This is a genomic window from Roseomonas marmotae (assembly GCF_017654485.1).
In the GTDB taxonomy this organism is placed as follows: domain Bacteria; phylum Pseudomonadota; class Alphaproteobacteria; order Acetobacterales; family Acetobacteraceae; genus Pseudoroseomonas; species Pseudoroseomonas marmotae.
In genome coordinates, this window is record NZ_CP061092.1 from 112456 (window position 1) to 169660 (window position 57205).

Annotated in this window: 49 protein-coding genes and 7 pseudogenes (2 of these 56 running past the window's edge); 25 read left to right on the top strand and 31 right to left on the bottom strand. The window is 66.4% G+C overall.

All coding sequences use genetic code 11. The features are described 5' to 3' along the window. The 6 genes from phnC to IAI58_RS17495 form a co-directional block, all read left to right on the top strand. On the top strand, positions 1-33 hold the final stretch of the coding sequence (phnC, locus tag IAI58_RS17470) for a phosphonate ABC transporter ATP-binding protein (protein ID WP_207451195.1). Its footprint begins 747 nt before the window's first position; the window shows 33 of its 780 coding nt (coding positions 748-780); the start codon falls outside the window, past its left edge; its stop codon occupies positions 31-33. Continuing rightward, positions 30-815, top strand: a complete 786-nt coding sequence (gene phnE, locus IAI58_RS17475) for a phosphonate ABC transporter, permease protein PhnE (protein WP_336512383.1) — start codon at positions 30-32, stop codon at positions 813-815. Before phnC ends, phnE (IAI58_RS17475) begins: the two co-directional genes overlap by 4 nt. Continuing rightward, positions 812-1648 carry a phosphonate ABC transporter, permease protein PhnE gene (gene phnE / locus IAI58_RS17480; RefSeq protein WP_207451197.1) on the top strand — a complete coding sequence of 279 codons (837 nt, stop codon included), beginning with the start codon at positions 812-814 and terminating at the stop codon, positions 1646-1648. Before phnE (IAI58_RS17475) ends, phnE (IAI58_RS17480) begins: the two co-directional genes overlap by 4 nt. Beyond that, positions 1648-3153 (top strand): glycerol-3-phosphate dehydrogenase, encoded by a 1506-nt coding sequence (glpD, locus tag IAI58_RS17485; protein WP_207451199.1) that lies wholly within the window; start codon positions 1648-1650, stop codon positions 3151-3153. The genes phnE (IAI58_RS17480) and glpD overlap by 1 nt, the downstream gene beginning before the upstream one ends. A 262-nt stretch (positions 3154-3415) precedes the next feature. Further along, positions 3416-3616, top strand: a complete 201-nt coding sequence (locus IAI58_RS17490; RefSeq protein WP_207451212.1) for a recombinase family protein — start codon at positions 3416-3418, stop codon at positions 3614-3616. A 371-nt stretch (positions 3617-3987) separates the two neighbouring features. Next, positions 3988-4464, top strand: coding sequence for a helix-turn-helix domain-containing protein (locus IAI58_RS17495; RefSeq protein WP_237182703.1), 477 nt, complete (start codon positions 3988-3990; stop codon positions 4462-4464). A gap of 1 nt (position 4465) precedes the next feature. Here the strand turns inward: IAI58_RS17495 and IAI58_RS17500 are convergent. From IAI58_RS17500 to IAI58_RS17510, 4 genes and pseudogenes are all read right to left on the bottom strand, one after another. Then, a pseudogene (locus tag IAI58_RS17500) lies at positions 4466-5339 on the bottom strand (IS3 family transposase); the annotation flags it as partial. A 17-nt stretch (positions 5340-5356) separates the two neighbouring features. Continuing rightward, complete coding sequence (locus tag IAI58_RS17505) at positions 5357-6517, bottom strand: IS30 family transposase (protein ID WP_208776119.1); 1161 nt, start codon at positions 6515-6517, stop codon at positions 5357-5359. Between the two features lie 62 nt (positions 6518-6579). Further along, a pseudogene (locus IAI58_RS23115) lies at positions 6580-6837 on the bottom strand (transposase); the annotation flags it as partial. Positions 6838-7329: 492 nt separating this feature from the next. Next, on the bottom strand, positions 7330-8550 hold the full coding sequence (locus tag IAI58_RS17510) for an IS256 family transposase (protein WP_208776107.1): 1221 nt from the start codon (positions 8548-8550) through the stop codon (positions 7330-7332). Between the two features lie 282 nt (positions 8551-8832). Here IAI58_RS17510 and IAI58_RS17515 point away from each other — a divergent pair, with 282 nt between their 5' ends. Together IAI58_RS17515 and IAI58_RS17520 are read left to right on the top strand one after the other, a co-directional pair. Further along, a complete protein-coding gene (locus IAI58_RS17515) occupies positions 8833-10107 on the top strand; it encodes a Zn-dependent hydrolase (RefSeq protein ID WP_207451478.1) in 1275 nt (424 codons plus the stop codon). Between the two features lie 282 nt (positions 10108-10389). Next, positions 10390-10962 carry a hypothetical protein gene (locus tag IAI58_RS17520; protein ID WP_207451476.1) on the top strand — a complete coding sequence of 191 codons (573 nt, stop codon included), beginning with the start codon at positions 10390-10392 and terminating at the stop codon, positions 10960-10962. 665 nt (positions 10963-11627) lie between these two features. On the opposite strand, the gene IAI58_RS17525 is transcribed toward IAI58_RS17520, so the two are convergent. Further along, positions 11628-12263, bottom strand: a complete 636-nt coding sequence (locus IAI58_RS17525) for a LysE family translocator (protein ID WP_207451474.1) — start codon at positions 12261-12263, stop codon at positions 11628-11630. A 72-nt stretch (positions 12264-12335) separates the two neighbouring features. Between IAI58_RS17525 and IAI58_RS17530 the strand changes: the two are divergent. Then, a pseudogene (locus IAI58_RS17530) lies at positions 12336-13297 on the top strand (IS701 family transposase). A gap of 383 nt (positions 13298-13680) precedes the next feature. On the opposite strand, the gene IAI58_RS17535 reads toward IAI58_RS17530, so the two are convergent. The 4 genes from IAI58_RS17535 to IAI58_RS23335 form a co-directional block, all read right to left on the bottom strand. Continuing rightward, positions 13681-14460 carry an alpha/beta fold hydrolase gene (locus IAI58_RS17535; protein WP_208776121.1) on the bottom strand — a complete coding sequence of 260 codons (780 nt, stop codon included), beginning with the start codon at positions 14458-14460 and terminating at the stop codon, positions 13681-13683. A gap of 232 nt (positions 14461-14692) precedes the next feature. After that, positions 14693-16261 carry an MFS transporter gene (locus IAI58_RS17540; RefSeq protein ID WP_207451022.1) on the bottom strand — a complete coding sequence of 523 codons (1569 nt, stop codon included), beginning with the start codon at positions 16259-16261 and terminating at the stop codon, positions 14693-14695. After that, positions 16258-17442, bottom strand: coding sequence for an HlyD family secretion protein (locus IAI58_RS17545; protein ID WP_207451020.1), 1185 nt, complete (start codon positions 17440-17442; stop codon positions 16258-16260). Before IAI58_RS17545 ends, IAI58_RS17540 begins: the two co-directional genes overlap by 4 nt. Before the next feature lie 756 nt (positions 17443-18198). Beyond that, positions 18199-18324, bottom strand: coding sequence for a hypothetical protein (locus tag IAI58_RS23335; protein ID WP_272874895.1), 126 nt, complete (start codon positions 18322-18324; stop codon positions 18199-18201). Positions 18325-18441: 117 nt separating this feature from the next. On the opposite strand from IAI58_RS23335, the gene IAI58_RS17550 reads away from it, so the two are divergent. Together IAI58_RS17550 and IAI58_RS17555 are read left to right on the top strand one after the other, a co-directional pair. Further along, positions 18442-18756: an MBL fold metallo-hydrolase gene (locus IAI58_RS17550; RefSeq protein ID WP_207451018.1), complete on the top strand. Its 315-nt coding sequence runs from the start codon at positions 18442-18444 to the stop codon at positions 18754-18756. Positions 18757-18920: 164 nt separating this feature from the next. Then, positions 18921-19172, top strand: a complete 252-nt coding sequence (locus tag IAI58_RS17555) for a hypothetical protein (protein ID WP_207451016.1) — start codon at positions 18921-18923, stop codon at positions 19170-19172. Between the two features lie 43 nt (positions 19173-19215). On the opposite strand, the gene IAI58_RS17560 is transcribed toward IAI58_RS17555, so the two are convergent. The 3 genes from IAI58_RS17560 to IAI58_RS17570 all read right to left on the bottom strand — a co-directional run bounded on the left by IAI58_RS17560 (position 19216) and on the right by IAI58_RS17570 (position 21886). Beyond that, positions 19216-19581: a response regulator transcription factor gene (locus IAI58_RS17560; RefSeq protein WP_207451014.1), complete on the bottom strand. Its 366-nt coding sequence runs from the start codon at positions 19579-19581 to the stop codon at positions 19216-19218. An 83-nt stretch (positions 19582-19664) separates the two neighbouring features. After that, the gene (locus IAI58_RS17565; RefSeq protein ID WP_207451013.1) at positions 19665-20303 is read right to left on the bottom strand and encodes a response regulator transcription factor; all 639 of its coding nucleotides are present in this window, start codon (positions 20301-20303) and stop codon (positions 19665-19667) included. Beyond that, positions 20300-21886, bottom strand: coding sequence for a sensor histidine kinase (locus tag IAI58_RS17570; RefSeq protein WP_208776123.1), 1587 nt, complete (start codon positions 21884-21886; stop codon positions 20300-20302). The genes IAI58_RS17565 and IAI58_RS17570 overlap by 4 nt, the downstream gene beginning before the upstream one ends. Positions 21887-22702: 816 nt before the next feature. Here IAI58_RS17570 and IAI58_RS17575 point away from each other — a divergent pair. The 3 genes from IAI58_RS17575 to IAI58_RS17585 all read left to right on the top strand — a co-directional run bounded on the left by IAI58_RS17575 (position 22703) and on the right by IAI58_RS17585 (position 25777). Beyond that, the gene (locus IAI58_RS17575; protein ID WP_207451011.1) at positions 22703-23281 is read left to right on the top strand and encodes a hypothetical protein; all 579 of its coding nucleotides are present in this window, start codon (positions 22703-22705) and stop codon (positions 23279-23281) included. A gap of 60 nt (positions 23282-23341) precedes the next feature. After that, positions 23342-23782, top strand: a complete 441-nt coding sequence (locus IAI58_RS17580; RefSeq protein ID WP_207451010.1) for a hypothetical protein — start codon at positions 23342-23344, stop codon at positions 23780-23782. A gap of 642 nt (positions 23783-24424) precedes the next feature. Further along, positions 24425-25777: a hemolysin family protein gene (locus IAI58_RS17585; protein ID WP_207451009.1), complete on the top strand. Its 1353-nt coding sequence runs from the start codon at positions 24425-24427 to the stop codon at positions 25775-25777. 18 nt (positions 25778-25795) lie between these two features. Here IAI58_RS17585 and IAI58_RS17590 read toward each other — a convergent pair whose 3' ends face one another. Both IAI58_RS17590 and IAI58_RS17595 read right to left on the bottom strand, forming a co-directional pair. Next, entirely contained in the window at positions 25796-26110 is a 315-nt protein-coding gene (locus IAI58_RS17590) for a hypothetical protein (protein WP_207451008.1), read from the bottom strand. A 161-nt stretch (positions 26111-26271) separates the two neighbouring features. After that, positions 26272-26529, bottom strand: coding sequence for a hypothetical protein (locus IAI58_RS17595; protein ID WP_207451006.1), 258 nt, complete (start codon positions 26527-26529; stop codon positions 26272-26274). A gap of 192 nt (positions 26530-26721) precedes the next feature. Between IAI58_RS17595 and IAI58_RS17600 the strand changes: the two genes are divergently transcribed. Continuing rightward, positions 26722-27966 (top strand): PAS domain-containing protein, encoded by a 1245-nt coding sequence (locus IAI58_RS17600; RefSeq protein WP_207451004.1) that lies wholly within the window; start codon positions 26722-26724, stop codon positions 27964-27966. A gap of 130 nt (positions 27967-28096) precedes the next feature. Here IAI58_RS17600 and IAI58_RS17605 read toward each other — a convergent pair whose 3' ends face one another. Continuing rightward, positions 28097-28300 (bottom strand): cold-shock protein, encoded by a 204-nt coding sequence (locus IAI58_RS17605; RefSeq protein ID WP_207451002.1) that lies wholly within the window; start codon positions 28298-28300, stop codon positions 28097-28099. Between the two features lie 319 nt (positions 28301-28619). Between IAI58_RS17605 and hflX the strand changes: the two genes are divergently transcribed. The 3 genes and pseudogenes from hflX to IAI58_RS23130 form a co-directional block, all read left to right on the top strand. Next, the gene (hflX, locus tag IAI58_RS17610) at positions 28620-29978 is read left to right on the top strand and encodes a GTPase HflX (RefSeq protein ID WP_207451000.1); all 1359 of its coding nucleotides are present in this window, start codon (positions 28620-28622) and stop codon (positions 29976-29978) included. A gap of 221 nt (positions 29979-30199) precedes the next feature. After that, positions 30200-30578 (top strand): annotated as a pseudogene (locus IAI58_RS23125) (IS110 family transposase); the annotation flags it as partial. A 64-nt stretch (positions 30579-30642) separates the two neighbouring features. Further along, a pseudogene (locus tag IAI58_RS23130) lies at positions 30643-30900 on the top strand (transposase); the annotation flags it as partial. A gap of 9 nt (positions 30901-30909) precedes the next feature. Here the strand turns inward: IAI58_RS23130 and IAI58_RS17615 are convergent. Further along, positions 30910-32070, bottom strand: coding sequence for an IS30 family transposase (locus IAI58_RS17615; RefSeq protein ID WP_208776119.1), 1161 nt, complete (start codon positions 32068-32070; stop codon positions 30910-30912). 71 nt (positions 32071-32141) lie between these two features. Here IAI58_RS17615 and IAI58_RS17620 point away from each other — a divergent pair. After that, a pseudogene (locus IAI58_RS17620) lies at positions 32142-33015 on the top strand (IS3 family transposase); the annotation flags it as partial. A gap of 37 nt (positions 33016-33052) precedes the next feature. Beyond that, a pseudogene (locus IAI58_RS17625) lies at positions 33053-33802 on the top strand (IS701 family transposase); the annotation flags it as partial. 71 nt (positions 33803-33873) lie between these two features. Here IAI58_RS17625 and IAI58_RS17630 read toward each other — a convergent pair. The 8 genes from IAI58_RS17630 to rsgA all read right to left on the bottom strand — a co-directional run bounded on the left by IAI58_RS17630 (position 33874) and on the right by rsgA (position 44661). After that, positions 33874-34965 (bottom strand): ABC transporter ATP-binding protein, encoded by a 1092-nt coding sequence (locus tag IAI58_RS17630; RefSeq protein WP_207450270.1) that lies wholly within the window; start codon positions 34963-34965, stop codon positions 33874-33876. Then, entirely contained in the window at positions 34962-35963 is a 1002-nt protein-coding gene (locus tag IAI58_RS17635; protein ID WP_207450272.1) for an ABC transporter ATP-binding protein, read from the bottom strand. Before IAI58_RS17635 ends, IAI58_RS17630 begins: the two co-directional genes overlap by 4 nt. Next, positions 35960-37396, bottom strand: a complete 1437-nt coding sequence (locus IAI58_RS17640; protein ID WP_207450280.1) for an amidohydrolase family protein — start codon at positions 37394-37396, stop codon at positions 35960-35962. Before IAI58_RS17640 ends, IAI58_RS17635 begins: the two co-directional genes overlap by 4 nt. A gap of 18 nt (positions 37397-37414) precedes the next feature. Beyond that, positions 37415-39019 carry an ABC transporter substrate-binding protein gene (locus tag IAI58_RS17645; RefSeq protein ID WP_237182636.1) on the bottom strand — a complete coding sequence of 535 codons (1605 nt, stop codon included), beginning with the start codon at positions 39017-39019 and terminating at the stop codon, positions 37415-37417. A 35-nt stretch (positions 39020-39054) separates the two neighbouring features. Continuing rightward, on the bottom strand, positions 39055-39945 hold the full coding sequence (locus tag IAI58_RS17650; protein WP_208776125.1) for an ABC transporter permease: 891 nt from the start codon (positions 39943-39945) through the stop codon (positions 39055-39057). A gap of 2 nt (positions 39946-39947) precedes the next feature. Beyond that, a complete protein-coding gene (locus IAI58_RS17655; RefSeq protein WP_207450282.1) occupies positions 39948-40889 on the bottom strand; it encodes an ABC transporter permease in 942 nt (313 codons plus the stop codon). Positions 40890-40893: 4 nt separating this feature from the next. Beyond that, positions 40894-42555 (bottom strand): amidohydrolase, encoded by a 1662-nt coding sequence (locus IAI58_RS17660; protein WP_207450284.1) that lies wholly within the window; start codon positions 42553-42555, stop codon positions 40894-40896. Between the two features lie 792 nt (positions 42556-43347). Beyond that, positions 43348-44661 carry a ribosome small subunit-dependent GTPase A gene (gene rsgA, locus IAI58_RS17665; protein ID WP_207450286.1) on the bottom strand — a complete coding sequence of 438 codons (1314 nt, stop codon included), beginning with the start codon at positions 44659-44661 and terminating at the stop codon, positions 43348-43350. Positions 44662-44773: 112 nt separating this feature from the next. On the opposite strand from rsgA, the gene IAI58_RS17670 reads away from it, so the two are divergent. The 3 genes from IAI58_RS17670 (at position 44774) to IAI58_RS17680 (ending at position 48678) form a co-directional block, all read left to right on the top strand. Beyond that, positions 44774-45784, top strand: coding sequence for an amino acid ABC transporter substrate-binding protein (locus IAI58_RS17670; protein WP_237182949.1), 1011 nt, complete (start codon positions 44774-44776; stop codon positions 45782-45784). 376 nt (positions 45785-46160) lie between these two features. Then, positions 46161-47195 (top strand): alpha/beta hydrolase, encoded by a 1035-nt coding sequence (locus IAI58_RS17675; RefSeq protein ID WP_237182637.1) that lies wholly within the window; start codon positions 46161-46163, stop codon positions 47193-47195. A 490-nt stretch (positions 47196-47685) separates the two neighbouring features. Further along, the gene (locus tag IAI58_RS17680) at positions 47686-48678 is read left to right on the top strand and encodes a Bug family tripartite tricarboxylate transporter substrate binding protein (RefSeq protein WP_207450288.1); all 993 of its coding nucleotides are present in this window, start codon (positions 47686-47688) and stop codon (positions 48676-48678) included. A 339-nt stretch (positions 48679-49017) separates the two neighbouring features. Here the strand turns inward: IAI58_RS17680 and IAI58_RS17685 are convergent, their stop codons facing one another. The 7 genes from IAI58_RS17685 to IAI58_RS17715 form a co-directional block, all read right to left on the bottom strand. After that, on the bottom strand, positions 49018-49464 hold the full coding sequence (locus tag IAI58_RS17685; protein ID WP_207450290.1) for a c-type cytochrome: 447 nt from the start codon (positions 49462-49464) through the stop codon (positions 49018-49020). A gap of 149 nt (positions 49465-49613) precedes the next feature. Beyond that, positions 49614-50822 (bottom strand): PQQ-dependent sugar dehydrogenase, encoded by a 1209-nt coding sequence (locus IAI58_RS17690; protein ID WP_207450292.1) that lies wholly within the window; start codon positions 50820-50822, stop codon positions 49614-49616. Between the two features lie 363 nt (positions 50823-51185). Beyond that, positions 51186-51860 (bottom strand): flavin reductase family protein, encoded by a 675-nt coding sequence (locus tag IAI58_RS17695; protein WP_207450294.1) that lies wholly within the window; start codon positions 51858-51860, stop codon positions 51186-51188. 37 nt (positions 51861-51897) lie between these two features. Further along, positions 51898-52437, bottom strand: coding sequence for a 3-isopropylmalate dehydratase small subunit (locus IAI58_RS17700; RefSeq protein WP_207450296.1), 540 nt, complete (start codon positions 52435-52437; stop codon positions 51898-51900). Between the two features lie 169 nt (positions 52438-52606). Beyond that, the gene (locus tag IAI58_RS17705; RefSeq protein WP_207450298.1) at positions 52607-53896 is read right to left on the bottom strand and encodes a 3-isopropylmalate dehydratase large subunit; all 1290 of its coding nucleotides are present in this window, start codon (positions 53894-53896) and stop codon (positions 52607-52609) included. 13 nt (positions 53897-53909) lie between these two features. Beyond that, positions 53910-54884 (bottom strand): Bug family tripartite tricarboxylate transporter substrate binding protein, encoded by a 975-nt coding sequence (locus IAI58_RS17710; protein ID WP_207450300.1) that lies wholly within the window; start codon positions 54882-54884, stop codon positions 53910-53912. A 93-nt stretch (positions 54885-54977) separates the two neighbouring features. Next, positions 54978-55787: an alpha/beta fold hydrolase gene (locus tag IAI58_RS17715; RefSeq protein ID WP_207450302.1), complete on the bottom strand. Its 810-nt coding sequence runs from the start codon at positions 55785-55787 to the stop codon at positions 54978-54980. A gap of 214 nt (positions 55788-56001) precedes the next feature. Between IAI58_RS17715 and IAI58_RS17720 the strand changes: the two genes are divergently transcribed. Further along, on the top strand, positions 56002-56871 hold the full coding sequence (locus IAI58_RS17720) for a fumarate hydratase (protein ID WP_207450304.1): 870 nt from the start codon (positions 56002-56004) through the stop codon (positions 56869-56871). 9 nt (positions 56872-56880) lie between these two features. Beyond that, positions 56881-57205, top strand: partial view of a fumarate hydratase C-terminal domain-containing protein gene (locus tag IAI58_RS17725; protein WP_207450305.1) — the 5' portion only. 311 nt of this gene lie beyond the right edge of the window; only the first 325 of its 636 coding nucleotides appear in the window; its start codon is at positions 56881-56883; its stop codon lies off the right edge, out of view.

Here is a 57205-nt window from a genome sequence, read left to right on the forward strand (position 1 = left end):
CGCGCCATCTATGGCGGGGAGGACTGGCTGTGAGCGCCACCCTCACCGCGCGGCGCGCCTTCGCGCCGAACTGGCCGATGCGCCTCGCGTTGCTGGCGCTGGCCGCCTATGCCATCTGGGCCAGCACGACGCTGGGCCTGACCTGGGAGCGAGTCGGCCTCGGCATGGGCGAGGGCGCGCGGCTCCTCGGCCGCATGGTGCCGCCCAATTTCGAACGCTGGGGCCTGCTGCTGGAAGGGCTGCTGGAAAGCCTGCAGATCGCGGTGCTGGCCTCCGCCATCGGCATCGCCATCTCCCTGCCGCTCGGCATCCTCGCGGCGCGCAACCTCTCGCCCTGGTGGATTTCCGGGCCGGTGCGCGCGGTGATCGCGGTATGCCGCTCGCTGCACTACGTCATTGTCGCCATCCTGTTCGTGAAGGCCATCGGCTTCGGCGCCCTGGCCGGCGTGGCGGCGCTGGTGGTGGCCTCGATCGGCTTCATTGCGAAGCTCTTCGCCGAGGCCGTGGAGGAAATCTCCATGAAGCAGGTCGAGGCCATCCGGGCCACCGGGGCCGGGCCGATGAAGGTGATGAGCTACGCGGTGATGCCGCAGGTGGCCTCGCGCTTCGTCGGCTTCTGCCTCTACCAGCTCGACAGCAACCTGCGGAACTCGACGCTCGTGGGCATTGTCGGCGCCGGCGGCATCGGCGGCACGCTCTTCGCCGCCTTCAAGCGCTTCGACTATGATTTCGTCTGCGCCATCCTGCTGTCGATCATCGCCCTGATCTTCCTGGCCGAGCTGATCTCCGGCCGCGTGCGGGCCGCGCTGCAATGAACATCGTCTCCCCTCCCTCCGACGTGCGGGACCCGATGGCGCCGCTGCGCCGCGAATGGACCCGCCACACCCCGGCGCAGCGCATCGGCCGCTGGGCGGTCTGGCTGGTCTGCGTCGCCGCCGTGGTCTGGGCGGTCCGCAGCATCGACATCATCCCGGAGTTCCTCGTGGACGCGCCGGAGCAGATGGCGGACCTGCTGCTGCGGATGTGGCCTCCGGCCTTCTCCCACTACTGGCCCGAGGTGCACCACGCGCTGGTCGAGACGTTGCACATCGCGACCCTCGGCACGCTGCTGTGCTTCGTGCTGGCCGTGCCGCTGGCCCTGCTGGCGGCGCGCAACATCTGCCCTATCCGGCCCCTCAACGTGCTGGCCCAGCTCGGGCTGGTGGCCTCCCGCTCGGTCAATTCGCTGGTCTGGGCGCTGCTCTTCGTGGCGATCTTCGGACCGGGCCCGGCGGCGGGCGTCTTCGCCATCGCCTTCCGCTCCGTGGGCTTCGTGGGCAAGCTGCTCAGCGAGGCGCTGGAGGAAACCGCCCATGGCCCGCGCGAGGCGCTGCGCGCCACGGGCGCGCCCTGGGGGACGGAGGTGCTGAAGGGCGTCTGGCCGCAGGTGCAGCCGGCCTTCTGGGGCATCGCCCTGTTCCGCTGGGACATCAATGTGCGGGAAAGCGCCGTGCTAGGCCTCGTCGGCGCCGGCGGCATCGGCCTGGTGCTGGATGACGCCATCAACTTCTTCCACTGGGACCGCGTGGCGATCATCCTGCTGTCCATCCTGGCGGTGGTCCTGATCGCGGAAGTGGTGGTGACCCGGCTGCGCACAAGGCTGCTGTGATGGCCGCTGATGTCCTGGACCTCCTGGTCATCGGTGGTGGCGCCAATGGCGCCGGCATCGCGCGGGATGCGGCTGGGCGGGGCCTCTCGGTGCTGCTGGCCGAACGCGGCGACCTTGCCGGGGCCACCTCCTCCGCCTCCTCCAAGCTGATCCATGGCGGGCTGCGCTACCTGGAGCACCGCGAGTTCCGCCTGGTGCGCGAGGCCCTGGCCGAGCGTGAGGTGCTGCTGCGCGCGGCGCCCCACATCATCTGGCCCATGCGCTTCGTGCTGCCGCACGAGCCGCAGATGCGGCCTCGTTGGATGCTGCGGGCAGGGCTTTTCCTCTACGATAACCTCGCCAGGCGCGTGACGCTGCCGGCCAGCCAGTCGCTGGATCTGCGGCGCCACCCCTGGGGCGCGCCGCTGCGCAAGGGGCTGGCCCATGGCTTCGCCTATTCAGATGCCTGGGTGGAGGATGCGCGGCTCGTCGTGCTGAACGCCCGCGATGCCGCCGCGCGCGGCGCCGAGATCTGCGTGCGAACCGAGTTCGTCTCGGCGCGGCGCGGTGTGGATTACTGGACCTGCGCGCTGCGTGACACCGGCACCGGCGCCATCCGCGAGATGCGGGCACGCGCCATCGCCAACGCGGCGGGCCCATGGGTCATGCAGGCGCTGGATGCGACAGGCGTCGCCGCGCCAGACAAGGTGCGGCTGGTGCGGGGCAGCCATATCGTGCTTCCCGCCCTCTATGAGGGCGAACAGGCCTATATCCTGCAGAACGACGACCGGCGCGTGGTCTTCGTCATCCCCTATGAAGGCCGCTTCACGCTGGTCGGCACCACCGACGTGCCGCATGACCCGGCCGACGGGCCGCCACGCTGCACCCCCGAGGAAGCGGCCTATCTCTGCCGCGCCGTCTCCCGCGCCTTCCGCCGCCCGATCGCGCCCGATGAGGTGGTGTGGAGCTATTCCGGCGTTCGCCCCTTGCACGATGACGGCGCCAGCGACCCTTCCGCTGTGACGCGAGACTACGTGCTGAAGCTGGACCGCAACGGCCCGCCCATGCTTTCGGTCTTCGGCGGCAAGATCACCACCTACCGGCGCCTCGCCGAGGATGTGGTGACGCAGTTGGCGGGCGCGCTCGGCAAGGGCGGCAATCCCTGGACGGCGGGCGCCGCCCTGCCCGGGGGCGATCTCGGCGGCCTCAGCGCCGAAGGCTTCATCGAGGAAGCAGCGCGCCGATATCCCTTCCTGGACGCCGCACTGCTGCGGCGCCTGTTCCGCTGCTACGGCTCGGAGCTGGATCGCGTGCTGGGCCACGCGTGCTCAGCCGCAGAGCTGGGCCAGCATCTAGGGGGCGGCATCACCGAGCGCGAGCTGGAATGGATGCGGGCCGAGGAATGGGTGAGAGACCCCGAGGACGCGCTGTGGCGCCGCACCAAGCGCGGGCTGCACATGACGCAGCAGCAGCGTGACAGCTTCGCCGGCTTCTTCGCCCAGAACAGCGCGACCGCCATGGGCTGAGATGCCGGCCTGAGCCGCCGCCGGCCCTCTGGCTGGCCGCACCGCTTCTGGCGTCGCGGCCAGGGTAACATCAGGCCTTCTCGATTCCTGCCCTCCAGCCGCCGTGCGGGAGGGCCGCCCACCTGTCACTGGATGCGGATGTTCCGCTCCGACCAACGACCGTGTGTGGATGAGCGGCCAGGCTGCTCCTGGTGGCCTGCACATTTCGTCAAACGACCGTTTCGTAGTGTTCACCCCCTCCGACCCATGATCGGGAGCCAGAATGGCCCGCAAAACCCCGCTGAAGCGGCTGGGGGGCGGGGACGGCGTTCCGGGGTTCATCGCCTGTTACCGCGTCTCGACCGACAAGCAGGGCGCCAGCGGCCTCGGACTAGAGGCCCAGCAGGAGGCGGTTGAGCGCCATGTGCGCGCCGCCGGCGGCCGCGTCGCATATCGCTCATCGACATCGAAGAAGCCCGGCTGACCTGCCATCGCCACTGCCCCCCACTGATTGACCTCAGTGAACCGGCTCAGCGCCTCAACCACGAGGTTTTCGAAGCGTCCTCCTGGCCGTCGTGCTCGCCGTCCAACTGAGCGAGCGTTGCCGTAATCAGGTCCGGCGCCGCTTCCGGCCGAGAAGGCGGCGCGCATAGCGGGATGCCCGCTCTCCAACAGAGGGTGGCCCTCGCCGCCAGGCAGCGCCAGTACCGCTCTTCATGTCTGCGCTTCCTCGGAGCAGAAGCACCATTGCAAGGTGATATTGTTACGTTCTAGTGTCCTGATCGCGAAATTCCTACGATTATGCGGGTGAACGTAGGGAGAGCCGCGATGGGCAGACCGGCGGTAACGATGAGGTTGAGTGAGGCCGAACGTCGGGAACTGGAATCCCTGGCTCGGGCTCACAAGACCGGACAGGCGATGGCGCGCCGGGCCCGCATTGTATTGGCCGCCGCCGCGGGCCTGGAGAACAAGGCGATCGGCGCTGAGGTCGGCGCGGACGCCAACACGGTCTCGAAGTGGCGGCGCCGCTTCGCCGTGCATCGCCTGGACGGGCTGCTCGATGAGCCCAGACCCGGCACTCCCCGCACGATCGGCGATGATGCGATCGCCGATACCATCCGGCTGACGCTGGAAACAACGCCGCCAGGTGCGACACATTGGTCTCTGCGCTCCATGGCCCGGGCCGTCGGGTATGCGCCATCGACCATCCACCGCATCTGGCGGGCCTTCAGGCTGCAGCCGCACCGGAGCGAGACCTTCAAGCTCTCCAATGACCCGCTCTTTGTCGAGAAGGTGTGGACTTGCCCTGGGAAAGTGGAGAGCGGTTGTTGAACTATGCGACGGCCTCGAAGGCACAAGGGCTCTGATAGGCAAGTGCTGAGTGCCGTCGCCGCGGATTGTAGAAGCTGTCGATATAGCGGCCAAGGGCGAGTTCGGCCTGCTGACGTGTGAGGAAGGTGGTTCGCCAGACCATCTCCGCCTTCAGGGTCTTGAAGACGGTCTCGACCATGGAGTTGTCGAAGCAGTTCCCCCTGCCACTCATCGAGATGGCGATGTCCGCATCGCGAAGCATCTTCTGGTACGCGCCCGAGCAGTATTGGCCACCTCGATCGGAATGCTGCACCAAGCCCGGTGGCGGTCTGCGCAACAGCAGGGCTCTTCGCAGCGCGGCCATGGGAAGTTCCTTCTTCAAGCGATCACCCACGGCCCAGCCGACGATCCGGCGCGAGTACAGGTCAACCACAATAGCCAGGTAGAGCCAGCCCTCTGCTGTCCAGATATACGAGATGTCGCTGCCCCACTTCTGGTCCGGCCCGGTGGTTGTGAAGTCCTGCTCCAGCAGGTTTGGGGCGACCGGATTGGTGTGCTGGCTGTCGGTGGTGCGCTTGAACCGCCGCTTCTGCAGCGCTTTCAGCCCATTGTCGCGCATCAAGCGGGCTAGCCGATGGCGCCCGATCGAGAGACCCTGGGCCTTCAGCTCGGCATGCATACGCGGACTGCCATAGGTCTCGTTGGAACAGGTGAAGTGACCGCGAATATGAGCCAGGAGGATCAGGTCCGCCCGCTGCCGCCGGCTGGCCATCCTCCCCTTCCAGGCATAGTACCCCGCTCGCACTCACGCCCAGAATACTGCACAGACGTGGCACCGGTGCTGTCGCCTTCTCCGCATCGATGAGCCGGAACTTCATCGACTTGTCTCCTTGGCGAAGAAGGCGGTGGTGGTTCAACTGGTCAGCGCAACGGCCTGGGCAAGGGTAGCGGCTGGTGTTTTGTAGCCAAGGGTTTTCCTTGGCCGGGTGTTGAGCCGCAGGGCGATCGTGTCGAGATCATCCTGGCTGTGAACGGATAGATCCGATCCCCTGGGCAGGTACTGCCGCAAAAGACCGTTGGTGTTCTCGTTGCTGCCCCGCTGCCAGGGGCTGCGGGGATCACAGAAGTATACCGCAACATCCGCCGCAACAGCGAAACGCTTGTGCTGGGCCAGCTCCATTCCGCGGTCCCAGGTCAGCGACGACATCAGCCCCCGCGGAAGTTGCTGGACCTGCCGGACCAGCGCATCAACCACGCTCTCAGTATCTTTGCCATCCACCTGGACGAGCATCAGAAAGCGGGATCGGCGCTCCACCAGGGTCGCAACATGCGTGTTCTTGCCACCTGAGAGCAGGTCGCCTTCCCAGTGGCCTGGAACAGCACGGTCCTCAATCTCGGCGGGGCGTTCGCGGATCGACACGGCGCCGATGATCTGCCCTCTGGGTTGTCCTTCCGTCGTGGAAGTCTTGGCGCGCCGCATCAGACGGCGGCTCCGGAGCGTCGCCAGCAGCTCTTTCTTCAGGACGCCGCGCGCCTGAATGAACAGGCTCCTGTAGATCGTCTCGTGCGACACCCGCATGGCCTCGTCGTCAGGGTACTCCACCTCAAGCCAGCCGGATACCTGCTGTGGCGACCACTGCTGCGCCAGCTTCTCTGCCACCACGGCCTGCAGAGACCGATGGGTGGCCAGCAGGCACGGCTTGGGGCGGCACGCTTGCTGCCAGCTTCGTCCATCAGCAGCCATAGCACGATACTGCATGCGGCCACCATTGCGGCCGATCTCACGGCTGATGGTCGACGGCGATCGGCCGAGTTGCGCCGCGATCTGGCGTAAAGATAAGCCAGCCACCAGACCCCGCGATATCTCCTCGCGCTCCTCCAGCGTCAGAGCGCGGGCAGATCGCTGCCGCAGCGGCGGCGCAATACCGCCTTTGGCTTGCAGCACACCAAAGATCGAGCCCGCGGGCTTGCCGAGAGCCCGTCCGATGTCACTGAGCGACTGGCCGTCCTTCCATCGGATCCAAAGCTCCCTTTTCTGCTCCGCAGATAAGCCAGGCCGGCCGGTTCGCGCCATCGTGGATCCTCCCGGAACATCATGAAATCAATCATGTTGCGCTGACCAGTTGAACCCACCTTTGCTTTTTTTAGCAGGTCCCGCTCTTGCCGCAGGATCTCGTTCTCCCGCCGGAGCCGCGCCAACTCCTTCTCCGCATCCGGGTGAGGGCCGGCCAGCAGCTCCGTCTCCTGCAGGCGACGTCTCCAATGGGTCAGCGTCGACTTGCCTACCCCGAGGTCGGCCGCCACTTCGCCCACCGGCCGCCCGCTTGTCGACAACAGTCGGACCGCCTCACGCTTGAACTCCTCCGTCCAGCCACGCTGGTGTGGATCTCCCATCGCGCCCTCCAGGTTCTCATGACCTTACCTGAGCGCTCTCCACTTCTCCCGGGGAAGTCCAGATCGCCAATGGCGCGCCCATCCCGTGCCCTTCACCAGTTCGGAGCACACCGAATCACGCCTCTCGCCAGTGCACCTCACACGAATGAGTCAGCAGTTCGTGGGGCGGGTATTCATGGCCGGAGCTGGCCGAGAGCGGCCAGTCCGCTCTTCGGCATGCCTCTCGGCAAAGCGGTCGTTAGCCTACAGGTCCAGCAGGCCATACCCACCCTACAGCCCATCTTCACCGGCAGCCGCTCCTAGGCAGCACCAGTGGTCAGGACGAACAAGACGCCGGTCAGCGAGCCCGGTCGGACAGCTGCTCCGAGGCTTCAACGCCGCCTACAACGCCCGCCGCCAGCGCGTCCTCAACGGCGAGACACCCGACCAAGCCGTCAGGGAACGCCTCGGGAGTGTCAGAAATTTCGTGTGCGGCGGAGCGGTTAAACACGCTCAGGCCATGGCGCGGGTGAAGCGTTCGCCGAACAGGACGGCGAACTGAGCCTTGGCCATGGACCATTCCCGCGGCGGCATGGTCCACTCCTTCTCCGCCCGGTGCAAGACCAGATACAGAAGCTTCAGGGCAGCCTCATCCGTGGGGAAGTGCCCTCGGCCTCGGACCGCCCGGCGCAGCTTTGAGTTCAGCGCCTCGATGGCATTCGTGGTGTAGAGAAACCGCCGGATCTCGATGCTGAACGCGTAGAACGGCACCACCTCGGTCCAGGCACGGCGCCAGCTCTGGCCAATGGCGGGGTACTTCTGGCCCCAGAAGCCCGCTTCGAAAGCGGCCAGGGCCGCCTCGGCGGCTGTGGCGTCCACTGCCTGGTAGATGGCCTTCAGCGCCGCGGCCACCGCCTTGCGGTCCTTGTAGGCGACGAAGTCCAGGCTCTGCCGCAAGAGGTGGACAATGCAGGTCTGCACCACCGCTTCCGGGAACACCGCCACGATCGCTTCGGGAAAGCCCTTCAGCCCGTCCACCACGGCCAGCAGCAGGTCCTCGACACCCCGGCCGCGCAGCTCGTTCATCACCCGGAGCCAGAACTTCGCGCCCTCATTCTGCTCCAGCCACAGGCCCAGGATCTCCTTGCCGCCGTCGGCCCGGACGCCGAGCGCGATGTGCACGGCCTTGTTGCGTACCAGCCCTTCGTCCCGGATCTTCACCCGCAGCGCATCAAAGAACACCACTGGATAGACGGGCTCCAGCGGCCGGTTCTGCCAGGCGGCAATCTCATCAAGCACGGCATCCGTCACAGCGCTGATCAGGTCCGGCGAGACGTCGATGCCGTAGAGTTCGCGCAGGTGACCCACGATCTCCCGCGCGCTCATGCCACGGGCGTACATGGAGATGACTTTGTCATCGAAGCCGGGGAAGCGCCGCTGATACTTGGCGATCAGTTGTGGATCGAAGCTCGCCTGCCGGTCCCGCGGGATCTCCAGCGCCAGCTTGCCGCTGTCGGTCACCACCGACTTCTGACCATAGCCGTTGCGGCTGTTGCCCTCGCCACCCTCTCCGGCAAGGTGGTGGTCCATCTCGGCGTTCAACGCCCGCTCGGCGAACGCCTTTTTCAGCTCATCCAGCAGGCCGCCCTGCTCGAAGGCTGATCGGGCATCGGCACCGGCCAACAACTGGTCCAGGATCGCATCCGGAATCCGCGGCTCTTTCCGTCGGGCCATGGGAGGTCTCCTTTGTCCCCACTATGCCCCGCCGCACACGAAATTTCTGACACTCCCAACGCCTCCGAGCTCGGCGCAGGCTCGCCCGCCCCAAACCCGAAACACCTGAAGGTCGAGCCGGACCAGAGGACATCGCCCGCGCACGCCTCATCGTTGAGGATGCCAAGGAGGTCCCACAACCAGACAAGCTGCCTTTGACTGGGTGCTGGTGCTCCCTGCGCAGGATGATGGTATGGGCCGGGTATGAGCGCGCCAGCTACCGCACCGGACAAGGACCCTGACATGACATCGCTCGCCGCCGCTGTTGCTGCCACGCGCCCGCTGGTGGAAAGCCTGTTCGACCAGTTGCGGAATGCGACACTGGACGAACCCGGCGTGACCCGCGCGCCCTATGGCCAGGGAGAGTCCTTCGCGCACCGCCTGCTGGCCGGGGCGGCACGTGACCTGGGGCTGGAGGTCAGCCAGGACGCTGCGCGCAACACCTATCTCACGCTTCCAGGCCGCGACCGCGCGGCGCCGGTGCTGATGACCGGGTCGCACCTGGATTCCGTGGCACATGGCGGCAATTTCGATGGTGCCGCTGGCGTGGTCGGCGGACTGGCGGCCGTGATGGCACTGCGTACGATGCGCCCCGTGCCGGAGCGGGATGTCACGGTGATGGCTATCCGGGCCGAGGAAAGCGTCTGGTTCCAGGTCTCCTATATTGGCAGCCGCGCTGCCTTCGGCGTGCTGCCGCAGGGGGTGCTGGACAGCGCCACGCGCATCGACAGCGGCCGCAGCCTCGCCTGGCACATGCAGGAGGAGGGCGCAGACCTCGCGGCGCTGCGCACCGGCGCGCGCCACCTGGACCCGGCCCGTGTCGCCGGCTTCGTGGAATTGCATATCGAGCAGGCACCGAGCCTGGTGAAGGCCGGCCGGCCCATCGCCATCGGCACCGGCATTCCCGGTAATTTCCGTTACCCCGATATCATCGTCACGGGCGAGCAGGCGCATGTCGGGCTGCCCCGCCGCTTCCGCCAGGATGCCGCGCTGGCCGGCGCCGATTTCGCCACGGGCCTCGACCGCATCTGGGCGGAGAAGGAGACCGCCGGCATCCCCATGGCCGCCACCATCGGCCGTTTCCACACCGATGCCGCGCTACACGGCATGACCAGCGTGCCCGGCCGCTTCCTGCTCAGCCTGGATGTACGGGCCTATGACGAGGCCGTGCTGGCGGGCCTGGAGAAGCAGGTGCTGGAGCTTGTGGCGGAGATCGAGGCGCGGCGTGGCGTCCGTTTCGCGCTGGGCGCCCGGGCCTCCGCGCCAGTCGGCCCGGTGGCGCCGGCGATCCGCGATTGCCTGGAGCGGCAGGCGGTCGCGCAGGGGCTGGACTGGCAGCTGCTGGGCAGCCCCGCCTCGCATGACGCGGCTACCTTCGCCGCCATGGGTGTCCCGATGGGCATGATCTTTGTGCGCAATGTCAATGGTAGCCATAACCCGGACGAAGCCATGGAGATCGACGACCTGATGGCCGGCATTGGTGTTCTGGCGGGCTGGATGGTGGAGGCATCAGCCTGAACACGCCCGACTGTCCGCTCCGCGACGTGCCGTGGCCGGTTGAGGCGCTCACCCTCCCCGATGCTGGAGCCGAGCGGGTGCGGCACCGTCGCGCAGGTCACGCTCCCGTCGGGTCATCGGCGGGGGCCGATCCGGCAGATGGCTTGCTCGCACCATGTTGAGGGCACCACGACTGGGCGCCGGCCGGGCCCCCATCAGCTCCCCGCCGCCACTGATCGTCCCGGTGGGTTGGCGCCGCCCGTCGCCTTCGGGCATCACTGGGCGGCACGGAGAAGGCGCAGGATGTCGGAGATGCCGAAGTTGAGATTCCCCGAGGCCAGCCTGCTGGTCGCCATGCTCAGCGGTCACGCACCCGTGGACGTCCGGCGTGCGGCGCAGCGCCTGCGTGCGGAGGGCGCGTCCGCCGTGGCAATCGGCGATGATATCGTAGGTCTGGCACGCGGGCTGGCCCTCTCCGAGGTGTCGCGCTCCCCGGCCGTGCTGGACGTCCTGCCGCCGCTCTTCTGGCTCGAGGCGCGGCGGAACGACGGACCCGGCATCCGTGGATGGGTTGTGGAGAAGAAGCGAGGGGCAGTCTCCATCCGAGGCTTCAGCAGCGCCTCCGGTCATGAGACCGCGCCTGAGCCGGAGGGAACCGCGACGGTGCCATTCGGCGCCGGCGCGCAGGAGGAGGATGAGGGCATTCGCTACGTGAGGGGTCTGGTTACCCTCATCAGCCTGCCCGAGATGTTGTCGCAGATGGGAGAGAGTTCTCCCATCATGCTGATGCCGGCCCATGCGTCTGAGCAGGACGCAAGCCTCCTTCGCGGCTTCAGGCTGTCCATGGCAATATCTCCAGACGCGGCGCCGGCTTGAGCCTTTATCTTCGTGGCCACCCAGCCTCGGGAACTGAACTGGTGGCCGCCCAGGACGGAGCCAAGTAACTGATCCTGAAGGCGGTGAAGTCAGTTTGCCAACATCTCGTTTGACCGGCAGTCTCGGTGTGGAACGCATCGGCAGCCTTGATCACTATTTATACCGGGCGGGTGATCAGATCATACGCCTTCAAAAGCCGGTAAACCGTGGCCTCCCAAACGAAGTAGTGCTCTCCTCGGTGAAGCGCCCGACAGGGGGCGCGTGGCGACAGCCTGAACTGCTCCAGGAGCAGCTCGACGATCCGGTTATCAATGTCGGCCGAAACACGGCTCCGCGCCCAGCTTGGCGCCGAGCACCGATCTTCCAGCGCCTTCGGGCCTCCTCGGGATAGCGGCCGTACCAGAGGCAGAAGGTTCTGCGCGGAACGCCTGCTTGCTCCAGCACGGTGTTCGGCAATTTGGCAGCGAGGTATGCGGGAGGCTTGTGTGCGGTCCTCGATCCTGGGCGTCTGACGAGCGGGGCCAGCCTTGCGTGAAGATGATGGCCTGACCAGCACCCCGATCCTTGTAGAAGATCCGGATGGCGCCAGCGGTGGTGAAACAGGCCATGGATCATCTCCATTTCGCACATGTGCGGATGAGCCCCCGCCGAGGTTTCGCGGCACCTCAAGCCAGGATAGGCCAGATCATTCCAAGACCGAACATGATGAAGAGGGCTCCTGTCAGACGGCGGCCGAGAGCGCCGTTGTCCTGCCCGGAAAACAGACTGCGAAGTTGCCGGGCGCCGAATGCGAAGCCCGCCAGCACGAAGAGCTTTGTCGCCACGAAGGTGCCCACAAGCACCGCCAACAGGCCGGGGCCGCCGTCTGCCGGAACGAACTGCGGAAACAGCGCGGCGAAGAAGAGAATTGCCTTGGGGTTGCTGATCCCGATCCCGAAGGACTGAAGCCAGAGGCCGAGGCTGCCGCCGTCCTGGCCGGCTGGCATGCCATCGCCATCGCCATCCTCCACGACAACCGAAGGCGCGCGGAAATAACGAAGGCCGAGCCAGAGCGGATAGACGGCTCCTCCGAGGCGCAACGCGGTGAATAGCGTAACGTTGGTTGCCAGCAGCGCTCCGACGCCGGCGGCCGAGAGTGACGCGAGAATGACGATGGCCACTAGATCGCCGCTCAAAACCAGGATCGCCCGCCGCGGGCCATACATGATGGCGTTGTTGAGCAAGAAGACTGTCGAAGGGCCGGGGCTGGCGACCTGGGCCGCGCCGATCAGCACGAAGGTCGCAAATGTCGTGAAACCCATCTATCACTACCTGGGCATTTTGTTTGCGTATGATCTGATGGTGTGCGACGCCTCCTGCTGGAGGCGACGATGATGACGAGCATCCTTGGTGGTGGAGCAGATCTGGATCGCTGGCTAGCGCCGTTCCTGGAGGTTCTGGGGCGCAAGACCCGCCGCACCTGGGCACCGCTCTACCTGCGGGGTCTGCTCGGACCCGGCGAGCGCAAGAGCCTGCAGCCGATGGCCGCCCGGCTTGGCTTGGGCGGCCACGACCAGCTGCAGCACTTCATCGCCAGCCCCGCCTGGGATGATGCGCCGCTGTGGTCGGTGCTGGCGCAGCAGGCCGACAAGCTGGTCGGCGGTCCGCAGGCTTGGCTGGTGATCGATGACACGGCGCTGCCTAAGAAAGGCACGATGTCAGTCGGCGTGCTGCCGCAGTACTGCGGCCAACTCGGCAAGAAGGCCAATTGCCAATCGCTGGTGTCGCTCACCCTGGCACAGGGCGAGGTGCCTGTTCCGGTCGGTCTACGGCTGTTCCTGCCGGAGAAGTGGACCGATGACCCTGCACGCTGTGCCAGGCAGGCGTGCCGGAGGCGGCGATGGCGCCGCGAACCAAGGCCGAAATCGCACTGGACGAACTCGACCGGCTGAGGGCGGCGGGCGTGCGGTTCGGCACTGTGCTGGCCGATGCGGGCTATGGCGCAAGTGCGGCGTTCCGGCAGGGCCTGGATGCTCGGGATCTGCGCTGGGCGGTGGGCATCCCGCGCAACCAGAAGGTCTACAGCGCCGCCGTGCAGCTGGTGCCGCCGCAGGGACGGGCTCGTAAGCCAGTGCCGAACGAAGAGCCAGCAGAGGGGAGAGGGTGTTGGCCTCGCAAACCTGGCGCCGCATCGCCTGGCGGCAGGGTACCAAGGGCGCATTGGCGGCCCGGTTCGCCGCGGCGCGCATCCGGGTGGGCGACGGCGCGGTTTGGGGCAACAACCGGCATCTGCCGGGTGATGAAGCCTGGCTGGTCGGCGAATGGCGCTCTAGCGGCGAGCGGAAGTACTATCTGAGCAACCTGTCCGCCGACACACCGCTGCGGGCGCTGGCGGCCACCATCAAAGGACGCTGGATCTGCGAACAGGCGCACCAGCAGCTGAAGCAGGAACTCGGGCTCGGCCACTTCGAGGGACGGTCCTGGACAGGCCTGCACCGACACGCGTTGATGAGCTGCATCGCCTGTGCCTACCTGCAGCACCTCCGCCTCGCCGCGCACCGCCGGACGAGGCGGGGGGAAAATGCGGCCCCCAATGCCGGGCCCGCCACCCTCACCAAGCCTGCCCGCCGTGCGACGCGCCATTCTCGACCGCCTGTTCAGCCATCTCGTCACGCCGATCCGATGTCCGCACTGCCGACGCAGGTTCCTGTCACCTCATCATAAAATGCCCAGGTAGTGCTAGGTGCCGCGACCCGCCGCTTCCAGGATTAAAGCGGTGATCTCGTCGGGGTGCGAGATCATTGAGAGATGGCTGGATGCCAGCTCGACTACCCGGGCGCCCATGCGGTGTGCCATGAATCGCTCAAGATCCGGATTGATCGTGCGGTCCTCCGAAGAGACCGCGTAGAAGCTGGGCTTCGAACGCCAGGCGGCATACGCCGTCCTTCCGGTGAGCAACGCCTTCTGGAAGGGGGCCTGCACGGCGTAGAGAACCATTGCCTTTGCCCGCGGCACGTCGCCAGCGAAGTTGCGCAGAAAGGCGGCCTCACTGAGGCGTCCCTCATCCCCGTCGAAGACGATGCCAGCCGATGCCGGGGGCGCCGGGAAATTCCCGGCGAGCGCGGCATAATCCTCTCCGGCATCCGGCGCTCGCGCCGCGACATAGACAAGGGCGGAAACATTGGGATGAACCCCGGCCTCGGTGATGATCATGCCGGAGAAGGAGTGCCCGACCAGAACCGTCGGACCGTCCTGCCGCGCCAGGACCTTCTCCACCGAGGCCACCGCTTCCGGCAGCGTCGTCAGGGGATTCTGGACGGCGGTGACATTGAGCCCCGCCGATTGCAGGCGGGCGATCACCTCGGTCCAGCACGATCCATCGGCGAAGAGGCCATGGGCCAGGACGACGTTATGCGCCTTAACGGCTTGGGCAGCCGCCGCCCCGCGGGCCGAGGTGAAAAAGGGCGCCGCGGCAGTGGCCAGCAATGCGGCGGCAAAGGTTCGGCGCTTCATTGTCATGATACGTCCTCATTCAATGTTGGGGGTGGCGTGATGGCCGGATGGATCCCGGCGTAGAGGGGCCAGACGGTGGGCAAGGAGGAATCGTCCATGGCCACATCACCGGCGGATGATGAGGCGCGGTCTCGCCCACCACGCTCGGATCTGCCGGCGCGCATGGTGGCGCCGGGGTATCCGGCATGGATGTCCTGCCGCATCCGCCGGGTGACAGGAGGTGCCAAGCCTGCATCGCTCACCTGCTCCCGGAACTGGGGCGGAGCAGCGAGGACAGGACGAGTGCAAGGATCACGGCCAGCGCTGCCACGGTGAAGCCATCGGCGATCGCGAGGATGGTGGCCTGTTGACGCACCTGTAGGCTGAGTGCCGATACGGCCTGGGATGGCGCTTCCACCGCGCTGGAAGCGCGCGCGATGAAGGCAGCCGTGAGCTTGGCGAGCCGTTCCTGCACGAGGCCGCTGCCGGACTGGACGTGGAGGCCGAGCAAGTAGGAGTTCGCCTGCTCGGCCACGCGCAGATAGGTCTGCATGAAGGCGCTGCCGAGCTCACCTCCGAGGAGGCGGGATGTCTGGAGGATGGTGCCGAGCGCCAGGGCATCCGCCGGGCGCATGTTCCGCACCGCGAACAGGACCAGAGAGATCAGGGCCATGGACTGCCCGCAGGCCTGCAGGATCTGCGATGGCAGGAATTCTCCCGTCTGCCACGTGCCGGTAATCTGCGTGCACATGAGGCAGGCCACGCCGATGGCCGTCATACCCGCGGCAAACACGATCCGGGGGTCCACGCGCGTCAGGAGGGCGGCGATCAGGGGGGCGAGCAGGAACTGCGGCAAGGCAACCCAGATGAGGACTCTCCCGACCTGGAGGCTGCGGAAGTCCTGTACCGTGGTCAGGTATTGCGGGATGAGCAGGGCGGTTGCCAGGAGCACGAAGCGGTAGAGCACCAGCAGCCCCGCGATCAGGACCAGGTTGCGATCCAGCAGCAGGCTCGGGCGCAGCCACGGGTTCGGCGCCGTGACCTCTCTGACAATGAAGGCCGCGATCATCACGGTACCGCCCGCCAGCAGCCCGCAGATGAGGCCGGAGTTCAGCCAGTCGAGCCGGTTTCCCTGATCCAATGCCGCATAGACGAGGGAGAAGCCGATGCTCGCATGCAGCATGCCCCACCCGTCACCCATACGGGCGCCCAGCTTGTCCACCGGCTGGCGTGGCATCCCATAGGCCACGCAAGCCACCATCGGAGCTGCCAGCAGCGCACCCTGCCAGAAGATCCAGCGCCAGCTGAGCTGGTCCAGGTAGAAGCCTTCGAGCGAAGCCGGGATGTTGAGCGAGAGCTCGAGGTTCAGCCCGTAGGCGGCAATGCCGTAGGGCCACCAGGCCGGCGGCAGGTTCCGGATGACGAAGCCGATGGCCAGCGGAATGAAGGTTCCGCAGGCCAGCCCTGCCACGACCTGCCCGAACAGGAGGGTTTCCAGGTTGGGGGAAAAGGGGATGAGGGCCGAAGCGATTCCGAAGATGATGGCAGAGGCCATCAGGACACGGCGCACCCCCAGAACCATGCCCAGCCAGGCCGCCGGCGGCCCGATGAACATCTGCGCGACGGTTGCCGCGGTCGGGATCCAGGCGCCCTCGTCGAAGCCCGCATGCACGGCGCCGCGGATATCGGCCAAGCCCAGGCTCGTGATGCGCCCATAGAGGGTCGAGATCACGGCGCCAAGCAGTACCGCGGCGATCCCGACCAGCGGGTGCGTGGAAGGCGTTGCGCCGCTCGGCGCCGCGGCTGGGGCGGCCACTGTCGCGCTCACGGGATCGGCTCCTCGACATGCACCGTCACTTCGACCGACATGCCGGGACGGAGGCGCCCGATCAGGTCAGGCCCAAGGTCGAGCGCGATCTTGACGGGCAGCCGCTGCACCACCTTGGTAAAGTTGCCCGTGGCATTGTCAGGCGGCAGCAGGGCAAATTGCGAGCCGGTGCCGGGCGACCAGGAAGCTACGTGCCCCTTCAGCGCGAGGCCAGGAAAGGCATCCACGCGGATATCGGCCGGCTGCCCCTGGCGCATCCGGCCGAGCTGCGTCTCCTTGAAATTGGCGAGGACATAGATCCGCGAAAGCGGCACAACCGAGATCACCTGGGTGCCGATACCGACATACTGGCCGGGAAACACGCGCCGCTGGCTCACCACGCCGTCCGTCGGCGCGCCGATCTGCGTGTAGCCCAGATTGATCCGCGCGAGGTCCCGGGATGCCTCCGCAGCAGCGAGAGCTGCCTCCAACTCCGGCTGCTTGCTCTGAAGGACGGCGAGCTGCCGGCGAGCTGCCTCGACGCCCGCCCGTGCCTGGGCCACCTGAGCCGCCGATACCTGAGCCGCAGCTTCGGCCTGCTCCACCTTCTGCCGCGTGCCGGCGATGCCGCTGGCCAGCAACTGCTGCTGTCGCGCGGCCTCCAGGGAGTCACGGTGCCCGCCGGCCTGCGCGCCTGCAACCGCCGCTTCAGCCGAGGCGATGTTCGCTTCCTGCAGCGCTTGCTGTGCATTCAGGTCGTCGAGGGCCGCCCGGGACGCCCGAACATTGGCCTCCGCCTGGGCCAGGGCCGCAGCATAGGTTCTTTCATCCAGCTCGATCAGGAGGTCACCCTTCCGGACCGCCTGGAAGTCGTCGACAAGCACCCGCTTCACCGGCGCGGCCACCAGGGCTGCGAGCGGCGTCAGGTCGCTCGCAAGATAGGCGTCGTCCGTCCACTGCGTGGCTGCGCCACCTACCCAATCGTCCCAACCCAGCGCGATCCCGCCGCAGAGCAGGGCAGCCAGCACGAGGGGCAGGAGATTCGGCAGGAGGTGCCGGAGCGGCCGGGCCGGTTGCTGCGGCGATTGCGCCGTTCCCACACCGGAGGCGTCTTCCGGGCCTTGCGGGACCGGCGCGATCCGAGAGGTGGCGAGGTCGGAAGAGGCGGCTGGATAGGGTCCGCTCAAGGCAATGCTTTCCATGCGCAATCCTCCATCGCCTGTTCCGGTCGGTAGTCCATTGCGCATTCAGCCCTTCGCGGCTGGATCCGCAGTGAAGCGGCTTCTCCAGCTGAAGCGCGCATCGGACGGGCCGTGGAACGCCGGTGATGAGCCCCTTGATAAGGGTTCGCATTCCTCCAGCTCTATCATACGAAGGTTTCTGCGCTGCAGCGTGGCGCCTGGCCGGAATGCTGGCCGGGCGTGGGAAGCATCCCCGAACTGGCGCGTGCAGCTGATCGGGACGGCTGCCGCGGCCCAGCCGCGGCAATGTCATGCGCAAGATGGAGGCCAGGTCGCTGGCCGATCTGGTGAGACTGGTGGACACGCTGGGAACAGGGTGGGATCCGCCGAGGGGATTTCAAACCTCCGTATGCTTCACGCGGGGAATGGCCTTTGGCTCCAGGAGGACAGAAGGCTGATCCGAGCTCGGCACTCCGGAGGAAACGCTCGCTTGCCTCAGATCCCTGGATTTGAAACGGACCGGATGTAGGCCGAGGCTGCCGACAGGCAATACCGGAGCATCCATGAGGCGGCCCACTGCCCATACCGCTGTGACCATCCTGCTCACCGCAGCGGAGACGCCTCTCGGCTATACGAGTCTCGCGTTGCCCATCGATGGCACGCCCGGCATTCGCGTGGCGGGCCAGCGCAATCTGCTTGGTGCGACCGAAGGAACGGGCATCGCGGCGATCGCGCGGGAGCCTCCTTACGTACAGTCGACCGGCGCGCCCTGCATGACTAGCTTCCCGCGATCAGCACCGACTTCTGGTGCTGCGCGCCTTCGCCGGCGCCCATGCGCGACCGACCTGGAGAATGGGCCGGCTGGAACAAGGAAATCTCCATGACGTCAATCTCCACCACCATCCAGGCTCTCCGCTGGCATGTCCTCTGCGTCCAACAGCCGAGCCTTGAGGGGGCCTGCCACCCGAAACCGTGGAGTGTGGGTAGCGAGTTCCTCAACCTTGATCCAGGCCGCGCGACTTGGTCCTCGTGGATAGGTTCACGACCATCGGAGAGTCGCAGATCCTGGTCAATTGGCTGGTCGGCCGCAGCAAAAGCCTCACCACCGTCTATGTGACCCACGGGCATGGCGGGCATTTCCTCGGGCTGCCAGCGTTGCTTGCCCGCTTTCCGGAGGCGCGGGCGGTCGCCTTCCCCGCGGTGGTGGAGGCGATGCGCGGCCAGCCGAGACAGGCATGGAAAGACGGCTTCTGGCGGCGGCTCTTTCCAGATTCCGGAGCAGGTCTGCGTCGCCGACCCGCCCGAGGAGCGCATGCTGCAGCTGGAAGGGTGTGAGTTGAGGATCGTGGCAACCGGCCGGACCGCTACCACTCGATCGGATTAATCGGCGGCGGCACGTCTGTAACGGCGTCCATCCCCATCTTAGCGAGACCGATACCGAGAGCAGACTTGAATGGATCGCTGCGCTCGACAGGCCAGCGGCGCTGGAGCCCCGTGCGGTGATCGCCGGTCCCAAGATTCCCGGCAATGACGACGATCTGCGGATCATTGCAGAAACGCGCCAGTATCTGCGTGACTTCAACCGGATCGACAGCACGACCGCCGACGCGTGCCAACTCTACGATGCGATGCTCGCGCTATATCCGGGCCGTGCCAATACCGGATCGCTATGGGCCGCAGCGAATAAGGCCAAGGCGCAGCGCCGAGGCCTCGGTTTTTCCGGGCCTGAGCGCGCCTTCCGCACGCGGTGAAATGGCGAGGCAAGCACTGGCGGCCCACGGTGCCGCCGCGGCTCTAATGCATAGCGCTCTTGATCGCGTCGAGCAGGGCGTCCGGGTCAATCGGCTTGGTCAGGAAGGCTGTGGCCCCCGCAGCCAGGGCCTGGGTCCGCGTGGTGTCCGTGGGAAAGGCCGTCATGAAGATCACCGGCTGCGGCCATCCGCGGCGGGCAAGCTCGCTCTGGAGTTCAAGTCCGCTCATATCGGACATGTGAAGGTCGGTGACGACGCAGGCCGAGGCTCTCGCGTCTTGATCGGTGAGCAGCTCGCGCGCTCCCTCGAAACAGCGCGCCGCCAGTCCGGCCGAACGCATCAGGCTGGCCAGGCTAGCACGAACGTCCGGATCGTCGTCGACAATGGCGATGAACGAAGGTCGGGGCACGCGGTGGTTACTCCAAAAAGAACGATGAGAGACGCCGGATCACCACGCATCAAACGCGCCCAAGGGCCAAAGTGCCATCATACTCAAACATTATACCGGTGGACTGTCTGGTTGCGCACCTCGAGCAGCTCGGCCATTCGCACGAGATCGGCGAGCGACTGCGCCTCCATCTTGCGCATGACGTTTCCACGATGGATTTTCACGGTTATCTCGGACAGTGCCATACGGGCCGCGACCTGCTTGTTCATCAACCCGGCGACAACAAGCGCCATCACTTCCTTCTCTCGCGGTGTCAGCCGAGCATAGCGCTGCCGCAGCGCGTCCGCTTCGGCGCCGTTCAGGCGCCGGATGCGATCGGCCTCGATTGCGGCTGCGACCGCCGCGATCATCTGCTCGTCGCTGAATGGCTTGGGTAGGAAATCGAGGGCGCCGGCCTTCATGCCGCGCACCGTCATCGGGATATCGCCATGCCCCGTAATCAGGATGACCGGAATCGCGATGCCGCCGGCGATGAGCCGGTCTTGGAAGTCGAGCCCGCTTTCCCCCCGCAGGCGAATGTCCAGGACAAGGCAGGAAGGCATGCCGGGAGGGCCTGCGGCGAGAAACTCCTCGGGCGTCTCATAGAGCCTGGTGTCGAAGTTCGCGGATCGGAACAGGCTGCCCAGTGCTCCGCGCATATCCGCATCGTCATCGATCACGCACACCTGGCCGCGATCGGTCATGTCACTGCCTCATGCTGCTGAACCACAGGAAGCGCGAAGGTGAAGATCGCACCGCCTTCCGGATTATTGGCCGCGCCCAATGTGCCGCCATGTCGTTCGATGATCGACCGGCAGATCGACAGCCCCATGCCGAGGCCGGAAGGCTTGGTCGTGAAAAAGGGGACGAACAGATGCTCTGGATCGCCGGCAATGCCCGTTCCGCAATCGCTCACGCTGATCCGCAGGCGGTCGTCATCCCGCCACGCCTCGACGCAAAGTGCGCGCTGATCCGCCGGGTTGGACCCCATCGACTGCTCGGCATTGATCATCAGGTTCATCAGCACCTGCTGGATCTGGATACGATCGCCGAAAGCGAGGGGCAGGCCGTCCACGAACTTCAGGTGCAGCTTGATGCCGTTGGCATCGAGGTCGCGTTTCAGGAGCGCCGCGGTTTCCTCGACCATCGCCTGCAGCGCGAAGGGCTCCTGCTGTGGTTCGGCGTTGCGCGCGAGGGCCCGGATCCGGGCGATGACATCGGCGGCACGGGCGCCGTTGGACGCGATCTGCTCAAGGCAAGTGACGGCCTCCACCGGATCCGGTGTCTCGCGGCGCAGCCATCGCTGGCCCGACTTGGCATAGGTGATGATCGCCGAAAGCGGCTGGTTCACCTCATGCGCGATTGACGCGGCGAGCTGCCCCAAGGTGGTCACGCGTGAGACATGGGTGAGCTCGGCCTGTGCCTGGTTGAAACGCTGCTCGGCGCGGTTGCGCTCGGTGAGGTCGATGGCCATCAGCAGCACCCGCTTCCATTCGCCGTCGCTGGGCGGAAGCGTGACATGGATGATGACATCGACGATGTTGCCTGACAGGGTGAGGAACTGGGCTTCCTCCTTGATGACCGCTTCGCCACGCAGCAAGGCCCGGATGACACGGACGAGCGCGGCCTCCGCCGAAGGGGTATGATGCCGGATGATTGTATTGCCGATCAGCGCCGAGCGATCGGGCAGGCCGAAGAGGCGCGCCGCCGCATCATTGGCGTCGCGGATGACCGCGCTGCGCGCGATCCGGTCCAGCGTCTCCGCATCCGGCATCCGACCGCCATGCAGCATCGTATAGGCAGCGGACCAGTCGCCTTCCCAGATCGGCAGGGCGGCGGCATTGAAGATGGTGCGGTAACGCAGTTCGGATTCGCGCTTCTCCTCGGCGGCTACCTGGTTGCGGAAGCACAGGAGCGTCGTGGTTCCGATCGCGACGAGGCTCACCCCAAGGCGCACCGCTGCCGATCCGAGCGGCTCGCCGACATGGGTGAAGGCATAGCCTATCAGGGCGAGCAGGGCCCCGAGCGCTCCGGCGGCAAGGATTTCCATACGCCCGTGGGCGCGAGAAGCGAGCAGGACGACCGAGGTGTAGAGCACCGCAACTGCGCCCTGAAGCGGGCTCAGCACATCGAGCGCGAAGATCGAGAGCGCGACGAGCAGCGCGGCGCCGCAATAGACCCGGTGCGCCAGTCGGCTTCCGGCGGCATCGTCACGCATCATCGCCTCCTGCAATTCACTGTATCGATCCGCTTGGGGCAGCAGGATAATCGATTGATTTCGTCTCATCAACGTTTCGTCACGTTCGGGTATTGCCCTGCACGCTACTTGCCTCAGTGCCGCAAGTGCAGCGCGAAGCATGTGCTGCGATAGCCGCTCGACTAGGCTGCGCTGCCAGGCCGGGTTGCTGTCATGTCCATTGAGCTTGCGTCCATTCCCCTGTGCCTGGTGCTGAGCTGATACCGTGGCCGCGATCGAGGATCCTGCTTAAGGAGACAATAGGAAGGCGCGAAGTGCGGTGCGGAGCTTGCCGGTCCGGTTGAGCTAACAAGCATGTTTGAAGGCGCTTCTGGCCATCCGGAGATGATCATCTCGATGGCTGCTGACGCCTGTGGGACAACCATCGAGACAGTGGTCCGGATCGACCTCGCCACCACGTCGCATCCGGTAGAGGTGGCGGTACGACTGCGGCGCCGCCGAGATGCGGGGATCATGTTGTCGAAACCAGCGTGTCCGAACGGATCCTTGATACAGCACGCCTTGATCGAGACCATCTGCATCGGAAACTTTAGATGGTACGCATCTGGTGATAGCTCTCGTTGAACAGACTGGGCTCCCAGATCGTCGGGAGGATCGTGCACAGGATCGGTCTTGACATGGCCAGCCTCGGGGTCATGGGGTTTAGCCCTCCGTCGAGGCAGTTCTCCTCCATCCCCGACCGGCACGCGGCCTGCAATTATACTCATGTTTGGGGTGCACGGCAGGCGATGCCAAACCTGAGTATGACTCCCCCGGCGTCGGTGCGTGCGCGATATTCCTCGTGTGACAACAACCTTTGTCTCTTGGCGGAAGTGATCCCGCTGCGGCAGCACGAGGAGACAGTCGATGCGGATTCATTCATCGCCCTTGAGCATCGCGCTCGTCGTCCTGGGCGGGTTGGCTCTTGCCTATCAGGCTCCTATCTCTGCGCAAGATGAAGGCAAAGTGCCCGCGCGGGCCATTGTCCTGACCCATGTCGCCGGGGCCGATAGATCAAGCTGGAGCAAGGTGATCCTTCTACTGCAAGATGCTGGATACAGGGCGGTATCGGTCCAGAGCTTGCTGTCGTCGCTTACTGCTTCCGAAGCCGACGTGCGGCCTGCGCTTGATGTGCAGGATGGACAGAGCGTGCTGGTCGGCCCGGACCGGCATGTGGACACTGAAAGCAAGATGACAGCCGATCTCTTTGGATTTTTGGCTGCAGAGCCCGGCGCTGAGATAGGCGCCGTCTACTCGGGGGCGATGCCGGCCATCCTGACTGATCTGGATGAGTGGGATATCTGGCTTCCGGCGCCCTGGGGAAGGGCAAGCATCCCGCAGCGTCTCTTACCAGCGGCGCATAGCAGATGGTTGCCAAGAGCGGCCGTCAGGACAAGGCCCGGCCGCCAAGGCACAGAACGCCCTCCCTCCCCGAGGCAGGGCTGACACCCTGGCTTGCCTTCCTGAGCAAACGATAGGCTTTCCGTCGCGTGATCATCTGGGCTGATGACGGGTATCTATTTTGCCAATCATTCAGTCGCGCATAGCCAATTCATATTTGCTTCCCAACAGAGCGGCACAAGCCGCTTCACACAACCTGAAAGACCTTTCATCATGTTCCGTAAGCTTCTTCTCTCTACCGCTCTGCTGGCCTCCTTCTCCGGCCTGGCCATGGCCGATGGTGGCGATAGCAATATCGAGCAGTTCATGGCCTCGCAGCCGCATGCCGCAGGCATCTCCAACGGCACGGCGCTAATCATCGACAACCAGGGTGGTCAGCCTGTGATCGCGTACCATGGCGCAGCCAGCCAGGGCTGGGGTGCCGGGGTGGCTACCATCGTGGACAACCAAGACGGCCAGCCGGTGATCCGGTACGAGCAGAGTGCCACTGGTGGCTCCGCTCTGGCCGAGACGGTCAATGGTCAGTCCCCGGTGCGGGTCAACTAGGCCAGCCCTTCATCGAGAGCGCTCCTGGAAGAGCGGCGAGGCAGCAGTCTCGCCGCTTTCCGCGTTGGGATGCGCTGAACCGAGCAAATGCCTTTAAGGCAGCTCCGTCATAAGCACTGCGTCCGCGCTCAAGGGCGATGACGAGCAGTTGCAGGAGCGGCTTTCTGACTTGGCCGAGCAGATGACGATGGGATCGGGGAAATGCACGGGCGCATCGCCGAGGCGAGCGACAAAGGGAAACCCACCTTGCGGCGGATCCTGACGACGCACGAGGCGGTGCTGGACGGAGTAAGGAACGCGCAGGCAGCGGGGTAGGCGTCTCACCATCCCGCCCCGGCGGCTACACCACAACACACCACCCATTCGGCCCTGAACAGACCCATAACACCCGTAAGAGAGTTATCGGGCAGAGGGCAGGCTCAGGAGCGGCAAAAACTGGCCGGAAGCGGAACGGCGTCTTGCAGGGGCGCCACAGTACAAAAGCTGACCTCAGCCGCATCTCCTCCTCCTGCGGGCCGTGCTATTGTCCGGGCCGTGGTGACGTCAGCCTTGGCCTGAGGCCATAAGCTACGACGCGCCACATATCGGGCTGCCTCATGGGATGTCGTCCTGACATTTCGCGGCGGCCCTCAGGAGGAATACTTGCTCGACCTTGCCGTCGTTCTGGTCCTTGTCGTCGTGAACGGCATCTTCTCCCTTTCCGAGCTCGCGGTGATCTCTGCCAGGCGGCCAAGGCTGCGGGCGCTGGCCGCCGAGGGCCGTTCGGGTGCCCAGGCGGCGCTGGACCTTGCCGAGGATCCCGGCCGCTTCCTGTCGACGGTGCAGATCGGCATCACCCTGGTGGGGGTCCTGGCAGGCGCCTTCTCCGGCGCGGCGCTGGGCGGGCGGCTGACGGAGATCCTGCTTGGCCTCGGTGTGCCGGCTGGTGTCGCCAACCCCCTGGGCTTCGGCTTCGTCGTGGCGCTGGTGACCTACCTCTCCATTGTGGTCGGCGAACTGGTCCCGAAACGCCTGGCGCTGCGCAACCCAGAGGGTCTGGCCTGCCGGGTGGCACCGCTGATGCGCATCGTCTCCAGGGTGGCAGCGCCGGTGGTCTGGCTTCTGGACGCCTCCAGCAACCTCATCTTCGGCCTGTTGGGCCTGAAAGAGGAGGCGGAGGAAAAGGTGACGGACGAGGACCTGCGCTCCCTGGTCGCCGAGGCCGAACGTCACGGCACCATCGAGACCGCCGAACGCCGGATGATTTCCGGCGTGCTGCGGCTCGGCGACCGCGCTGTGCGGGGTGTCATGACGCCGCGCGGCGAGGTGGACTGGATTGATGCCGCGGCGGGTGACGAAGCCATCCATGCCGTCCTGATGCGCACGCCCCATTCCCGCCTGCCCGTGGGCGACGGGTCGCCGGATCGGATGATCGGCGTGGTTCAGTCGCGCGAGCTTCTGGCTGCCATGCTGCGAGGCGAGCCGATGGACATCCGCGCCCTGGCCCGCTTGGCACCCGTCGTACCCGACACGGCCGACGCCCTGGACCTGCTGGCGACCCTGCGCGCGGCGGATGTTCCGATGGCGCTGGTGCTTGACGAGTATGGCGACTTCGAGGGCATCGTGACCCCGACCGATCTGACCGGCGCCATCGTGGGCGACTTCAAATCGGACATTGACGCGGGCGAGGAGCCTGCCGCCGTCCAGCGCAACGATGGCTCCTGGCTCCTGGCGGGGTGGATGCCCGCCGACGAAATGGCCGACCGGCTCAAGATCAACCTGCGCGGCCAGCGCGGCTATGAGACGGTCGCCGGGCTCGTCCTGCACGCGATGGGCCGGCTGCCGCAGGTCGGCGAGGCGGTCGAAGCACATGGCTGGCGCTTCGAGGTCGTCGACCTGGACGGGCGCCGCATCGACAAGGTACTCGCCACTGTCGGAACGGGTAACGTGGACGTGGCGCTCCGCCGCCCCGGCGCCGGGCCTGTTCCGCCCATAGTGCAGCCGCCCACGGCCTGAGCATTGGAATGCGGTGGGTTATCCCGCCGGATGGGGCGGGCGTTCCGAACAGCCGGTCAGGCTGATGAAGGGTGCGGCGCCGCCCTCTCGATCATAGAGCACCTCGACCGTTGCCAGATTGATGGCGGCGGTCGGGCCCCTGCCGATCCGCAGCGTCTCGCTCCGATGCGGGCCAAGAAAGCCCCGCATCGGATGCTCAAGCGGCGGGCTCACTCCATCCGGCCATGAGCCGACCGTCAGGGTCCAGCCGATGGTCCGGCTGGTCAGGTTGCGGAGGTGGGCGCGGTACTCGTAGGCGTCCGCCCTGAGCATCACAGCGTAGACAAAGCTCACGTGCACCCTTCCGGAGCAGGTGGCGTCCCTATCCCGTGCCTGGACGGGCACGGGAGCCCCGAAGGCGAGACTCACCAGCAGTAGGATCGCAGCGAGACGGTGCCTTCCCGGCGGCGCCAGGCAGGTTGGCGCGGCAGGTTCTGTGCGGCGGTGCAGCTGGCTCATCGCCCCTTGATGATGTTGGCCGCGGTCAGGAGCGCCACCAAGAGCGCCGAAGCCGTCGCCGCCAGCGCAGCACGCCGGTTGAGCATCTGGGCGCGGTTCATGGCGACGACGAGGCGATTGATGTCCCCGCCGTCAATGAGGTCACGGGTGTGAACGCGCCGCACACGGCCGCCGCTGGCATGGAACCAGAGCCATGCGGCAGCAAGGGCTGTGAAGGTCGCAAGCAGTTCGATGCCGAAGATGATGGTGGCCATGGCGCGCTCATTTGGCCGCTCCTCGGCGCTCAAGCAACACCGGTCCGGCGTGCTCATCGGGCTTCATAGATGGCAGCGGGACGCGCAGGCGGGTAGCCCGCATCGGTTCACAGATCCTGGGCATTCCCTCTGCTGTGCCCTATAAGATCCATGCTGCTCCCCAGAACGGCGATCCCAATCCAGGAGAACGCCGTGCCCGCGCAGAAGAAGTCCCGAACCCGCCAGGGCCAGGCGCAGTCAGAACGCGCTGTTGTTGATCTGGCAGCCCTGGGTGGTCCCTTCGTCGAAGCCTTCGACGCCACGCGCATGCCGATGGCGATCACAGACCCGAACGTCGCGGGTAACCCGATCATCTACTGCAACGCCGCTTTCCTGCAGATGTGCGGCTATGACCGGAAAGAGGTGCTGGGGCAGGATTACTTCTTCCTGATCGGGCGGCACACCGATCCTAGTGTGGCACAGCGGATCAAGGACGCCGTGGCGGCCCGCCGCGAGTTCACCGAGGATATCCTGTTCCACACCAAGGATGGGCGCGAGATCTGGGTGGCGGCCCTGGTTGATCCCATGGTCGAGAATGACCGGGTTGTCCGCCACTTCGTGTCCTTCCTCGACATCACCGACCGGGTGCATCGGGAGCAGGAGCTTCGGGAAGCGAAAGCGACACTGGACCGGCGTGTGACAGCCCGCACGAAGCGGCTGCAACATGCCAAGGACAAGCTGGAAGAAGAGGTCGAGCGGCGCCGGCGCACAGAGGCCCTGCTGCGCGACAGTCTGGCCGAAGGCGAGGTGGCGCTGAGCTTCCGTGACTTTCTGATCCAGGAGGTCCATCACCGCACCAAGAACGCGCTGCAGCTCGCGACGGCGCTGTTGCAGCTTCAGGCTCGGCAGTCAGAACCACTGGTTCGGTCAGCGCTGGACGTGGCCACGGGGCGGCTCATGCGCATCGGCGAAGTGCACGAAATGCTGGCTTATCAGAGTGAGACGCCGAATACGATCGAGGTCGCGCCCTATTTGCTGCGGCTGGGCCAGAGCATGGTAGAGGGCTTGGTGACCAAGCCAGGTCAGATCGAGGTTGAAGTCGAGGCCGACGAGGAGGCTGTCTGGTCGCCAGACGTCGTCATTCCGCTCGGGCTCATCGTCGGCGAGGCAGTGACCAATGCCTTCAAGCATGCCTTTCCGGAGGGCCGACGGGGTCGGATCCTGGTTGATCTGAGCCTTGCTGACGATGGCTTGGTCAGGCTGAGGATCGAGGATGATGGCATCGGCCTGCCGCCGTCGCGGAGGAAGGGTTCACTGGGCCTCAAGCTGATCGAGACCCTGGCGCAGCAGATCCAAGGCAAGGTGGAAATTGTGCGCCGAGAGAGTGGAACGGGAACAGCGGTGAGCGTGACCTTCCCGGATCCCAGCACCGCAGCCGGTTATAGCGACCAGCTTTGAAAGGCGCGGCCCTGCCAAGTCGGAACCCATAGAAAAAGCCTCGGTTGGAGGTCCAACCGAGGCTCGAAGCCCATCACAGCGCGAGCGCTGCGATGGCTATATGGGGAGCGGCCAGACGGCCGCCCCGCCTTTAGGCCTGGCGCAGATTGCCGGCCGAGAGCTTGCCCTGCTGGCCGCTCTGGACGTCGTAGGCGATCTTGTCGCCCTCGCGAACGTCCATGCCGGCGCGCTGCACGTCGGAGATGTGCAGGAAGACGTCCTTGGAGCCGTCCTCAGGCTGGATGAAGCCGAAGCCCTTGGTGCTGTTGAACCACTTAACGGTGCCGACTGCCATGAGAATATTCCGATCAAAACGGAATGCCGCCGAGCGATATTGCGCGGCGGATCATCTTCAATTTGAAACGGAAACACTCAGAACCCAAATGAATGGGTAGGAGACGCAAACCGGAACAACGAAACTGACAACGCCTATATAGATGTCCCTATTTCATATGGCAAGTTTTATTTTGGTGTTCTCTCAAGGATAAGCTCCGCATTTTACGGGTGTCTGCTCTTTTCCTGTTTCGCTTCGCCAAACCGGTATCGCGGTGCCTTCCGCATACGGCTGTCCCGGGCTTCCAGGATTCGCCCCAATCCATGCTACTGAAGGGGCCATGGAGACCAAGCCCCCTATCCCCCGCGCCGTCCTTATCGGCATCCAGACGCCCGACGTCGATGACGTGGCACATGAAGCCAGCCTCGAGGAGTTGGGTCGCCTGGTGAAAACACTGGGCTATGAGGTAGTGGGCGCGGTGTCGCAGCGGCGTGAGGGCACCGGCGCCGGCGCCTTGCTGGGCAGCGGCAAGCTGGCGGAACTAGCCGCGCTGACCGGCGGCACCGGTGTGGTGACCTCGATGGCGACGCCTCCAAAATCCAAAGCGCGGCAGCGGTTTGAAGGCGCGGACGAAACTGTGACCCTCGGCGAGCTTGAACCGGACGCCAGCCGGAAGCCTGAGTTCGTCATCGTCGACCATGAACTCTCGCCCAGTCAGATCCGCAACCTGGAGCGTGCCACCGGCGCCCAGGTACTGGACCGCACCGGCGTCATCGTCGAGATATTCCACCGCCATGCCAATACGCGCGAGGCAAAACTACAGGTCGAGATGGCGCGGCTGAAATACGTCGCGCCCCGTCTGCGGGAATCCTCGGGCGGCGGTGAGCGGCGGCAGGGCCCGGGCGCGGGTGAGAGCACCCTCGACCTCGACCGCCGCAAGATCCGCGACCGGCTCGCAGAGCTGAAGGACCAGTTGGAAGCGGTGCAGCGCGACAGCGACCATCGCCGCTCCGCCCGGCGGGATCAGCTGCGGGTGGCGCTGGTCGGCTATACCAATGCTGGCAAGTCATCTCTGATGCGGGCGCTGACCGGCAGCCAGGTCCTGGTGGAGGACAAGCTCTTCGCCACCCTCGATACCACCGTCCGTATTCTGCAGCCGGAAACCCGGCCGCGCGTGCTCGTCTCCGACACAGTGGGCTTCATCAAGCAACTGCCGCATGACCTGGTCGCCTCGTTCCGCTCGACCCTGACGGAGGCACTGGAGGCCTCGCTGCTGCTCTTCGTGGTGGATGCGTCAGATCCAACCTATGAGGCGCAGTTGGAGGTAACCCGCAGCGTGCTGCGTGAAATCGGGGCGGATGCCGTGCCGTCCCGCCTGGTGCTGAACAAGCTGGACCGGGTGGATGCCGCCGGCCGCGCCGCCTTGATCGAGAAACATCCCGATGCAATTCTGCTCTCCGCACATAGGCCGGAGGATGTGAGCGCGCTGCGGGACAGCATCATCGCCTTCTTCGAGGAAGCCATGGTCGAGGATGTCCTGGTGCTGCCTTATGCCAATCAGAGCCTGATCGGCGAGATCTATGACAGCATGCGGGTCTTGTCCGAAGAACACGACGAAGCCGGCCGAGTGCTGAAGGTGCGCGGCCTGCCCGCTGCGCTGACGCGACTACGGCGAAGCTTGGCCGCGCATCAGGCTTGAAATCCTGCATCGACCCGACCGGGCCTCGCCAACTGAGGCGCCAACCGCAGGTCGCAGCACCGAGCTTGCGGCGCCTCGGAGCGAACGCCGGGTCAATGCCACAACGGATGTGGCTAGACCAGATGTCCGTCTGAGGCGGGGTGGCCCGCCTTGAACTGTGCAGGAATGACGAGGGTTGCGCCGCGTGGGCCGGCGCCTTGCCTCAGCACAGGAGACGGGCCGTGGGAGAGCATATCAGTTTTGTTTGGCTGGACGTGCGCAAGGCGACGATTGCCGTGTGTGTTGCGGAGGCCGGCCGGGATGGCGAGGTGCGGTTCGCGGGCGAGATCCCGAACGATCCCGTGGCTCTCGACAGGCTGGCGGCTCGGCTCGGCCGGGGCGGCCGGGCATTGCGCTTCGTCTATGGTCGAAGGCACTGCCTTCGACGGCCCATGCGGCTACGGAGTGTACCGACACCTCCGGAGCCGCGGCCATGAATGCGTGGTGGTCGCGCCGAACCTGATCCCGCGCAAACCTGGCGATCGGATCAAGACTGACCGACGGGACGCAACGGCACTCGCCCGCCTGCATCGGGCCGGCGAGCTGACGCCGGTCTGGGTGGACTGGACTTCCCCGGGAGAAGTGGAGAGCGCTCAGGTAAGGTCATGAGAACCTGGAGGGCGCGATGGGAGATCCACACCAGCGTGGCTGGACGGAGGAGTTCAAGCGTGAGGCGGTCCGACTGTTGTCGACAAGCGGGCGGCCGGTGGGCGAAGTGGCGGCCGACCTCGGGGTAGGCAAGTCGACGCTGACCCATTGGAGACGTCGCCTGCAGGAGACGGAGCTGCTGGCCGGCCCTCACCCGGATGCGGAGAAGGAGTTGGCGCGGCTCCGGCGGGAGAACGAGATCCTGCGGCAAGAGCGGGACCTGCTAGAAAAAGCAACGGTGGGTTCAACTGGTCAGCGCAACGGCCTGGGCAAGGGTAGCGGCTGGTGTTTTGTAGCCAAGGGTTTTCCTTGGCCGGGTGTTGAGCCGCAGGGCGATCGTGTCGAGATCATCCTGGCTGTGAACGGATAGATCCGATCCCCTGGGCAGGTACTGCCGCAAAAGACCGTTGGTGTTCTCGTTGCTGCCCCGCTGCCAGGGGCTGCGGGGATCACAGAAGTATACCGCAACATCCGCCGCAACAGCGAAACGCTTGTGCTGGGCCAGCTCCATTCCGCGGTCCCAGGTCAGCGACGACATCAGCCCCCGCGGAAGTTGCTGGACCTGCCGGACCAGCGCATCAACCACGCTCTCGGTATCTTTGCCATCCACCTGGACGAGCATCAGAAAGCGGGATCGGCGCTCCACCAGGGTCGCAACATGCGTGTTCTTGCCACCTGAGAGCAGGTCGCCTTCCCAGTGGCCTGGAACAGCACGGTCCTCAATCTCGGCGGGGCGTTCGCGGATCGACACGGCGCCGATGATCTGCCCTCTGGGTTGTCCTTCCGTCGTGGAAGTCTTGGCGCGCCGCATCAGACGGCGGCTCCGGAGCGTCGCCAGCAGCTCTTTCTTCAGGACGCCGCGCGCCTGAATGAACAGGCTCCTGTAGATCGTCTCGTGCGACACCCGCATGGCCTCGTCGTCAGGGTACTCCACCTCAAGCCAGCCGGATACCTGCTGTGGCGACCACTGCTGCGCCAGCTTCTCTGCCACCACGGCCTGCAGAGACCGATGGGTGGCCAGCAGGCACGGCTTGGGGCGGCACGCTTGCTGCCAGCTTCGTCCATCAGCAGCCATAGCACGATACTGCATGCGGCCACCATTGCGGCCGATCTCACGGCTGATGGTCGACGGCGATCGGCCGAGTTGCGCCGCGATCTGGCGTAAAGATAAGCCAGCCACCAGACCCCGCGATATCTCCTCGCGCTCCTCCAGCGTCAGAGCGCGGGCAGATCGCTGCCGCAGCGGCGGCGCAATACCGCCTTTGGCTTGCAGCACACCAAAGATCGAGCCCGCGGGCTTGCCGAGAGCCCGTCCGATGTCACTGAGCGACTGGCCGTCCTTCCATCGGATCCAAAGCTCCCTTTTCTGCTCCGCAGATAAGCCAGGCCGGCCGGTTCGCGCCATCGTGGATCCTCCCGGAACATCATGAAATCAATCATGTTGCGCTGACCAGTTGAACCCACCATCGGCATCTTCGCCAAGGAGACAAGTCGATGAAGTTCCGGCTCATCGATGCGGAGAAGGCGACAGCACCGGTGCCACGTCTGTGCAGTATTCTGGGCGTGAGTGCGAGCGGGGTACTATGCCTGGAAGGGGAGGATGGCCAGCCGGCGGCAGCGGGCGGACCTGATCCTCCTGGCTCATATTCGCGGTCACTTCACCTGTTCCAACGAGACCTATGGCAGTCCGCGTATGCATGCCGAGCTGAAGGCCCAGGGTCTCTCGATCGGGCGCCATCGGCTAGCCCGCTTGATGCGCGACAATGGGCTGAAAGCGCTGCAGAAGCGGCGGTTCAAGCGCACCACCGACAGCCAGCACACCAATCCGGTCGCCCCAAACCTGCTGGAGCAGGACTTCACAACCACCGGGCCGGACCAGAAGTGGGGCAGCGACATCTCGTATATCTGGACAGCAGAGGGCTGGCTCTACCTGGCTATTGTGGTTGACCTGTACTCGCGCCGGATCGTCGGCTGGGCCGTGGGTGATCGCTTGAAGAAGGAACTTCCCATGGCCGCGCTGCGAAGAGCCCTGCTGTTGCGCAGACCGCCACCGGGCTTGGTGCAGCATTCCGATCGAGGTGGCCAATACTGCTCGGGCGCGTACCAGAAGATGCTTCGCGATGCGGACATCGCCATCTCGATGAGTGGCAGGGGGAACTGCTTCGACAACTCCATGGTCGAGACCGTCTTCAAGACCCTGAAGGCGGAGATGGTCTGGCGAACCACCTTCCTCACACGTCAGCAGGCCGAACTCGCCCTTGGCCGCTATATCGACAGCTTCTACAATCCGCGGCGACGGCACTCAGCACTTGCCTATCAGAGCCCTTGTGCCTTCGAGGCCGTCGCATAGTTCAACAACCGCTCTCCACTTTCCCAGGGCAAGTCCAGATGCCGGGTATGGCCTGAGCGCCCCGTTCCGGCAGGGCTTGAGTGAACGCGGCCTGTTCTGGGCGGTTGGCATCCCCCGTCAGCAAAAAGTCTATCCCGCCGACGTGCAACTGATCTTTCCCATCGCGGGTCACGGCAGGCCACGACAGCGGCACATCCCTGATACCCTGTCAGTCGCGGCTGAAACAATGCTCACCGGCGCAGATTGGCGGCAGGTCAGCTGGCGCCGCGGCAGCAAGGGCAGGCTGAGCGCCCGGTTTGCCGCTCAGCGCATTCGGGTGGCAGATGGGCCACCGCAGCGGATCCGTGACGGCGGCGGGCAGCACATGCCCGGCGAAGAGGCGTGGGTGATCGGCGAGCACCGCTCCTCGGGCGAACGGAAATACTACCTGTCCAACCTGCCTGCTAGCGCGAGCCTCCGAACCCTCGCGGCGGCTATCAAGGCGCGCTGGGTGTGCGAACAGGCGCACCAGCAGATGAAGGAAGAACTTGGTCTCGATCACTTTGAAGGGCGCTCCTGGACAGGCCTGCACCGACACGCGCTCATGACGATGCTTGCCTATGCCTTCCTGCAGCACCAACGCCTGAGTGTCGCGGCGAAGCGGGGGAAAAAGGTGCATCGGTCCACCACCAGAGCCGAGCCTGCCCGCATTGCGTCACGCCATCATCGCGCGCCTGCTGCAGATGAACCAAGCGCCGTCGCCAGGGCGATGTCCCCACTGTCGACGGTCCGTCACGCCGCCGCCTAAACGCCACCTGCCAAAGTAGTGATAGGGTCTCCGAGAAGAAGTTCACGTCGCCGCGCTCCATAAGCGCAGGGTCAGACATTCAATCCGGCCATGGCCCTGCCGCCTGATCGCTGCCTGGCGTGATCATAGAGAGCCAGGCGCCTTGCCGCCGCTGGTGTCAGGCCGCCGGAATAATCCAGGGCGGCGTCTGGCAAGGTTTCGGAAAAGTGGCAGGCAGCCTGCTGGCCCGGCGCCACCTCACGCAGCACAGGCACATCTTCACGGCACCGCGCCTGGGCAAAAGGACAGCGGGTGTGGAAGCGGCAGCCTGTCGGCACGGCCATCGGGCTGGGAACGTCACCACCGAGCGGCGTGACCCGGCCACGGCGCGATGGATCGGGATGCGGGATGGCGGCCAGCAGCGCGCGGGTATAGGGATGGCGCGGACTGGCGAAAAGCTCCGCCTTGCTGCCCATCTCCATGATGGCGCCAAGATACATGACAGCAACGCGGTCCGCCATGTGCTTCACCACCGCCAGGTCATGTGCGATGAACAGATAGGACAGGCCCAGCCGCGCCTGCAGGTCCTTCATCAGGTTCACCACCTGCGCCTGGATGGAGACATCCAGCGCGGAAACAGGCTCGTCGCAGACCACCAGATCCGGCTCCACCGCCAGGGCGCGGGCGATGCCGATGCGCTGGCGCTGGCCGCCGGAGAATTCATGCGGGTAGCGCCCGGCATGGAAGGGGCGAAGCCCGACCAGTTCCAGCAGTTCCTGTACCCGGTCCTGGCGGGAGCGATCGTCGCCGATGCCATGCACCGCCATCGGCTCGGCAATGGCATCGCCGACCGTCATGCGGGGGTTGAGGCTCGCATAGGGATCCTGGAACACGATCTGCATGCGCCGGCGCAGCGTCCGCATCGCGCCACCCGTGACCTTCGTCACGTCCTGGCCATCGAAGCGGATGCTGCCGGCACTGGGCTCGATCAGCCGCAGGGCCAGCCGCGCGGTGGTGGACTTGCCGCAGCCACTTTCTCCAACCAGTGCCAGGGTCTCGCCGCGCATCACGGCAAAGGACACGCCATCCACGGCCCGTACCGTGCCGACCTGCCGCTGGCGGATCACGCCCTGCTTCACCGGGTAGTGCTTGGCCAGCCCGGTCACTTCCAGCAAAGGCGTCATGCGGCGGTTTCCAGGGTCAGCGCTTCCTCGACCGGGGCGCGGATGCAGGCGGCCTCATGCCCCGGACCAAGCGCCCGCAGCGGCGGCAATGCCTCGCGGCAGGCCTGGATGGCGAAGGGGCAGCGCGGGTGGAAGCGGCAGCCATCGGGGAAGGCGAAGGGCGGCGGCACGGCGCCGTCAATCGCCAGCAACCGCTCGCGGCTCTCATCCAGCCGCGGCACGGAACCGAGCAGGCCGAGCGTATAGGGATGCTGCGGGTCCTCGAACAAGGCGCGGGCGCTGGTGCGCTCCACCACCTGACCGCCATACATCACCGCAACCTCGTCAGCCATCTCCGCGATGACGCCGAGGTCATGGGTGATGAGGATGATCGACATCCCCGTCTCAGCCTGCAATTCCCGCAGCAGGTCCAGGATCTGCGCCTGCACCGTCACGTCGAGCGCCGTCGTCGGCTCATCCGCGATCAGCAGGCGCGGCTCGCAGGCCAGGGCCATGGCGATCATGACGCGCTGGCGCATGCCGCCCGAAAGCTGGTGCGGGTATTCGTCGAAGCGCCGCTCCGGCGAGGGGATGCGCACGCGCTTCAGCGCGGCCACCGCCTTCTCCTTCAGCGCGGCGGCATTCAGCTCCGGGGAATGCACCTGCATCGCCTCCACGATCTGCCGCCCGATGGTATGCACCGGGTTCAGGCTGGTCATCGGCTCCTGGAAGATCATGGCGATCTGGCCGCCGCGCACCATGCGCATCTCGCGCGCGGAAAGCGGCAGCAGGTCGCGCCCGGCCAGCAGCACGCGGCCATCCACCGTGCGCCCCGGCGAAGGCACCAGCCGCATGATGGAAAGCGACAGCATGGACTTGCCGCAGCCGCTTTCCCCTACGATGCCCAGCGTCTTGCCAAGCGGCACGGAGAGGTCCACCCCATCCACCGCCCGCACCAGCCCGGCGGAAGTCTTGAAGACTGTGCGCAACCCTTCGACGCGCAGCAGCTCCTCTGTCATCGTGCCCACCGGAAGGTCGGCGGAGAGATCTTCTCCACCGGCCGGTGAGCCCAGTCGCGCTCCGGCGCGCCGGCGACGATGCGCTTCTGCGCTTCATCCAGGTGCGCGGCGGCGCCTTCGTAATCCATGGTCAGCACGCGGCCTTCCCGCACGACCTCCTGACCATCGACATGGACGGAGCGGATGGCGCGGTCGCCAGCGGCGTAGATCAGGCTGCGCATGGGGTCGCGGGCCGGACGCATCATCGGGTGGGTCACGTCCACCATCACGAAATCGGCGCGGCAACCGGCGGCCAGCCGCCCGATATCGTCCCGCCCCAGCGCCTGGGCGCCGCCGATCGTCGCCGCATCGAAGAGGTCGGTGGAGGACAGGCTGCGCGGGTCCTCCGCCTGCGTGCGCGCGAGGTAGGAGACCAGCCGCAGTTCATCCAGCATGTTGTGCGGATAGGTGTCGGTGCCGATGCCCATGTTGACGCCACGGCGGCGGTAGCGGCCGAAATGCTTCATGGTGATGCCGCGCCGCGCGAAGACGGTGGGGCAATGCGCCACGGTGGTACCGGTCTCCGCCAGCCGGTCCAGGTCGTTCGCCGTATGCCAGCGGGTGCTGGGATGGTCGTCCAGGAAGATGCCGTGGCCGATGATGGCGCGGTCCGAGAGCAGCCCCATGCTGTCCAGCCAGCCGATGGGCGTGAAGCCGCTGCGGCGCGTGATCTCGTGGAATTCCACCACGCTCTGCGCCGCATGGATCTGCCAGGACAAGCCACGCTTGCGCGCTTCCTCGGCGCTCTCGCGCAGCAGGGTCTCGGAGCAGGTGTCGATCTGCGCCGGCACCACCATGCCGAAGAGTCGGCCGGATTCATGCTGCTCCGCGCGTTCCACCAGCGATAGCGCCTCGGCCATCGCCTTCTCGCCGGCGGCCTCGTCCCATTCGTATTCCACCACATGGCCGTTCTTGGTGAACCAGCGCGCCGAGCGGAACATCGGAGCGACGCAGACGCGCATGCCGCTTTCCGCCAGCAGGTCCAGCCAGCCCGGATGCGCCATGGAGAGGTCGGCCACGGTGGTGACGCCGGAGAGCAGCAGTTCCGACAGCGCCACGCGCACGCAGGAGGGCACCGCCTCCGCATCCGCGCGGAAGATCGGCATGTATTCGTAGAGCGACGAATTATACAGGCCGGGGGAGCCGATCTCGTCGATCAGCCCCTTGTTCATCGGCTCGCTGGAAGGGTGGCAGTGGATGTTCACCAGCCCGGGCATGACCATCATGCCGCGGGCATCGATCACCTGGTCGGCGGGCCCCTCATAGCCACGGCCGACGAAGGTGATGCGGCCATCCTCGAAAGCCACGGATGCGTCGGGCATGTAGACATGCTGCCCGGCGGCCTTGTCCCAGGCGATGACAAGGTCGGCGTCCTGAACGAGCGTGGTGGTCATGTCCCTGTCTTTCCCGTCTCAGCGCGTCAGCCGGATGTCGAGGCCCTTGTAGAGCGCCGCGCCGTAGATGCCATGCGGCCGCGCGCCCTCCACCCGCTGCCCGGACATCAGCCAGAGCGGCTGGCGGATCAGCGGCATCCAGGGGTTCTGTTCCGCCAGGATCATCTGCGCCTCGCCGATGGCCTTGGCACGGTCCTCCGGCGCCAGGGCGGAACGGGCGGCGTTGATCAGCCGGTCGGTGTCCGCGTTGTTCCAGTTCATGCGGTTGGGTGTCGGCCGGCTGGTGCTGGGGAAGTACAGGCCCAGCGCATCGGTGGCCGAGGCGTAAGGGTAGGACATGATGAAGGCGTCGAATTCCTGCGTCGCCAGCTTGCCCCAGGCCACCGTGGCATCCCAGAGCTGCACGCGCATCTCGACGCCCACGCGGCGCAGGTCCGCCTGGATGGCCTGCATCATGCCGTTGTTGTAGGCATGCTGGATGGCATAGGCCAGGAAGGTGGCGCGCTGGCCGTCCTTCACCCGCACGCCGTCGCTGCCCATCGTCCAGCCGGCCTCGTCCAGCACCTTGCGGGCGGCGGCGGGGTCGAAGCCCGCCACCTTGGCGGCGGCCTCGGCACTGGCATCCTGCGCGTTGGGGTTGACGTAGCCGTTCGCGACCTGCCCGGCACTGAACCAGACGGCCTTGTTGATGGCCTCCTTGTTCACGGCCAGGTTGATGGCGCGCCGGACCGCCGGGTCGTTCATCACCGGCTTGTCCACCTTGAAGCCCATGAAGTTGTCATAGAAGTAGTTCGGCTGCTCCTGCAGCTTCACCGTCGGGATGCGCTTCAGCCCTTCCAAAGCGAAATATGGGATCCACTGCGTCACGTCACCCTGGCCGGATTGCACGGCGGCCAGCCGCGTATTCGCTTCCGGGATCACGCGCAGGATGATGCGGCCCACCTGCGGAGACGGGTTCTGGTAGATCGGCGGACCCCAGTTGTAGGCGGGGTTCTTGGTCAGTACCATGTCCTGCCGGGGGGACCAGCTATTCCAGCAATAGGGGCCGACGCCATTGAAGCCCTGCACGCCGAAGCCGTCGCCCAGCTTCTCCACCGTCGCCTGATCGACGATGCCCATGAAATACTGCGTCAGCTGCAGCAGCAATTCGCTGAAGGGCTGCTGCAGCTCGTATTCCACGGTGTAGTCATCGACGGCGCGGACCTCCTTCACCTGCCCGGCGCGCGCACGCACGGGGCCGCGCAGCGCGGGGTCGATGAAGCGGTTGATGGTGTAGACCACGTCCTTCGCCGTGAAATCCTTGCCATCGCAGAACTTCACGCCACGCCGCAGCTTGAAGGTATAGAGCTTGCCGTCCTCGCTGACGGTCCAGCTTTCCGCCAGACCGGGCCGGATGGTCTTCTGGTCCCAGTCCAGCGACACCAGCGTATCCGTCAGCAGGAACAGCGCCTCCCCCGCCGCGGTGGCCGAGGTGCGGGCGGGATCGTAGCGGTCCGCATCGATCTCGCGCAGCACCACCAGCGTGTCCTTGGGCGCTATCTGCGCCTGCGCGGCGGGCGGCAGGGCGCCCAGCGCCAGCAGGGAACCGCTCAGCAGGCCGGCCATGCGGCGGCGCTTCAGCAACTGGAACATCCTTGGGCCTTTCGGTTGCAGCAGGATCAGACGCGGAGCCGGGGGTCCAGCGCGTCACGCAGCGCATCGCCCAGCAGGTTGAAGCTCAAGACCAAGACAAAGATCATCGCGCAGGGCAGTACCGCGATATGCGGCGCGAAGAACAGGAAGTTCCGCCCCTCAGCCGCCATCGCACCCAGCTCCGCCATCGGCGGCTGTGCGCCGAGGCCGAGGAAGGACAGCGCCGAACCGAGCAGGATGACCTGCCCGAAGCGCAGCGTCGCGAAGACGAACATGGGCGACAGGCAATTGGGTGCCACGTGGCGCAGCATCAGCCGGGCATCGCCCATGCCGGTGGCGCGCGCGGCCTCGATATAATCCTGGCGCATCACCACCAACGCGGCGCCGCGCACGATGCGCGCCATCAGCGGCACCGTGGCAACGGACAGAGCCAGCACCACCGCCAGAATGCCGGGGCCGAAGATGGCCGCCAGCGCTAGGCCGAAGAGAATGGCGGGGAAGGAGAGCAGCACGTCCATCAGCCGCATCAGCAGCCCGTCCACGCGGCGGTAGAAGGCGGCGGCGAAGCCTACCAGCGCGCCCACGAGGCCACCCAGCATCACCGAGGCGATGCCGATGACGAAGGTGATCCGCAGCCCGTAGAGCAGCCGGGTGATCATGTCGCGCCCCTGCGCATCCGCGCCCAGCAGCAGACCTGGCGTGCCCGGCACCGCCATGGCGGAGCCGAGGTCGTTGTCGAAGGGGTCGGTGGGCGCCAGTACCGGCGCCAGCAGGGCCGAGAGCACCAGCAGGACGGCGACAAGCAGGGCCGCCGCCGCCACGGGCTCCCGCACCAGGCGGCGCAGGGTGCCGGGGGCGCGGCGCGGGGCGGGTATGGGAGACGTGACGGCGGCCGGGGCCGTGGTGGCGCTGGCCATGCTCAGGCCCCCCTCATGCGCGGATCGAGCAGCACGTAGAGCAGGTCCACCACCAGGTTGATGAGGATGAAGCCCAGTGAGAGCACGATGATGGTGCCCTGGGCCATCGGGAAATCCGAGGAGAGGATGGCGCCCACCGCCAGCCGCCCGACGCCGGGCCAGGAGAAGACGGTTTCCGTTACCACCGCGCCGCCCAGCAGGAAGCCGATCTGCAGCCCGATCAGCGTTACCACCGGGATCAGCGCGTTACGCAGCGCGTGGTGCAGCACCACGGCGCGCTCGGTCAGTCCCTTGGCGCGGGCGGTGCGCACATGCTCGGCGCCCAGCACGTCCAGCACCGCCGTGCGGGTCATGCGCGCCACGGGGGCGATGAAGACGCCGCCCAGCGTCAGCGCCGGCAGCGCCACGGCCTGCCAGCCTTCCACCGTCCAGAGCGGCCCGCCGCGCCCGGTGAAGGGCAGCAACTGCCACTGGAAGCCGACAAACCAGATCAGCACCAGCCCCAGGAAGAACACGGGTACCGAGCCTCCCGCCACGGAGAGCGCGGTGATGGCGCGGTCCAGCAGGGTGCCGCGATAATAGGCGGCCACCGTGCCCAGCGCGATCCCGGCCGGGATGGACCAGAAGAGGGACGCGAACATCAATTCCAGCGTCGGCCCGATGGTGACGCCAAGTTCCTGCGTCACCGGGACGTTGTTGATGATGGAGACGCCGAGGTCGCCTTGCAGCAGCCGCCACAGATAGATGGCGAACTGCACGTAGATCGGCTGGTCCAGCCCCAGGTCGCGGCGGATGGCGGCCACCACATCCGCCGTGGCGGTGGGACCCGCCCGCACCACCGCAGGGTCCGTCGGCACCACCTGCATCAGCAGGAAACCGATCAGCAGCACGCCCAGCATGACCGGCACGATCAGCAGCAGGCGTTGCACCACGTGACGCAGCATGGCGTCAGCCCGCCGCCGCCGAGAGGGCCGCCACCTCGCCATGGCGGTCGAAGATCGTCATGCCGCCCCGGAAGGTCATGTCGGCCTGGGTCGAGAACAGTGCCTCCGGCTCCTCCGCGAAGATGTCGCGGGAGAGGATGGTGATATCGGCCTGCTGCCCCGGCTCCAGTGTGCCGCGCTCACCCTCGGCAAACTGGCTGAAGGCGCCGCACCAAGTGTAGCAATGCACCGCTTCCTCCATGGTCAGTATTTCCTCCGCCCCCAGAACAGTGCCCTTGTTCGTCTTGCGCGTGACCATGGCGTAGAGATTGGGGAAAGGGTCCACCGTGCAGACCGGGCTGTCCGAGGAGGCGGAGGGATGATGGCCCTCACGCAGCCAGGTCGCCATCGGATAGGCGGCGGCGGCACGCTCCTGCCCCAGGTTGGTGACATAGAGATCACCGAATTCGTACATGAAGACAGGCTGCGGCACCGGCAGGATGCCATGGCGCAGCATGCGCTGGCGCTGGCTGCGGTTCAGGAAGCCGCAGTGCTCGATGCGGTGCCGGCGGCCGGCGATCGGCGCGTCCGGCGCATCCGCCCTTTCCATGCCGGACAGCACCTGCTCGATAGCGGCATCGCCGATGGCATGGATGTCCAACTGCCAGCCCTGACGATGATAACGCGCCAGCATGTCGTGCATCGCATCGTCCGGGAAGCAGAAGATGCCCGTGCCGCCACCAGCACTTTCGAGATAGGGGTCGAAGAAGGCGGCTGTCAGGCCGCCGGCGGAGCCATCGCCAAAGACCTTCATGCCGCCCCAGGCCAACAGGTTCCCGGCCGTCGCGCCGGCGGCGATGCCGGGGCGGATGCCCGCCTCCCAGGCCTGCTGCGCGATGCCTTCGGGATTGCCGAAGAGCACCTGCCACATCCGCTGGTGCAGCCGCCCCTCGGCCTCGGCCTGGTGGTAGGCAGCGACTTCGGCCATGCCGGCAGTCATGCCGATATTCATGTCGCTGGCCGATGCGAAGCCATAGCTCGCCAGCCGCTGTCCGGCCTGGTCGATCGCATCCACCAGCTGCGCCTCGGCATAGGCCGGCATCGCCTGCTTGATCATCCGCATGGCGCGCTCGGCGAACAATCCGGTCAGGCGGCCATTCTTGCGCTCGATGAGCCCGCCCTCGGGGTCCGGCGTGTTGTGGCTGACGCCCGCCAGCTTCATCGCCATGGAATTGGCGACGCAGACATGGCCGCAGGTGCGGATAATGAACACCGGATTGTCCGGCGCCACGCGATCCAGTTCTTCCGCCAGGGGATGGCGGCCGATATCCAACTCGCCGTGGTCGTAGCCACGGCCGGAAATCCACTGCCCCTTCGGCGCGCGCTTCGCTGCCTCTCCGATGCGCCTCAGCACCTCGTCCAGCGTGCGTACTTCCTCGGCGCGCAGGTTCACCTGATTCAGCGCCAGCCCGAAAGCGGCCAGATGCATATGCGCTTCATTGAAGGCCGGCACCGCCACGCGGCCGCCCAGATCGATACGCCGTGCCGCCGCGCTCACTCCTTGGGACGCTTCCTCCTCCGTGCCCACGGCAACAACGCGGCCGTCGCGCACGGCCAGCGCGTCGGCAAATCCGCCGCGCAGCCCCCGAAAGATCCGGCCACCAGAAATCAGCAGCTCCGTGCTCATGCACACGTGCCCCAGTGGGTGATGATCGGGTGCATGGCCGCTCTCCTCGCTGGATGACACGGATGCAAGCAGTCACCATGAGCAGCGTCAAGCCCGGACGAACCGGGCACAGCCTCTCCCAATACGTCGCGATGCTCAAGCGCTTGGCAGGCGTATCGCGCTGAGCACAGATCATGATCAGTTCTGCCGCTAACATGGTCATCATGATGAGCGCTTGCCTCATCAGGCACCGCGGCCCGGTGGAGGCCCCGAGATGCACGGCCCCATGCCCCTGACATTTTGGCGGCTGGGACGGAACCCGGTGCTGATTGTCCTCGGGCCAGTCCAGGGTTGTAGTCGCTGATCCAGCTGACCAGCCAGGCTCAGGACGCGTCCATCCAGAAGAGGACAGCGCCGGTGAGGTCGTGGCGCTTTACCCCGCGATCTCACCCGTCACCAGGATCCGGGTACGGGCGGGGCAAGAAGGGGGCCTGGCTCCAACTGCCGGGCAAGACCGTGCCGGTGCCGAACCGGATCGCGACGGAAGGCGCGACAGGCTGGCCGGCGCGCTTCTCCGCCGGAGACCGCAGCGCACGGCATCCGGTGCTGACCCAGGCGCCGGAAGCGGACCGGTCGCGTCCACCCAGCTCCTGCCACGCCTGAGCCAATAAGCCGTGGCCGCGGCGGGAAGCTATGCGCCCAGCCCTGGCCATCGTTTCGGCACCGATGTCCACACCACCTCCCGGTGCTGTTGCGCACCAGAACGCAGTGCGCTCCCGGGAGGCGTTCAGCTCACGGGGCGTCAGCCCGGCGTCACAGGTCCCGCAGAGCCTTCTTGTTCGACCGATACGCTTTCTGCAGCGCAGCCTGACGGCGGCGTTCGACCTCCTGCGCCATCCGGTCTTTCGTTACCCCCAACGCCGCCAGTTCCTGGCTCAGCTTCTGGAAATGCGCCCAGCGGCCGGCATCGAGGAGGCCTTCGTCCAGCGCGCTGCGTACCGCACAGCCCGGTTCGCTACTGTGCCCGCAGTCGCGGAACCGGCAATTCATGCCCAAGTGCTCGATGTCGTCGAAGACCGTGCTGAGACCCTCATCCGCGTCAATCAGGCCGACTTCGCGTATGCCGGGCGTGTCGAGGATCATCCCTCCGCCGGGGAGCAGGACAAGTTGCCGATGGCTGGTGGTGTGGCGCCCCCGGGCATCCGCCGCGCGGATATCCTGGGTTGCCATCCGCTCCTCACCCAGAAGAGCATTCACCAGGGTGGATTTGCCCACACCCGATGAGCCGATCAGCACACAGGTTTCGCCCGGCGAGATGTGATCCATCAAACTGCCCAGGCCCAGCCCTTGTCGCGCCGAAACAATGAGGATCGGGCAGCCCGCCGCCAGGGTGGCCACTTCGGCGGCCTGGCCTTCGGGCTGCTCGCACAGGTCGGCCTTGGTCAGCACCACCACCGGCCGCGCGCCACTCTGCCAGGCAGCCGCAAGGAAGCGCTCAAGCCGGCGCGGATTGAACTCGGCGTTCAGCGAGGTGACAATGAAGACGACGTCGATATTGGCGGCGATGACCTGTAGTGTCTGCACGCTATCGGCCGCCCGGCGCACGAATGCGGTGCGGCGAGGCAGGACGGCATGGATGGTAGCTTTACCTTCGCCGGCCTTCGCCGACAGAGCCACCCAGTCACCAGCGGCCGGATGGCCTGCCTCCCGGGCCTCGTGGCGCAGGCGGCCAGACAGCCTGGCGCTCAGGCTGCCGGCATCCGTGACCACCAGATGCGCCTCGCGCTGCTGGACGACAATACGCCCGGGGAGGTGGCCGGCCCGCGCATGCGGCTCGAAGGCCAGTCGCAGTGCATCGGACCAGCCATACTGTTCGATCAAAGGCAGCACTCTCAGAAGGGATGGGCATCCTAGCACCGACGGAGCGACAAACCGAACCTTTACGCCGTTGCTCGTTGTAAGGGCTTTAGCCGATCCTGCGCGGGCAGCGGGTCCGCTGCCGCAGCGCCCCATCCCATCCGGAAGCTTCAGGACCCCGCGGAAGGGCTCGATGATATCCTGGCGCGGCAGGTGCTGTACCGAGGCGCCACGGTTCGAAATGGCATCGGCAAGCTGATGACCCGTCATGTGGGGCGTTCCGGCTGTATCAACCGGCACCGTGTTGACGCCTGTCAGCGCGTACCTGCACCCTTGCAACTTCGGAACGACAGGGATGCGACACATGATCAAGCGTGCTTGGATGGCCGCGCTGGCCGCTGCCGCAACATTCTTCTCCCTGCCTGAGCCGGCCAGGGCAGGCGCCACCTTGGACGCCGTGAAGGCGCGTGGACAGCTGGTTTGCGGCATCCACACCGGCGTTGCCGGCTTCGCCTTGCCGGATTCCCGGGGCATCTGGCGCGGCCTGGATATCGACCTCTGCCGTGGACTGGCCGTCGCGCTGTTCGGGGATGCGGAGAAGGTGCGCTTCCAGCCGCTCAGCTCCTCCACCCGCTTCACGGCGCTGGGTTCGGGGGAAGTGGACGTTCTGTTCCGCACGAGCACCCATACGCTCATGCGCGACGTCACGCTCGGCTTGCGGGCCGTGACGCCGTATTTCTACGACGGGCACGGCTTCATGGTACGCGCTGGCGCCGGGATCACCAAAGCGTCCGAGATGGGGGGGGCGACGATCTGTCTCATCAGCGGCACCACAAACGAACTGGTGACAGCGGACTACTTCCGGACACAGAACCTGACCTTCACCCCCATTCTGTTCGAACGCACGGACCAGGCGGTCGCTGCCTTGCAGGCGGGGCGGTGCGACAGCTTCGGCACCGATGCCTCACAGCTCGCCGCCAGCCGCTCCTCGCTGCAGAACCCGAATGAATGGACCATCCTGGCGGAGCGCTTCTCCAAGGAGCCCTACGGCCCCTATGTGCGCCGGGGCGATGAGGAGTGGTTCGACCTGGTGCGCTGGTATGTCAATGCATTGATGGAGGCGGAAGAACGCGGCGTCACCGCAGCCAATGTCGAGCAGATGCGCCAGGAAAGCACCAACCCCGACACGCGGCGCCTGCTGGGCGCGACGCCGGAGATCGCGCAGGCCCTGAAGCTGGACCCGCTCTGGGTTGTGAAGGTCATCAAATCCATGGGCAATTATGGCGAGATCTACGAGCGCAACATGGGCCTGAAGACGCCGATCGGCCTGGCGCGGGGGCCGAACGAGCTGTGGACGCGGGGCGGTCTGCTTTACCCATTGCCCATGCGCTGAGGAAAGCGGGCACCGAGGGCGGCCCGTCAGGTCGATCTGTTTCGCCGTGGTTCCGCGCGGGTTTGCTACGCCCTGGACCATTGACGCTGATCAGGACGCGGAGCCGCTTCAGGGGTGTGGCGCCCCACCAACTCCGGCGGCCTCGCCGGCCTGTCCGAGCGGCCCGCCTCCGGGTGGTCGGGCGATATGCCTGCGCCCGCCTGCTCGGGCCGGAGGCAACCGGCGCCCGGAAGAGGCCGTGCTCACGACCAATGGCGCCATGCATCCGCTTCCGCCGCTGGGGCATTCCCTCAGAAACCGTCGCGCTTGATGGCGGCTGGTGGCGCAATGCTGGATTGCCGTGGCAACCTCCGGCGCTTCAGAACCGGAGGAACGCATGATGAAGCACCCCCTGACCGTCCTGGCTCTCGCGCTCGGGATCGGCGCCGCCCAGGCGCAGACATTGCCACCGCTACAGATCCAGGAGATCGGCAGCTTTCATGTCGGCGGCCGTGTCGTGGCCCTCGAGGGTATGCCGAAGCGCGAGATCGTCCCATCCCCCGGCGCACCACCGATCCAGATGGACCCGAACGGTGAGTTCCAGGTCGAGCAGATGTATGCGAATTACGTGAAGCTGGTGCAACCGCGCGCCCGTCATCCCCTCCTGCTCTGGCATGGTGGCGGCCTGACGGGCGTGACCTGGGAGACGACGCCGGATGGCCGACCGGGATGGCAGATGTATTTTCTGCGCCAGGGCCATGACGTCTATGTCAGCGATGCCATGGAGCGCGGCCGCTCCGGCTGGGCACGATTCCCGGAGATCTTCGCGGGTGAGCCCGTCTTCCGCGCGATGGGCGAAGGCTGGGGCCTGTTCCGCGTGGGACCGCAATCCGGCTGGAACGCCAGAGCGGCCGAGCGCAGGGCCTTCGCCGATACACGCTTTCCCGTAGCGGCCTGGGACGCCTTCGCGCGCCAGTCCGTGCCCCGCTGGACGACCACGGACAGCCAGATCCAGGCGGCCTACAATGCCTATGTCCAGCAGGTCTGCCCTTGCGTGATCATCGTGCACAGCCAGGGTGGCAACTTCGCCTTCAACGCCGCTCTGGCGGCGCCGGACAAGGTGCGCGCCGTGATCGCCATCGAGCCGTCCGGCACCCCGTCGGTGGGCACCGACGCGTCGCCACTGCGCGATGTGCCGCACCTCGTCGTCTGGGGTGACCATTTCACGGAGTCTCCCTTCTGGCAGAAAATCCGCGGCAATGTCGAGCGCTGGGCTGGCACCATCCGCGATGCCGGCGGGACGGCCGACATCATGGACCTGCCGGCCGAAGGTCTCCGCGGCAACAGCCATATGATGATGATGGACACGAACAGCGATGAGGTCGCTGGCCGGATCCAGGCGTGGATGGAACGGCGCGGCCTGATGCGCTGAAGGGGCGGCCAGGGCTTGTCCCTGGTCAAACCTCACCGGCCTGCTTTCTTCCTCCGCCAGTAGCTTCGGCCCGATACGCTACTGGCGGAGAGACGGCCGCCGCTGCAGATCATCTTTTCCAGTAAATCTTCGATCCATCCGCCGCATTCTTGTCCGACACCGGCCCGGTGCATGGTTCGGAGGGATGAGGCCAAGCGCCTGATAAGGCCGTCCGTGTGGTCCGCACCGTCCGCGTGGGGCATTCACTGCTCAACTAGTCGCAGGGGTCGTGAGGCAAGCGTGCATCGTGCTACCCGCCGAGCCCGCGGCGGAGAATTACACTGAAGGCTGTCGGTCTGTTGGAGGACGAAACGAGGCCAGGAGCGGTAAGGCGGCCTGGTGTCCGACATCGGCCTGACCTGTTCGGGTCAGTGAAATAGGACAGCAGGGCTAACTTGATTGCCTCAGGGCGGAGCAGCATACCGCCGCCGGATATCTCCGGAGACTGCGCATGTTCCGTTACCCGGCCCGCCGCCAGTTGCTCGGCGCTGGCCTCAGCCTCGCCGGAGCGGCCGTTCTGGCCAATGCCCCATTGGCTGCCGAGACCTGGCCCAGCCGCCCCGTGCGTCTGCTGATCCCGTTTCCACCAGGTCAGGCGACAGACACCATTCTGCGCTACATCGCGGACGAACTTTCGAAGCGGTGGCCACAGCGCATCGTTGTGGAGAACCGGGCGGGCGGCGCGGGCGTGGTCGGGATGGAGGCCGGGGCACGCTCCGCCCCCGATGGTTACACCCTGGTCGCTTCCACCAGCGGCACCAACGGGATCAACCCGAGCCTGATCCCGAACCTGCCTTACGACGCGGTGCGGGACTTCACCTACATCACCACGGTGTTCACCATACCGCTGCTGATCGTCGCCCATCCCAGCTTCTCGCCGAACACGGTGCCCGAGCTGCTTGCGGCGGCCAAGGCGGACCCTGGCGGGATCAACTACGGCAGCGGCGGGCCGGGTACCTCGCAGCATCTCTCGGCCGAGATGTTCGCCAGCCGTGGCGAAGTGAAGCTGACGCATGTGCCCTATCGAGGGTCCGGACCCGCGATGGCTGACCTGATTGCCGGCAATATCCCCATGATGTTCGACAGCGTCGCGAGCGCGCTGCCGCATATCCAGGGTGGGCGGATCAAGGCCCTTGGTGTCACCTCGGCCACCCGGGCACCGCAGCTGCCTGAGGTGCCGACAATCGCTGAATCGCTGCCCGGCTACGAAGCCATCGGTTGGGGCGGCCTCTGCGTCCCCGAGGCGACACCGCGGGAGGTTGTTGAGCGGATGAATGCCGATGTCACCGCCCTGCTTCGGGAACCGCGGATCGCGGCCCGTATGCTGGAACTGGGTGGAACCGCCGCGCCGCAGACGGTCGAGGAAGCCAACACCTTCGTTGCCAGCGAAATCCGCAAATGGGGCGAGGTTGCACGGGCTGCAGGCGTGAAGCTTGGAGGCTGAACTCGGCCAGGAACCTGGGGCTGACTTGTTCTGAGGCGTTGAGGAGGGCTGGCACTCCTCCATAGCCAAGCGAGGTTGCAGCGCAGCGGAATGGCGTGATTCAGCGCGACAGAGCGGATATCGCTACCGAGAACATCCGCTTCCCCCCGTACCTTCCGTCTGCCTCAGGTCGAGGCAGACGGAAGGCTTGTTTCGGTTGAAGTTGGCAAAACTTCCGGGACCGCGGCTGCGCCGAAGGTCGCCGCCCGGACACGCATAACCCCGCCTGCCGGCGCCGCATCATGGGAGGCAGTGCCGCCGCCGCCAGGAACAGCGGCTCCGGCAGAAAAGCGCCGGCCCTCAACGTTGGGAAAGGTAGTGGGCGATCGCGTCGATATCGGAATCGTTCAGCCCGCGCATCACCCCATTCATCTGTGTATCGCTGCCCTGGCGCCGGTCATCCCGGTAGGCGCGCAGGGTCGCCACCAGGAAGTCCTCGCGCTGGCCGGCGATATGAGGCACCTGGTTCTGCCCGGTGAGGCCGGGCAGGTGGCAGATACCGCAGCGCAGCTGCGTCACCAGGGCGGCGCCATTATCGTAGAGGGCCGCGCGCCGCTGAGCCCGGTCGGGAGGCGCCGCATGGGGCAGCGCCGCGAAATGCGCCGAGAGATCCTCCAGCTCGCTATCGCTCAGCCCCTCCACCGCGGCAACCATGGCGGGGACATCCCGCAGCCCCTCGCGGAAGAGCACGAGTTGCAGAGTGATGAAGCCTGGCTGTTGCCCGGCGAGGGAAGGGATATCCGGCATGGCGGAGACCCCTCTTTCGCCATGGCAGGCGCCACAGCCCCGCGCTTCGGCCAGAATGGCGCCGCGCTCCGTGGCTGTCTCTGCCACAGCTGGCAGCGCCCACCCGGCCAGCAGGGCGCAGGCCAGCCACAGACGCCGCATCCCGACCCTCACCGGGTGTAGGAAATGCGATAGATGGCGCCGTTATCCTCGTCGGAGACCAGCAACGCGCCGTCCGGCATGACCAGCACATCCGTCGGCCGGCCGGCGAAACTGCCGGCAGCACCGTCCAGCAGGCCAGTCATGAATGGCTCCACCGTTCCGGTGCTGCCATCCTCATTGAGGCGGACGGTCACGACATCGAAGCCACTCTTGGCATCGCGGTTCCAGGAACCGTGGCGGGCGATGAACGCGCGGCCGCGATAGGCTTCGGGGAACATGGTTCCGTCATAGAAGCGCATGCCCAACGGCGCGGTATGCGGCCCGAGCAGCGCCACAGGGCGCGGAAACTCCGAACAGGCCCGGGCACTGAAATCAGGGTCCTGCCAGGCGGCGCCAGAGCAGAAGGGAAAGCCGTGATGCTCACCCACGCGTTCCAGGCGGTGAAGCGTGTCTTCCGGCGTGTCATTTCCCGCCCAGTCGCGGCCATTGTTGGTGGCGTAGAGGGGCCCGCCCCCCGGACGCCAGTCGAAGCCCACCGAGTTGCGGATACCGCGCGCCACCACCTCGCGCCCCGAACCGTCGGGGTTGTAGCGCAGGATGACCGCGTGGCGGCTTTCGTCGACGTCGCAGACATTACAGGGGGCGCCGACATTCATGTACAGCTTGCCGTCCGGCCCGAAGGCCGCGAACTTCCACCCGTGATGCGCCTCGGTCGGCAGTGCGAAGGCTTCGGTGAGGTCGACCGGCTTCGGCTCCTCCGTGGTCGCGACATTATCGAAGCGCAGCACCTGATGCAGCGCGATGACGTAGAGCGCGCCATCCCGCACAGCCACACCATTGGGCTGGCCGAGCCGCTGGGCCAGGATGCGCGAGCGGCGCGTGCCGCCTTCATCCCTCACGGCATAGACGCGGCCGATGGTGCGGGTGCCGACATAGACCGTCCCATCCTCACCCCGGGCCATCATGCGGGCGCCCGGCATGCCGCTGGCCCAGAGTTCTGCCCGGAAACCTTCCGGCAGGCGGATGCTATTCACTGGAATACGTTCGGGCGGCGTCGCGGTCAGCCGCGGTGCGTGGGGGGCCAGCGTGCTATTGGCCTGCGCGCCGGTGCGCCCCTGCGCCCAGGCGGGCACTTCGGCCTGTTGCGCTGCCGCGGGCAGGCTGGCGCCGAGGGTCAGTAGGCCGACGGCAGCAATGGATGTCAGACGCTGAAGCATGACATATCCCTCCCTTGGCGCTTTCCGCGCCGTTCGTGCAAAAACCCTAGCATCCCATTCTGGAAAAGCATTGCACAAAGGGCGGCTCGCCGAAGGCAGCAGCTCCTGCCTGCCGATGGTCCCCTGCGGCACCTGCACGGCCCTATCCTCACATACCCCATCCCAAGCCGGCGGGGGCCGGCAGGCACGACCTGGGATGGAACGCTTGCCGCCCGTACCTACTGTCAGCAGCCGTGGCACGATACTTCATGCGGCCGCCGCCTGCGCCGGGCGACCGAACCCACCGCCGCTTCCTTCACATCCGCCGGATATGAAAGAAACGGGCCAGCTCAGGCCCTGATTGGAACGGTAGGCGAAGTATCTTCAGGTCTCCCGGCGGGGCGGAACATCCGCAGCCCATCCTTCGCCTCCAGGCGGACTTTGCCGCATGGGGCGGTGTATGATCTCACCGAGCGCGGCATAGTAGGGGCCGCCTAGACGCGCGACGGGGCGCATCTTTGTACTGTCCACCCGGGCGCCGTCGAATACCTGCGAGGACAGGTGGAACGCCACCACCTCGCCGATATAGAGTGTATTCACGCCGCGCCCGAGCTTTACAACTTGATCGAGCCGGCACTCCATTTGCACCGGCGTGGCGGCGATGCGCGGCGGCCGCACATGGCGGCTCGGCAGAAGGGCCAGACCCAGCGCCTCAACCTCGCTCACCTCAGGCGGAAATTCTTCCGCCGAGTCATGCATGGCATCCATCGTCGCCTCGGTCGCGACATTGACGACGAATTCGCCAGTGGCAAGGATATTCCTGGCGGTATCCTTCATGGCGCCGTCGCCGGCGCGGGTGGCGATATTGACGGCCAGCATGGGTGGGCTGGTGGCGACATAATTGTAGGAGCTGAAGGGCGCGGCGTTCACCAGCCCATCTTCATTCACCGTCGTGACCCAGGCGATCGGGCGAGGCACGACGCAGCCGACGATCAGGCGGTACGCGGCGGCCGTATCCAGCCCTTGCCCGTCGATGAAGGTGAACTGATCCGGGGTCATGGTGTTCCTGTTTTCCTGTTCAGCGGCGGTACGGCCATCAGGTGCCACCCGCCGTCGCGCGACGCTCGGCGAACTCGCGTTCCAGCAGGGGTATGGAACCGCCTGCTTGCCAGATCTGCACCATCCGGGGCGAGAACGGCCGGGCAAGCAGCGTGGCACCCGCCGCATTGCGGATGATTCCGGTGGCCGGGTCCGCCTCGATCACCTCGCCATCTCCGACCGCATCCGTGATGCCGGGGCAGGTCATGACCGGAAGGCCGACATTGAGGGCGCGCCGGATGATGCCGGACTCGCAGGATTCGACGATTACCACCGCGATCCCGGAGGCCTTCATCGCGACGCTCACCTCCACATGATTGTGGTGCCCGAAATTCCTGCCACCGACCACGATATCGCCGGTCCGCACCTGCGCCGGAAACTCCGGGCGGAGGCGGCGGAAGCACATGGCGCGCAGGGCCTCCTCGTCGAAGGCCTTGCCGAAGCCTTCGCGCACGATGGAGAATTCGATGATCCCGTCGTCGCCGCTGACATTGTCGCCGAATTTCCAGACCCGGCCGCGAAGGTTGGTGCCGCTCATGGCGTCTCTCCCAGGCCGATCTGGCCAGCAGCTCGCCTGGGGTCAGGTTCCCGCCCGCCCGCGATGGGGGCGGCCATCCGTACCGGGGCATCCGGGGAGATCCGTGCCCCCGTTTCAGCGGTCGGGAGCATCGTCCAGGCGGTGGGGAGCCGGTGCGGGCGGCGGATGGTCATGCCGCGCTCCCGCCGGGTTCGCCCAGCATCAGACGGGGGTCGGTGATCTCACCCGCCACGGCGGCGGCGGCCACAGCATAGGGGCCGGCGAGGAAGACCTCGGCCGAGCGGCTGCCGTTGCGCCCCTGATAGTTGAACTGCTGGGTGGAGATCAGCACCTCATGGTCGTTGAGCTGCCCCTGGTATCCCCAGCAGGTCGTGCAGCCCGGCGCCAGCACGGTGGCCCCGGCATCGGAGAAGACCTCCAGCAATCCTTCCCGCGCGGCGGCCGAATAAACCTCCCGGCTGCCCGGCGTGATGTAGAGCGTGACATGCCGCGCCACCTGGCGGCCGCGCAGGATGGCGGCGGCGGCGCGCATGTCATCCAGCCGGTTGCCTGCGCAGGAGCCGATGGTGGCCTGGTCGATCCGCTTTCCGCTGACCTCGCCGACGGGCACGCCGCCATGCAGGTCAGGCGGGCGGGTCACCATGGGGGAGAGGGTGGAGAGGTCGTAGGATGCCTCCAGCACATAGGCGGCGTCCGGATCGGCCTCCACGATGTGCCAGGGGCGGCCCGCCGCCCGCTCCTCGACATAGGCGCGCGCCGCCGCGTCCACAGGCATCACGCCGGTATAGGCACCGCTATGGAACAGCGAGGCGAGGATTGTCTGCCGGTCATCCATCGAGAGGCCGGCAATAGCCGGGCCGGCGAATTCCACGCAGCAGCCGAGCAGGTGGTCCGTCGCGCCATGATCGCGGATGATCGTCTGGATCAGGTCCCGCGCCGTGACGCCGGGGGGCAGGGCACCGGTCAGGGTGATGCGGGCGGAGGGTGGCACCGAAAGCCAGTTCTGATCCTCGATGAGGGAGACGATTACCTCCGTCGAGATCGGGATGTTCAGCGCGCCGACGGCGCCGAGGCTGGCGATGTTACCTTCGTCCGAGAAGATCAACAGTCCGGGGCGCGCGAAGCCGCGCTCCATCATGACCTGATGCCGCAGGCCGCTGCCCGGGCCGAAGAAGTTCTCGATCCCCTGCGCCTCGCACCAGTCCCGCAGGGTACGGTGCGTCTGGTAATGATGTGACCCCATGGCGGCGGAGGTGGAGTGGTCGATCACCATCACCGCCTTGTCCGGGCGTGGGATGCACTTCACCCCGATGCGTTCGAGATTGCGCTGGTGGCCGGGCCAGAACAGCTCCTGGCACACGGTATAATCCGCCGAGACGGTGACGTATTCCCCCACCTCGACGGACCCGCGCCCGAGGGTGCGGGCGATGACCTTCTGCGCGACCGTCTGCCCTGCCACCGGCCGTCCTCCCTCAGTTCGACTTCGTGCCGGCGGCGCGGGATACCTCGGCCCAGCGGGCGATCTCCTGCCGGATGCGCGCCATCAGCGCTTCCGGCGTGCTGGGCGCCGCCGCCGCGCCCTGGGCGGCGAAGATGCGCTGCACCTCCGCGTCGCCCAGGGTCTCTACGATCGCGCGGCGCAGGATATCCAGCCGCTCCGCCGGCACGGCGGCCGGCGCCAGCAGGCAGTACCAGTTCTCCAGCTCCAGGTCCTTCACGCCGGCTTCCGCCATGGTGGGCACTTCGGGCAGGGCCGTCAGCCTGCTGCGCGTGGTGACGGCCAGCGCCCGCAATTCCCCGGACTGGATGAAGGGCAGGAGTGCCGGCCCTTCACCGATCATCATCTGGATCTGGCCGGATACGAGGTCGGTGGTCGCCGGCGCGGCGCCGCGATAGGGCACGTGCACGATGTCGATGCCGGTGCGCAGCCGCAGCAGCTCGCCCGCCAGATGCGGGCCGGTGCCATTGCCGCCGGAGCCAAAGGACAGGCGGCCAGGCTCTGCCTTGGCGAGCGCGACCAGCTCGGCCACCGTGCGCGCCGGGACCTTGGCATTCACCGCCAGGATTTCCGGCACCGCCGCCATCATGGTCAGCGGTGCGAAATCCTTGAGCGGATCATAGGGCATCTGCGGCATGAGGCTGAGCGCGCCGGCGAGCGAGCCCGTGCCGCCGACGCCGATGGTATAGCCATCGGCGGGCGCCTTCGCGACGATCTCCACCCCCAGCACGCCGCCGGCGCCGGGGCGGCTGTCCACCACCACCGGCTGGCCCAGCCGCTCCGTCAGGCCACGACCGACCGCGCGGCTGAAGACATCCGCGGGACCGCCGGGGGCATAAGGCAGGACCCATCGGATGGGGCGGCCGGGAAAGCGGTTGCCCTGAGCGAGAGCGGGGCGGGCAAGACCGAAGGCGACAAGACTCAAGCCGGCAAGCTGTCTGCGGTACATCCCCGTTTCCTCTCCTCCGCGGCCCGTTGCTCGGGCTTCGCGTCGCCACGAAACCATATCGTCCGATATGAAGCAATAAACCAAATGAATGACCTAATGCGGTGAGGCGCGCTCGCCCAGGAAGGCTGCCATGGCTGCGTTGAAGGCCTCCGGCGCCTCGATGCCCGGCAGATGGCCCGCATCGGGGATCTCCACGAAGCGGCTGTCCGGGATCATCCCGGCCAGGGCGCGCATGGTCGTGGGCATCGCGCCGTCCTGCGCCCCGGCCAGGAGCAGGACCGGCTGCCGCAGCGTCGGAAGTGCCGCACGGAACTCGTAGTTCTGCAGCGCGGTGGCGCAGGCGACGAAGCCTTGCAGCGGCGTGGCGGCAATCATGGCCTGCAGGCGACCCATCGAAGGATGGTCGGATTCCCGCGACTTCGGCGTGAACCAGCGGGCGAGCGTCGCCTTGGCAACCGCGTCCATGCCGTGTGCGGCGGCGAAATCCATCCGTTCCCGCCACATGGCCGCCCCGCCTGGCGCGGTGCCCGCCTGCCCGTCGGAGGCGACCACGGCCGCGACAAGGCCGGGCTCGCGCGTGGCGAGCAGCAGCGCGGTGGCCGCGCCCATCGAGACGCCCGCGAAAACCGCGTCCGAAGCGCCGAAATGCCGCATGAGCGCGGCGGCATCCCCGGCCAGTTCGTCGAGGTTGGTGGGGTTGGGCGGAACCTCGGTGCCGCCATGGCCGCGCTGGTCGTAGCGCAGAATGCGGTAGCGGTCTCCGAAGGCCGCGACCTGGTCGTCCCAGAGCGTCAGGTCTGTCAGCAGGGAGTTGCTGAAGACGAGCCAGGGCGCAGCTTCCGGCCCATCCAGCCGGCAGCGGAAGCGGAGGCCGTTGACCCGCACCGTCTCTGAAGTCACCATCGTCAATCTTCTCCACTTTCGGGCCGGCTTACAGGGGCGGCACCATGCGGCTGCCGGGCGGGTCTTTCCTGGCCCTGTGGCGCGGAGTGTTGCCCGCAAGCCGCCGGAAGTCAAAAGGCCAGTTTATTGACTTAATCGCCGCGCTCCGCCAGACTGGGCGGAAAGGACGGCCAGCGGGTCACAAGGACCGGCGGCCACCAAGGGACGGAACGCGGTGCCGATCACCTCCGAGCAGATTAAACATCTCACGGCCCAGCTCTATGCCTGGTCGCTCCGCAAGGTGCCGGACGACACGCTGGAGGCACTGCGCCGGGCGCGCGAGACGGAGACGAACGCCGTCGCCCAGAGGACGCTCGGCATCCTGTTGCGCAGCGCCGAGATGGCGGAAACACAGGACCGCCTCGTCTGCTCCGATTCCGGCGTGCCCACCTACGTCATCGCGATCGGCACCGGGGTGCGACTGGACGGCAACATCAAGCAGGCGGTGTCCGACGGCTTCGATGAGCTGATCGCCACTTCGAACCCGCCGCTGCTCAAGCACGTCACCAATCCACTGACCAATGAGCGGAGCTATCGCGGCAAGGAGATGCCGCTGGTCACCTGGGATCTGATCGACGGTGCCGACTACGTGGACATCACCTGCCAGCCCAAGGCGCTCGGCTCCGGCCGGTGGGCGGCGATGGAGATCTTCACCTTCCCGACGCTGGAGCAGATCGAGCGCTACGTCATGGAATGCGTGCTGAAGGCGGGTTCGCAGCATTGCCCGCCGGTGAATATCGGCGTCGGTATCGGCGGCTCCTTCGACTACTGCGCCAAGCTCGCGGCGCGGGCGACGCTACGCCAGTACGGCACGGTGAACCCCGACCCGACCCTGGCGGCGATGGAGGCGCGCCTGCTCAAGGCCGTGAACGCCACAGGCTTCGGGCCCATGGGCACGGGCGGGGATACCACGGCGCTGGGCGTGCACGTGGAATACGCGGCGGGCCACGGCTTCACCCCGGTCGCCGTCGCCTTCAACTGCTGGATCAATCGCCGCACCCGTGCCCGCCTCTATGAGGACGGGCGCGTGGAGCGGGTGGAATAGGAGCGGGGGATGGAAGAGATCCGGCGCCTGCGCATGCCCCTCTCGCGCGAGGATGCGCTCTCGCTCCGCGCGGGAGAGATGGTGCTGCTGGACGGAGAGATCGTCATCACCGCCGGCCTGCCGACGCATCACCGCCTGGCCGAATGCGCGGCCGGAACGCGCGAGGCGCCGCGGGATCTCCACGGCGCCGGCCTGTTCCACCTCGGCAGCTATTCGCGGGAGACGCAGGACGGCGCCTTTGAGGTTCTCTACATGAATCCCACCACCAGCACGCGCTTCAATGCGCTGATGCCCGGGCTGATCCGGCACTTCGGCCTGCGCGCGGTAGGCGGCA

Coding starts and splice junctions, on each gene's coding strand:
- phnE (WP_207451197.1), top strand. CDS start 812: ATGAACATCGTCTCCCCTCCCTCCGACGTGCGGGACCCGATGGCGCCG.
- glpD (WP_207451199.1), top strand. CDS start 1,648: ATGGCCGCTGATGTCCTGGACCTCCTGGTCATCGGTGGTGGCGCCAAT.
- IAI58_RS17490 (WP_207451212.1), top strand. CDS start 3,416: ATGGCCCGCAAAACCCCGCTGAAGCGGCTGGGGGGCGGGGACGGCGTT.
- IAI58_RS17505 (WP_208776119.1), bottom strand. CDS start 6,517: ATGGCGCGAACCGGCCGGCCTGGCTTATCTGCGGAGCAGAAAAGGGAG.
- IAI58_RS17510 (WP_208776107.1), bottom strand. CDS start 8,550: ATGGCCCGACGGAAAGAGCCGCGGATTCCGGATGCGATCCTGGACCAG.
- IAI58_RS17515 (WP_207451478.1), top strand. CDS start 8,833: ATGACATCGCTCGCCGCCGCTGTTGCTGCCACGCGCCCGCTGGTGGAA.
- IAI58_RS17520 (WP_207451476.1), top strand. CDS start 10,390: ATGTCGGAGATGCCGAAGTTGAGATTCCCCGAGGCCAGCCTGCTGGTC.
- IAI58_RS17525 (WP_207451474.1), bottom strand. CDS start 12,263: ATGGGTTTCACGACATTTGCGACCTTCGTGCTGATCGGCGCGGCCCAG.
- IAI58_RS17535 (WP_208776121.1), bottom strand. CDS start 14,460: ATGACAATGAAGCGCCGAACCTTTGCCGCCGCATTGCTGGCCACTGCC.
- IAI58_RS17545 (WP_207451020.1), bottom strand. CDS start 17,442: ATGGAAAGCATTGCCTTGAGCGGACCCTATCCAGCCGCCTCTTCCGAC.
- IAI58_RS23335 (WP_272874895.1), bottom strand. CDS start 18,324: ATGGTGGTGGAGATTGACGTCATGGAGATTTCCTTGTTCCAGCCGGCC.
- IAI58_RS17565 (WP_207451013.1), bottom strand. CDS start 20,303: ATGACCGATCGCGGCCAGGTGTGCGTGATCGATGACGATGCGGATATG.
- IAI58_RS17570 (WP_208776123.1), bottom strand. CDS start 21,886: ATGAGACGAAATCAATCGATTATCCTGCTGCCCCAAGCGGATCGATAC.
- IAI58_RS17575 (WP_207451011.1), top strand. CDS start 22,703: ATGCGGATTCATTCATCGCCCTTGAGCATCGCGCTCGTCGTCCTGGGC.
- IAI58_RS17580 (WP_207451010.1), top strand. CDS start 23,342: ATGACGGGTATCTATTTTGCCAATCATTCAGTCGCGCATAGCCAATTC.
- IAI58_RS17595 (WP_207451006.1), bottom strand. CDS start 26,529: ATGGCCACCATCATCTTCGGCATCGAACTGCTTGCGACCTTCACAGCC.
- IAI58_RS17605 (WP_207451002.1), bottom strand. CDS start 28,300: ATGGCAGTCGGCACCGTTAAGTGGTTCAACAGCACCAAGGGCTTCGGC.
- hflX (WP_207451000.1), top strand. CDS start 28,620: ATGGAGACCAAGCCCCCTATCCCCCGCGCCGTCCTTATCGGCATCCAG.
- IAI58_RS17615 (WP_208776119.1), bottom strand. CDS start 32,070: ATGGCGCGAACCGGCCGGCCTGGCTTATCTGCGGAGCAGAAAAGGGAG.
- IAI58_RS17630 (WP_207450270.1), bottom strand. CDS start 34,965: ATGACGCCTTTGCTGGAAGTGACCGGGCTGGCCAAGCACTACCCGGTG.
- IAI58_RS17635 (WP_207450272.1), bottom strand. CDS start 35,963: ATGACAGAGGAGCTGCTGCGCGTCGAAGGGTTGCGCACAGTCTTCAAG.
- IAI58_RS17640 (WP_207450280.1), bottom strand. CDS start 37,396: ATGACCACCACGCTCGTTCAGGACGCCGACCTTGTCATCGCCTGGGAC.
- IAI58_RS17650 (WP_208776125.1), bottom strand. CDS start 39,945: ATGGCCAGCGCCACCACGGCCCCGGCCGCCGTCACGTCTCCCATACCC.
- IAI58_RS17655 (WP_207450282.1), bottom strand. CDS start 40,889: ATGCTGCGTCACGTGGTGCAACGCCTGCTGCTGATCGTGCCGGTCATG.
- IAI58_RS17660 (WP_207450284.1), bottom strand. CDS start 42,555: ATGAGCACGGAGCTGCTGATTTCTGGTGGCCGGATCTTTCGGGGGCTG.
- rsgA (WP_207450286.1), bottom strand. CDS start 44,661: ATGACGGGTCATCAGCTTGCCGATGCCATTTCGAACCGTGGCGCCTCG.
- IAI58_RS17670 (WP_237182949.1), top strand. CDS start 44,774: ATGGCCGCGCTGGCCGCTGCCGCAACATTCTTCTCCCTGCCTGAGCCG.
- IAI58_RS17675 (WP_237182637.1), top strand. CDS start 46,161: ATGATGAAGCACCCCCTGACCGTCCTGGCTCTCGCGCTCGGGATCGGC.
- IAI58_RS17680 (WP_207450288.1), top strand. CDS start 47,686: ATGTTCCGTTACCCGGCCCGCCGCCAGTTGCTCGGCGCTGGCCTCAGC.
- IAI58_RS17685 (WP_207450290.1), bottom strand. CDS start 49,464: ATGCCGGATATCCCTTCCCTCGCCGGGCAACAGCCAGGCTTCATCACT.
- IAI58_RS17690 (WP_207450292.1), bottom strand. CDS start 50,822: ATGCTTCAGCGTCTGACATCCATTGCTGCCGTCGGCCTACTGACCCTC.
- IAI58_RS17695 (WP_207450294.1), bottom strand. CDS start 51,860: ATGACCCCGGATCAGTTCACCTTCATCGACGGGCAAGGGCTGGATACG.
- IAI58_RS17700 (WP_207450296.1), bottom strand. CDS start 52,437: ATGAGCGGCACCAACCTTCGCGGCCGGGTCTGGAAATTCGGCGACAAT.
- IAI58_RS17710 (WP_207450300.1), bottom strand. CDS start 54,884: ATGTACCGCAGACAGCTTGCCGGCTTGAGTCTTGTCGCCTTCGGTCTT.
- IAI58_RS17715 (WP_207450302.1), bottom strand. CDS start 55,787: ATGGTGACTTCAGAGACGGTGCGGGTCAACGGCCTCCGCTTCCGCTGC.